The organism is Planifilum fimeticola (genome assembly GCF_003001905.1).
Lineage (GTDB): Bacteria > Bacillota > Bacilli > Thermoactinomycetales > DSM-44946 > Planifilum > Planifilum fimeticola.
This window is the reverse complement of sequence record NZ_PVNE01000018.1, coordinates 1-56746: the sequence shown is the minus strand read 5'-3', so window position 1 is coordinate 56746 and position 56746 is coordinate 1. Positions and strand designations below refer to the sequence as shown.

60 protein-coding genes and 1 riboswitch (1 of these 61 cut by a window edge) are annotated in these 56746 nt (G+C 59.3%); of the genes, 10 read left to right on the top strand and 50 right to left on the bottom strand.

Going from position 1 to position 56746, the window contains the following annotated elements; all coding sequences use genetic code 11:
• Nucleotides 1-1282 carry the 3' portion of a phosphoglycerate dehydrogenase gene (serA, locus tag CLV97_RS11575; RefSeq protein WP_106345694.1) on the top strand. The gene continues 299 nt to the left of window position 1, outside the view, so only the last 1282 of its 1581 coding nucleotides appear in the window; the start codon falls outside the window, past its left edge; it ends in the stop codon at nt 1280-1282.
• A gap of 143 nt (nt 1283-1425) precedes the next feature.
• Entirely contained in the window at nt 1426-2124 is a 699-nt protein-coding gene (locus CLV97_RS11570; RefSeq protein ID WP_106345693.1) for an SDR family oxidoreductase, read from the top strand.
• Between the two features lie 68 nt (nt 2125-2192).
• Here the strand turns inward: CLV97_RS11570 and CLV97_RS11565 are convergent, their stop codons facing one another.
• The 33 genes from CLV97_RS11565 to CLV97_RS11405 form a co-directional block, all read right to left on the bottom strand.
• Nucleotides 2193-3986: an ATP-binding protein gene (locus tag CLV97_RS11565; protein WP_425440567.1), complete on the bottom strand. Its 1794-nt coding sequence runs from the start codon at nt 3984-3986 to the stop codon at nt 2193-2195.
• On the bottom strand, nt 3983-4699 hold the full coding sequence (locus tag CLV97_RS11560) for a response regulator transcription factor (RefSeq protein ID WP_106345692.1): 717 nt from the start codon (nt 4697-4699) through the stop codon (nt 3983-3985). The genes CLV97_RS11565 and CLV97_RS11560 overlap by 4 nt, the downstream gene beginning before the upstream one ends.
• Before the next feature lie 23 nt (nt 4700-4722).
• Nucleotides 4723-5928, bottom strand: a complete 1206-nt coding sequence (ccsB, locus tag CLV97_RS11555; protein ID WP_106345691.1) for a c-type cytochrome biogenesis protein CcsB — start codon at nt 5926-5928, stop codon at nt 4723-4725.
• Nucleotides 5925-7529 (bottom strand): cytochrome c biogenesis protein ResB, encoded by a 1605-nt coding sequence (gene resB, locus CLV97_RS11550; protein WP_170070482.1) that lies wholly within the window; start codon nt 7527-7529, stop codon nt 5925-5927. Before resB ends, ccsB begins: the two co-directional genes overlap by 4 nt.
• Before the next feature lie 123 nt (nt 7530-7652).
• Nucleotides 7653-8378 carry a pseudouridine synthase gene (locus CLV97_RS11545; protein WP_106345689.1) on the bottom strand — a complete coding sequence of 242 codons (726 nt, stop codon included), beginning with the start codon at nt 8376-8378 and terminating at the stop codon, nt 7653-7655.
• A gap of 47 nt (nt 8379-8425) precedes the next feature.
• Entirely contained in the window at nt 8426-8935 is a 510-nt protein-coding gene (locus CLV97_RS11540; RefSeq protein WP_106345715.1) for a spore maturation protein, read from the bottom strand.
• A 53-nt stretch (nt 8936-8988) separates the two neighbouring features.
• Complete coding sequence (locus CLV97_RS11535; protein ID WP_106345688.1) at nt 8989-9582, bottom strand: nucleoside recognition domain-containing protein; 594 nt, start codon at nt 9580-9582, stop codon at nt 8989-8991.
• 4 nt (nt 9583-9586) lie between these two features.
• Nucleotides 9587-10726, bottom strand: coding sequence for a D-alanyl-D-alanine carboxypeptidase family protein (locus tag CLV97_RS11530; RefSeq protein ID WP_106345687.1), 1140 nt, complete (start codon nt 10724-10726; stop codon nt 9587-9589).
• A 163-nt stretch (nt 10727-10889) separates the two neighbouring features.
• The gene (gene ytfJ / locus CLV97_RS11525; RefSeq protein ID WP_106345686.1) at nt 10890-11342 is read right to left on the bottom strand and encodes a GerW family sporulation protein; all 453 of its coding nucleotides are present in this window, start codon (nt 11340-11342) and stop codon (nt 10890-10892) included.
• Entirely contained in the window at nt 11315-11980 is a 666-nt protein-coding gene (locus CLV97_RS11520) for a DUF2953 domain-containing protein (RefSeq protein ID WP_106345685.1), read from the bottom strand. The genes ytfJ and CLV97_RS11520 overlap by 28 nt, the downstream gene beginning before the upstream one ends.
• Before the next feature lie 96 nt (nt 11981-12076).
• Complete coding sequence (scpB, locus tag CLV97_RS11515; RefSeq protein ID WP_425440568.1) at nt 12077-12691, bottom strand: SMC-Scp complex subunit ScpB; 615 nt, start codon at nt 12689-12691, stop codon at nt 12077-12079.
• A gap of 11 nt (nt 12692-12702) precedes the next feature.
• Entirely contained in the window at nt 12703-13458 is a 756-nt protein-coding gene (locus CLV97_RS11510) for a segregation and condensation protein A (RefSeq protein ID WP_106345683.1), read from the bottom strand.
• Between the two features lie 4 nt (nt 13459-13462).
• Complete coding sequence (gene ribH / locus CLV97_RS11505; RefSeq protein WP_106345682.1) at nt 13463-13933, bottom strand: 6,7-dimethyl-8-ribityllumazine synthase; 471 nt, start codon at nt 13931-13933, stop codon at nt 13463-13465.
• A gap of 18 nt (nt 13934-13951) precedes the next feature.
• Nucleotides 13952-15151, bottom strand: coding sequence for a bifunctional 3,4-dihydroxy-2-butanone-4-phosphate synthase/GTP cyclohydrolase II (locus tag CLV97_RS11500; RefSeq protein WP_106345681.1), 1200 nt, complete (start codon nt 15149-15151; stop codon nt 13952-13954).
• Nucleotide 15152: 1 nt separating this feature from the next.
• Nucleotides 15153-15815 carry a riboflavin synthase gene (gene ribE / locus CLV97_RS11495; RefSeq protein ID WP_106345680.1) on the bottom strand — a complete coding sequence of 221 codons (663 nt, stop codon included), beginning with the start codon at nt 15813-15815 and terminating at the stop codon, nt 15153-15155.
• Entirely contained in the window at nt 15797-16933 is a 1137-nt protein-coding gene (ribD, locus tag CLV97_RS11490; protein ID WP_106345679.1) for a bifunctional diaminohydroxyphosphoribosylaminopyrimidine deaminase/5-amino-6-(5-phosphoribosylamino)uracil reductase RibD, read from the bottom strand. Before ribD ends, ribE begins: the two co-directional genes overlap by 19 nt.
• A 169-nt stretch (nt 16934-17102) precedes the next feature.
• A riboswitch (FMN riboswitch) is annotated at nt 17103-17239 on the bottom strand.
• Between the two features lie 76 nt (nt 17240-17315).
• On the bottom strand, nt 17316-18281 hold the full coding sequence (locus CLV97_RS11485; protein ID WP_106345678.1) for a COX15/CtaA family protein: 966 nt from the start codon (nt 18279-18281) through the stop codon (nt 17316-17318).
• Between the two features lie 137 nt (nt 18282-18418).
• Nucleotides 18419-19765 (bottom strand): diaminopimelate decarboxylase, encoded by a 1347-nt coding sequence (gene lysA, locus CLV97_RS11480; RefSeq protein WP_106345714.1) that lies wholly within the window; start codon nt 19763-19765, stop codon nt 18419-18421.
• 301 nt (nt 19766-20066) lie between these two features.
• Nucleotides 20067-20636, bottom strand: a complete 570-nt coding sequence (gene spoVAEA / locus CLV97_RS11475; protein ID WP_106345677.1) for a stage V sporulation protein SpoVABEA — start codon at nt 20634-20636, stop codon at nt 20067-20069.
• Nucleotides 20637-20665: 29 nt separating this feature from the next.
• On the bottom strand, nt 20666-21079 hold the full coding sequence (locus CLV97_RS11470) for a stage V sporulation protein AB (RefSeq protein ID WP_106345676.1): 414 nt from the start codon (nt 21077-21079) through the stop codon (nt 20666-20668).
• Nucleotides 21076-21690, bottom strand: a complete 615-nt coding sequence (locus tag CLV97_RS11465) for a stage V sporulation protein AA (protein ID WP_211295739.1) — start codon at nt 21688-21690, stop codon at nt 21076-21078. Before CLV97_RS11465 ends, CLV97_RS11470 begins: the two co-directional genes overlap by 4 nt.
• 142 nt (nt 21691-21832) lie before the next feature.
• Nucleotides 21833-22600, bottom strand: a complete 768-nt coding sequence (gene sigF / locus CLV97_RS11460; RefSeq protein WP_106345675.1) for an RNA polymerase sporulation sigma factor SigF — start codon at nt 22598-22600, stop codon at nt 21833-21835.
• A gap of 11 nt (nt 22601-22611) precedes the next feature.
• Nucleotides 22612-23067: an anti-sigma F factor gene (gene spoIIAB / locus CLV97_RS11455; protein WP_106345674.1), complete on the bottom strand. Its 456-nt coding sequence runs from the start codon at nt 23065-23067 to the stop codon at nt 22612-22614.
• The gene (gene spoIIAA, locus CLV97_RS11450; RefSeq protein WP_106345673.1) at nt 23064-23417 is read right to left on the bottom strand and encodes an anti-sigma F factor antagonist; all 354 of its coding nucleotides are present in this window, start codon (nt 23415-23417) and stop codon (nt 23064-23066) included. The genes spoIIAB and spoIIAA overlap by 4 nt, the downstream gene beginning before the upstream one ends.
• Before the next feature lie 138 nt (nt 23418-23555).
• Nucleotides 23556-24749 carry a D-alanyl-D-alanine carboxypeptidase family protein gene (locus CLV97_RS11445; protein ID WP_106345672.1) on the bottom strand — a complete coding sequence of 398 codons (1194 nt, stop codon included), beginning with the start codon at nt 24747-24749 and terminating at the stop codon, nt 23556-23558.
• A gap of 261 nt (nt 24750-25010) precedes the next feature.
• Nucleotides 25011-25310: a hypothetical protein gene (locus CLV97_RS11440; RefSeq protein ID WP_106345671.1), complete on the bottom strand. Its 300-nt coding sequence runs from the start codon at nt 25308-25310 to the stop codon at nt 25011-25013.
• A gap of 183 nt (nt 25311-25493) precedes the next feature.
• The gene (locus tag CLV97_RS11435; protein ID WP_106345670.1) at nt 25494-26321 is read right to left on the bottom strand and encodes a purine-nucleoside phosphorylase; all 828 of its coding nucleotides are present in this window, start codon (nt 26319-26321) and stop codon (nt 25494-25496) included.
• A gap of 100 nt (nt 26322-26421) precedes the next feature.
• Nucleotides 26422-26664: a DUF4227 family protein gene (locus tag CLV97_RS11430; RefSeq protein WP_170070481.1), complete on the bottom strand. Its 243-nt coding sequence runs from the start codon at nt 26662-26664 to the stop codon at nt 26422-26424.
• Nucleotides 26665-26780: 116 nt separating this feature from the next.
• A complete protein-coding gene (ald, locus tag CLV97_RS11425; protein ID WP_106345668.1) occupies nt 26781-27914 on the bottom strand; it encodes an alanine dehydrogenase in 1134 nt (377 codons plus the stop codon).
• 107 nt (nt 27915-28021) lie between these two features.
• Nucleotides 28022-28501, bottom strand: coding sequence for a ferric iron uptake transcriptional regulator (gene fur, locus CLV97_RS11420; protein WP_106345667.1), 480 nt, complete (start codon nt 28499-28501; stop codon nt 28022-28024).
• Nucleotides 28502-28646: 145 nt separating this feature from the next.
• Nucleotides 28647-29300 (bottom strand): stage II sporulation protein M, encoded by a 654-nt coding sequence (gene spoIIM / locus CLV97_RS11415; protein WP_106345666.1) that lies wholly within the window; start codon nt 29298-29300, stop codon nt 28647-28649.
• A gap of 63 nt (nt 29301-29363) precedes the next feature.
• The gene (locus tag CLV97_RS11410; protein WP_106345665.1) at nt 29364-30557 is read right to left on the bottom strand and encodes an endonuclease Q family protein; all 1194 of its coding nucleotides are present in this window, start codon (nt 30555-30557) and stop codon (nt 29364-29366) included.
• Nucleotides 30554-31099, bottom strand: a complete 546-nt coding sequence (locus CLV97_RS11405) for an NUDIX domain-containing protein (RefSeq protein ID WP_106345664.1) — start codon at nt 31097-31099, stop codon at nt 30554-30556. The genes CLV97_RS11410 and CLV97_RS11405 overlap by 4 nt, the downstream gene beginning before the upstream one ends.
• Before the next feature lie 585 nt (nt 31100-31684).
• Here CLV97_RS11405 and CLV97_RS11395 point away from each other — a divergent pair.
• On the top strand, nt 31685-32578 hold the full coding sequence (locus tag CLV97_RS11395; RefSeq protein WP_106345662.1) for an alpha/beta hydrolase: 894 nt from the start codon (nt 31685-31687) through the stop codon (nt 32576-32578).
• A 198-nt stretch (nt 32579-32776) separates the two neighbouring features.
• Complete coding sequence (gene mciZ / locus CLV97_RS18960; RefSeq protein ID WP_146130477.1) at nt 32777-32914, top strand: Z-ring formation inhibitor MciZ; 138 nt, start codon at nt 32777-32779, stop codon at nt 32912-32914.
• Here the strand turns inward: mciZ and CLV97_RS11390 are convergent.
• The 6 genes from CLV97_RS11390 to CLV97_RS11360 form a co-directional block, all read right to left on the bottom strand.
• Complete coding sequence (locus CLV97_RS11390) at nt 32856-33989, bottom strand: DUF3866 family protein (protein WP_106345661.1); 1134 nt, start codon at nt 33987-33989, stop codon at nt 32856-32858. The two genes, mciZ and CLV97_RS11390, sit on opposite strands and share 59 nt — an antisense overlap.
• A gap of 160 nt (nt 33990-34149) precedes the next feature.
• Nucleotides 34150-35271 carry a M20/M25/M40 family metallo-hydrolase gene (locus tag CLV97_RS11385; RefSeq protein WP_106345660.1) on the bottom strand — a complete coding sequence of 374 codons (1122 nt, stop codon included), beginning with the start codon at nt 35269-35271 and terminating at the stop codon, nt 34150-34152.
• Nucleotides 35272-35667: 396 nt separating this feature from the next.
• On the bottom strand, nt 35668-37209 hold the full coding sequence (locus CLV97_RS11375) for an acyl-CoA carboxylase subunit beta (RefSeq protein WP_106345658.1): 1542 nt from the start codon (nt 37207-37209) through the stop codon (nt 35668-35670).
• 24 nt (nt 37210-37233) lie between these two features.
• A complete protein-coding gene (mce, locus tag CLV97_RS11370) occupies nt 37234-37662 on the bottom strand; it encodes a methylmalonyl-CoA epimerase (RefSeq protein WP_106345657.1) in 429 nt (142 codons plus the stop codon).
• Nucleotides 37659-38069, bottom strand: coding sequence for a cobalamin B12-binding domain-containing protein (locus CLV97_RS11365; RefSeq protein WP_170070480.1), 411 nt, complete (start codon nt 38067-38069; stop codon nt 37659-37661). The genes mce and CLV97_RS11365 overlap by 4 nt, the downstream gene beginning before the upstream one ends.
• A 92-nt stretch (nt 38070-38161) precedes the next feature.
• Nucleotides 38162-39814, bottom strand: a complete 1653-nt coding sequence (locus CLV97_RS11360) for an acyl-CoA mutase large subunit family protein (protein WP_106345656.1) — start codon at nt 39812-39814, stop codon at nt 38162-38164.
• Nucleotides 39815-40081: 267 nt separating this feature from the next.
• Between CLV97_RS11360 and prli42 the strand changes: the two genes are divergently transcribed.
• The 4 genes from prli42 to CLV97_RS11345 all read left to right on the top strand — a co-directional run bounded on the left by prli42 (nt 40082) and on the right by CLV97_RS11345 (nt 42669).
• Nucleotides 40082-40174 (top strand): stressosome-associated protein Prli42, encoded by a 93-nt coding sequence (gene prli42 / locus CLV97_RS18175; protein ID WP_170070479.1) that lies wholly within the window; start codon nt 40082-40084, stop codon nt 40172-40174.
• Nucleotides 40175-40241: 67 nt separating this feature from the next.
• Complete coding sequence (locus tag CLV97_RS18170) at nt 40242-40412, top strand: hypothetical protein (protein WP_170070478.1); 171 nt, start codon at nt 40242-40244, stop codon at nt 40410-40412.
• Between the two features lie 914 nt (nt 40413-41326).
• A complete protein-coding gene (locus CLV97_RS11350; protein ID WP_106345654.1) occupies nt 41327-41845 on the top strand; it encodes a DNA topology modulation protein in 519 nt (172 codons plus the stop codon).
• Between the two features lie 92 nt (nt 41846-41937).
• A complete protein-coding gene (locus CLV97_RS11345) occupies nt 41938-42669 on the top strand; it encodes a metallophosphoesterase family protein (protein WP_106345653.1) in 732 nt (243 codons plus the stop codon).
• Nucleotides 42670-42908: 239 nt separating this feature from the next.
• Here CLV97_RS11345 and lipB read toward each other — a convergent pair whose 3' ends face one another.
• The 8 genes from lipB to CLV97_RS11305 all read right to left on the bottom strand — a co-directional run bounded on the left by lipB (nt 42909) and on the right by CLV97_RS11305 (nt 53002).
• Nucleotides 42909-43583: a lipoyl(octanoyl) transferase LipB gene (gene lipB, locus CLV97_RS11340; protein ID WP_281257608.1), complete on the bottom strand. Its 675-nt coding sequence runs from the start codon at nt 43581-43583 to the stop codon at nt 42909-42911.
• A gap of 106 nt (nt 43584-43689) precedes the next feature.
• On the bottom strand, nt 43690-44985 hold the full coding sequence (locus CLV97_RS11335) for a dihydrolipoamide acetyltransferase family protein (protein WP_106345651.1): 1296 nt from the start codon (nt 44983-44985) through the stop codon (nt 43690-43692).
• Between the two features lie 63 nt (nt 44986-45048).
• Complete coding sequence (locus tag CLV97_RS11330; protein ID WP_106345650.1) at nt 45049-46032, bottom strand: alpha-ketoacid dehydrogenase subunit beta; 984 nt, start codon at nt 46030-46032, stop codon at nt 45049-45051.
• Nucleotides 46033-46044: 12 nt separating this feature from the next.
• Entirely contained in the window at nt 46045-47037 is a 993-nt protein-coding gene (locus CLV97_RS11325) for a thiamine pyrophosphate-dependent dehydrogenase E1 component subunit alpha (RefSeq protein ID WP_106345649.1), read from the bottom strand.
• A 30-nt stretch (nt 47038-47067) separates the two neighbouring features.
• Nucleotides 47068-48489: a dihydrolipoyl dehydrogenase gene (lpdA, locus tag CLV97_RS11320; protein WP_106345648.1), complete on the bottom strand. Its 1422-nt coding sequence runs from the start codon at nt 48487-48489 to the stop codon at nt 47068-47070.
• Nucleotides 48482-49531, bottom strand: a complete 1050-nt coding sequence (locus CLV97_RS11315; RefSeq protein ID WP_106345647.1) for an acetate and sugar kinases/Hsc70/actin family protein — start codon at nt 49529-49531, stop codon at nt 48482-48484. Before CLV97_RS11315 ends, lpdA begins: the two co-directional genes overlap by 8 nt.
• Before the next feature lie 38 nt (nt 49532-49569).
• Nucleotides 49570-50664 (bottom strand): Leu/Phe/Val dehydrogenase, encoded by a 1095-nt coding sequence (locus CLV97_RS11310; RefSeq protein ID WP_106345646.1) that lies wholly within the window; start codon nt 50662-50664, stop codon nt 49570-49572.
• A 277-nt stretch (nt 50665-50941) separates the two neighbouring features.
• Nucleotides 50942-53002, bottom strand: coding sequence for a sigma-54 interaction domain-containing protein (locus CLV97_RS11305; RefSeq protein WP_106345711.1), 2061 nt, complete (start codon nt 53000-53002; stop codon nt 50942-50944).
• A gap of 131 nt (nt 53003-53133) precedes the next feature.
• Here CLV97_RS11305 and CLV97_RS11300 point away from each other — a divergent pair, with 131 nt between their 5' ends.
• Both CLV97_RS11300 and CLV97_RS11295 read left to right on the top strand, forming a co-directional pair.
• Nucleotides 53134-53379, top strand: a complete 246-nt coding sequence (locus tag CLV97_RS11300; RefSeq protein WP_106345645.1) for a DUF2627 domain-containing protein — start codon at nt 53134-53136, stop codon at nt 53377-53379.
• Nucleotides 53380-53458: 79 nt separating this feature from the next.
• Nucleotides 53459-54436 carry a superoxide dismutase gene (locus tag CLV97_RS11295; RefSeq protein WP_106345644.1) on the top strand — a complete coding sequence of 326 codons (978 nt, stop codon included), beginning with the start codon at nt 53459-53461 and terminating at the stop codon, nt 54434-54436.
• Between the two features lie 44 nt (nt 54437-54480).
• On the opposite strand, the gene CLV97_RS11290 is transcribed toward CLV97_RS11295, so the two are convergent.
• From CLV97_RS11290 to CLV97_RS11280, 3 genes are read right to left on the bottom strand one after another with little or no spacing between them, the layout of a single operon-like run.
• Complete coding sequence (locus CLV97_RS11290) at nt 54481-55323, bottom strand: hypothetical protein (RefSeq protein WP_106345643.1); 843 nt, start codon at nt 55321-55323, stop codon at nt 54481-54483.
• The gene (locus CLV97_RS11285) at nt 55320-56000 is read right to left on the bottom strand and encodes a glycosyltransferase family 2 protein (RefSeq protein ID WP_106345642.1); all 681 of its coding nucleotides are present in this window, start codon (nt 55998-56000) and stop codon (nt 55320-55322) included. The genes CLV97_RS11290 and CLV97_RS11285 overlap by 4 nt, the downstream gene beginning before the upstream one ends.
• Nucleotides 55978-56634 carry a copper transporter gene (locus CLV97_RS11280; RefSeq protein ID WP_211295738.1) on the bottom strand — a complete coding sequence of 219 codons (657 nt, stop codon included), beginning with the start codon at nt 56632-56634 and terminating at the stop codon, nt 55978-55980. Before CLV97_RS11280 ends, CLV97_RS11285 begins: the two co-directional genes overlap by 23 nt.
• Nucleotides 56635-56746 lie beyond the last annotated feature (112 nt).

Below are 56746 nucleotides of genomic sequence, written 5' to 3'. Positions count from 1 at the left end.
CTCCACCGCGGAACACACCTTCGCCATGTTGATCGCCCTCGCCCGGAACATCCCCCAAGCCTACCGGTCCCTCATCCGAGGCGAATGGGATCGCAAGCGGTTTGTCGGCGTCGAGCTGAGGGACAAACGACTGGGAATCATCGGCCTGGGGAGGATCGGAATGGAGGTGGCCAAGCGGGCGAAGGCCTTCCACATGGATGTGATCGCCCACGATCCCTACCTGACTCCGGACAGGGCCGAAAAAATCGGGATACGGCAGGCCAGCCTGGACGAGGTGATCCAAACCTCCGACTTCATCACCGTTCACACTCCGCTCACCAAAGAGACGCGCCATCTAATCGACAGCCGGGCTTTCGAAAGAATGAAACCGGGTGTCCGAATCCTGAACTGCGCCCGGGGAGGCATCGTCGACGAAGGGGCGCTGTTGGAGGCGATACAAACCGGCAAAGTGGCCGGTGCCGCCCTCGACGTCTTCGAAACGGAGCCGCCGGGCAAACATCCGCTCCTTCAACTGCCCCAGGTGATCGCCACCCCCCATTTGGGGGCCTCCACCCGGGAAGCCCAGGAAAACGTCGCCGTCGATGTCTGCGTGGAAGTGCTCCACATTCTGCGGGGAGAACCCTTCAAGAACGCGGTCAACCTGCCCTCGATTCCGGCGGAACTGCAGGAAAAGCTAAGACCCTATCAGTCCCTGGCCGAAAACCTGGGCCGGTTCGCCCTGCAGGCGACGCAAGGCGCCCTCTGCTCCGTAACCGTCACCTATTCCGGGGAACTGACCGGCCTCGACACGGCTCCCTTGACCCGGACCATTCTCAAGGGCGCCCTCTCCACCTATCTCTCCGACGTCAACTATGTGAACGCCACCTTCCTGGCCAAGGAGCGGGGAGTCCGGGTGACGGAACAAAAGGTTTCCGATCTCCGGGGCTTCACCAACCTGATCACCGTCGAGGTGGTCACCGACCGCAGGCGGCGCACCGTTGCCGGCACGCTGCTGAACGGGCTTGGAGCCCGCATTGTGAACATCGACGGCTATCCGATCGATGTTCTCCCCCGGGGGCATCTGCTCCTGATTCAACACCGGGACCAGCCCGGGGCCATCGGACGGGTGGGCACCCTATTGGGGAAACACGGCATCAACATCGCCACGATGCAAGTGGGTCGTCGGGATGTGGGAGGACAAGCCATCATGATGCTCTCGGTGGACAAGCCGGTTCCTCCTGAAATTCAACAAAGCCTTGCCCGTTTGGAAAACATCGAGACCGTCCAGGAAATCGATCTGTAACGGAGAAAAGGGCGCTTCCTCCGCGGTGAAGCATCGCTCCCCCTCCGGCGGGAACGCCTGCCGCGCTGGACGAAAACCTCCCCCGCGTGCTAAGATGCTTGATGCAAAGACAACCAGCCAATCAACGGAAAAGGAGGATCTGGATGGGCGCAACGGACGAACGCGTGGCCATCGTGACGGGGGCCAGCAAGGGGTTGGGGGCAGCCATCACCCGACGCTTCGCCGACGGCGGAATCCGGGTCGTCGCTTGTGCCCGCAGCGAAGACAAGCTGAGGGAGGTGGCGGAATCGGATCCCGCTCGGATCATTCCGATCCCCTGCGACGTTACCCAGAGCCGGCAGATCAGCCATTTGATCGACGAAACCATCCGGCGCTTCGGCCGAATCGACATATTGGTGAACAACGCCGGACTGGGCCGTTTCGGCAAAGTGCACGAACTGTCCGAAGAAGATTGGGACCAAATGATGGCCGTCAATCTGAAGGGAGCATTTCTCGCCTGCAAATACGCCATACCCCACCTCATCCGGGCAAAGGGACACATCGTCAACATCTCCAGCGTCGCCGGAACCGTCACCTTTCCCGGCGGAGGCGGTTATTGCGCCTCCAAATTCGGCTTGATGGCCCTGTCGGATGTTTTGACCCAGGAGCTGAAACCCCACGAAGTGCGGGTCTCCACCCTCTGCCCCGGATCCATCTTGACGGAATTCGGCTCACCCAAACCCTACGCCCTCAAGCCGGAGCAAGTGGCGGAAACCGTCTGGCAAATGGTTTCCGCGCCGCGCGGGGTCATCTACAACCAAATCATCATGCGGCCCCAAGTGCCGCCGGAAATGCAAAAGTGATCCCGTCGGAACCCGCCATGAATGCGAAAAACCGGATGCCTTTCGGCATCCGGTTCCTTCATATTTCCCTATTTCTCCCCGTCGCTGCCCACGGGTAGCTTCACCGTGAAGGTGGTGCCTTCCCCCAGGCGGCTTTCCACGGAAACCGTTCCGCCGTGGGCATCCACCATGTGCTTGACGATGGCAAGCCCCAGTCCGGTTCCCGACTGCCCCCGGGTTCGCGCCTTGTCCGCTTTGTAAAAGCGCTCAAAGATAAAGGGAAGGTCTTCCTCGGGAATGCCGCTTCCCGTGTCCCGCACCGTCAGCGACACCTTTTTGCCGTTGCTCGGGGCCGCCTTGAGACAAATCTCCCCTCCCTCGGGGGTGTGCCGGATGGCATTGTCCACCAGATTGGTCAACACCTGCTCCACCTTGTCCTCATCCCAATAAACCTCCGGCAAATCGGATTGAACCTCCCACTTCAAGTTCACCTTCTGCTCTCCGGCAAGTCCCTGGAATTTGCGGACCACCCGCTTGATCAGCGCAGAAACGCTCACCCGGGTCCGTTCGATCTCGATGTGCCCCGACTCCATCCGGGCCAGATCCAGCAAATCCCTCACCAGCCTGCCCATCCGCAAGGTCTCGTCGTGAATCACCTGGGCCAGCTCCCTGCGCATCTCGGGAGACTGGGCGATATCATCCAGCAGCGCCTCGCTGTATCCCTGAAGCATGGAAAGGGGAGTCCGCAATTCATGGGAGACATTGGCCACGAAATCCTTTCTGAGCTTATCCATCCGGCGTTCCTCCGTCACATCCCGGAGAACGGCCACCGCTCCCCTCACCTGATCCCCGGCGTAAAGGGGGGCCATGACCACCGCCCACGTACGGCCGTGAAGGGTGACATCGGCGGCGTGATCCCTTTCATCCCTCACCACCGTCCGAAAGATCTCCCGAAGGGGAGGGGGCAAGCTTCCGCTTTCTTCCTCCTCGTCGGACCAGGAGGCGAGCAGTCGCTCGGCCGGCGGATTGACCACGATGATTTTTCCCTCCGCGTCCATCGTGATCACCCCGTCCACCATGCTGCGCAAAATGCTGGCCAGCTGTTCCTTCTCGTGAGAGAGCGCCTCCACCGACTCATGGAGCTGCTCCGCCATCCGGTTGAAACTGATGGCCAGATCGCCGATCTCATCCCTCTCGCGCTGTCGGACGGGAAGCCGGATCGAAAAATGCCCCTGGGCCATCTTTTCCGCCGCCCGCTTCATCTGAATAAGAGGCTGGGTGATGCGGGTGGAGAGGAAAAAGGCGAAAATCGTCGTCAAAAAAATGCTGATCAAGGCGGAGTAAACGATCCATCGCTTGATGTCGGTCTCCGTCAACTGATCGTGCTCCTGATATAGGACGACGGCGCCCGTCACCTTTCCGTCCGATTTCAGCGGAACCGCCGCCAGGAGGATCTCGTCCTTGAAGAGGGGAAAGGCATGCTCACTCTTCCCCACCTGCACCCTTCCCCGTAGGACCACCTCTTTCCCCTGATATACCCGTTCGATCTCCGTCTCCTTCAAAATGGCCTGCCACGGAATTTCCGGGGAACCGGGCGAACCGTTCAACGAGCGGGTGGATTTGTCCGGACCTAGGATGATCGAATGCACGTCGAACAGTTCAGTGACCCGCAAAAGGGCGGACACGTATTCCGAATCGGGTTTCGCCTCATCCTGTAGGGATTCCTGGATGTGGCGGGCCAGGTTGAGCAGATACTTCTGCTCTCCCTGATTCACCGTCCGCTCCAGCTGTTCGCTGAGGATCAGGCTGAGCAGCATCAGGACGAGGGTGACAAGGCCGATGATCGTCAGCCACAGTTTGCCGACGACGCTGCGCCAGATCACTCCTTCGGCACCTCAAGCTTATAGCCTACTCCCCACACCGTGGTGATCATCGCCGCGGCGGCGGGGGAAGCCTTGTTCAGTTTTTCCCGGAGCCGCTTGATGTGCGTATCGACGGTGCGGAGATCGCCGAAAAACTCGTAATGCCACACGTCCCTGAGCAGTTCCTCCCGGGTGAACACCTTGGAGGGAGAACGGGCCAGATAATGGAGCAACTCGTACTCCTTCGGCGTCAGCGACACCTTCTTTCCGTCGGCCCGCACCTCATGGGCGTCGTGATCGATGGTCAGGTTGGGAAAAACGATCACATTGCGGGTCTCCGTGTCGGTGGTCAAAAAGGCGGTTGCAGAAGAGCGGCGCAATACCGCCTTCACCCGGTGAACCAGTTCCCGGGGGCTGAAGGGTTTCACCACGTAGTCATCGGTGCCCACCTCAAACCCCTCCACCCGGTTCACTTCTTCCCCCCTGGCGGTCAACATGATGATCGGTGTGGCCTTCTTGTCGCGAATCCTCCTGCATACATCCAATCCGTCCATCCCCGGGAGCATCAAATCCAGAATGATCAGATCATAGTCCTGGGAAAGGGCCATGTTCAAAGCCTTTTCCCCGTCCTCCGCCTCTTCGATCTGAAAGCCCTCCCGCTCCAGATACATGCGAAGCAGCCTGCGGATCCGATCCTCATCGTCTACGACCAGGATTCGTTTTTCCCTGTCCATGGTCTCACCTCACGGAAAATCCTTTATGCGTAAGAATGAAGACCTGCAAACACCAAGTTGATGGCAATCAGATTAAACATGAGAATCACAAAACCGCCCACGGCCATCCAGGAGGACTTCAGACCGATCCATCCCCGGGACAGGCGCAGATGCAGATAGGCGCTGTAAAAGAGCCAGGTGATGAGGGCCCACACTTCCTTTGGATCCCAGCCCCAGAAGCGTCCCCAGGCATAATGGGCCCAGATCGATGCGAAAACCAGCCCGCCCAGGGTGAAGATCGGGAAACCGATGGCAATGGCCCGGTAGGCGATTTCATCCACCATCTCCGGATCGAGATTCTTCACCAAAGGATGGAGGAATTCGCTGATCCGCTTCCGGAACAGCGCCCGGAACAGACCGTAGAGGATAAGCCCGGCGATGAGAGACCAAAATACCGTGTTCAACTTGCTCGCCGCCTTCTCCCCCTTCATCCAGGAGGGCGCTTCAAACAGCGGACGGTCCAACCCCAGGAAGGGATCCATCTTCACCACTTCCCCTCCTGCAGGACCGATCAGGGGGGGCAGGGAGTACTCCTGCAGGTTGGTTTCGCCGTTTACCGGATGTTGGATGGCAGCCTCATAACCGAGGCCGGCAAAAAGGAAGCTCACGAGAATATAACCCACGAACAATACCAACAGAACCAGCGTCAGCTCCAAATAGCGCGCATGGGCCGTATTGCGCTGGCTTCCGACGACCCGGATCAAATAAATCAGCCCGGCGATGAATCCGACGGCGAAAGCCCCTTCCCCGAGGGCCGCCATCGTCACGTGAATATGGAGCCAATAACTCTGCAGGGCGGGGATCAAAGGACGAACTTCCTTCGGGAAAACGGAAGCGTAAGCCAGAAGGATCACCGCCAGCGGAAGGACAAAGGCTCCCAGGGTGGGGGTGCGGTAGAGATAATAGATCAGAATAAATGCCAAGACGAGGGCAAAGGCCAAAAACGCGGTAAATTCGAACATGCTGCTGGCGATGGAACGGCCGCCGACAAAAAAGCGGCTGATGATAAACATCACCTGAATGGCCGCACCGGCAATGCTCAGCACAATCCCGGCCTTTCCCCACCGACGAACGTGATTCTCCTCCCCGCTCCTCCGTTTCCTCCCGACAACCGCAACGGCAAAGGCGACGGAAGCCAGCCCATACGCGACAAAGGTGAGAAGGAGCAAGTTCTCCATCCATGTATTCATCCGTTTTCCCTCCTACCGCTGGTCGGAAAAACAAGCCGAAGATCCGTCCCCTCTGCGGCCTGCTCCAGTTCTCTCCTGAACCCGAACCAGTTCTTGTTGGTATGGGCACCTAGATACAAGATGCCCTCCTTCCAGCGAATCCAAACCCTTCGGTGCTGCCAGTAGAACCCGATGGCCAGACCGATCACGAAAATCACCGCACCGGTGAAAATGATCGGTGTTCCCTTCTGCTGGCGAACGATCAGCCCCGACTGGTTGACGGTTTGAATCTTTGCCAGTTCGATTTCGTACCGGTTCTCCTTTTGAACCTCATCCATGTTCGTGCCGGCGATCACCCAGGATTTCTCCGGCTCCTTCAGCTCGGGTGTTTTCAGCTCAAACACGAAGGCCGGCCGGTTGGGCTCCTCCGAAAGGGTGATCGGGCGGTTCTCTTCCATCGCAAAGTCAGGGAAATACTCCAAAATGCGCACTTCGGCACCACCGGGCAAACGGTAGGACTTGCGGAATTTCGGATTATCGAGATCCACCGTGAAGCTTCCGATGGTTTTTCCCGTCTTCCTGTCCCGGACGGACAATTCGAGTCCCTTCAACTTGGTTTGAAAGTCGGATTGAAACAGCTCAACGTCCTGATACTTCAGCGGATGGTTCACCCGGATCGTTTGGCGGTGAACCGGCTCCAATTCGCCGGTCTCCGGATCCTTTGTAAACAGCACCGCCTTCGTCTCATACTGCTTGACCACGGGCTGTCCGCTTCCGGCCGCATCCGGAGGCAATTCCTCCGGATCGTAAAACACCACGGAAGCCGCCTCGTTTTTGACATAATAGGGGGTTTGGGGAACCGGCTTGGTCTCCCCTTCCCGTACGAACACAAACTCGTTCAGATAGAAACCCGGGACCCTGAGCAGCAGAATCCCGATCAAAAAGATGATCAGTCCGACGTGGTTGATATAGGGTCCCCAACGGCTGAAGCGCCCCTTTTCCGCCAGCAGGGCAGCCCCTTCCCGGCGAATGTGGTATCGCTTCCGGGAAAGCCTTTCCGCCAACCGGTCCATCAGGGCGATTCCTTCCTTCTCCGTCATCTCCCGCTGCGCATGGATCCGCTGACGCGTGAGAAAGATGGGATCCTTCGTCACCCGCTGATTCTTCAAAGCCCGATACAGAGGGACCACCCGATCCAAGCTGCAAACCACCAGGGACACTCCGATCAGGCCGATCAGCAGGCGGAAGGGCCAGGAGGAATACAGGTCGGACAAGCCCAATTTATAATAAATCTCCCCCACCACCCCGTACTGTTGCGGATAATACACATCGGGACGGGCGGAGGGGATGTACTGCTCCTGGGGAAGAATCGTTCCCAAGATGGATACCGCCAAGGTAATCAGGATCAGCGCGACCGCCACCTTGACCGAGGAGAAGAAACCCCAAACTTTGTCGATCAGCCCGCGATTCCGCGTCTGGGAACGCCGCGCCGCTCCCTCATAGCGCATATCCAGCGACCGGGTTTCTTGTCCGTCTTTTTCATCGAGGGGCTTGCCGCAGGACTCGCACAATACCGTGCCAAAGGGATTGGTGTGCCCGCATTCGCATTTTGTGTTATCCAACGCTCCCACCCCCCGCTTCCTCCGCGCCCTCGGCATGGTGCCGACCCTCTCCCGACCGGGACATTTTGGGAAAAGGCGCCTTTACGATCCATTATATCTCAGGGGGGAAACGAGACTAAAAAATCATTTTGAAGATTGTTTGAAAGATGAGCGAAGGCGCTCAATCTCCTCTCGGGTGAGCTCCCGATAAGTCCCCGGGGAAAGACCCTTCAGGGTTACAAAGGCAAAACGCGTCCGAATCAAACGGCGGACCGGATGGCCCACCGCCTCGCACATCCGGCGGACGATCCGATTCCGTCCTTCGTGAATCACGAGCTCCAGGACGGTATGCTCCTTTCCCCGACGAATCCGACGCACTTTGGCGGGGGCTGTCCATCCGTCCTCCAGCCGGACCCCTCCTCTCAGCCTCTCCAACGCCTCTTCGGTCGGATCCCCCTGGACGGTGGCGCGATACCATTTTTCCACCCCATACCGGGGATGCATCAGGAGATTCGCCAGATCCCCGTCATTGGTGACGAGCAGGAGACCTTCGGTGTCATAATCCAGCCTTCCCACCGGAAACACCCGCTCGGGGATGTCCCGGAAGTAATCGGCCACCACCGGCCTCCCCCGGGGATCCGACATGCTGGTAATCACCCCCCGGGGCTTGTAAAAGGCAAAAAGCCGCATCCGCGGCAAACGGATCGGCTTCCCTCCAACCTCGATCCTGTCCCGGAGCGGGTCCACCTTCACGCCCAGCGTGGTGACCGTCTCCCCGTTCACCTTCACCTGACCCTGGAGGATCAGCTCCTCGCTCTTCCGACGGGACGCAACTCCCGCTCGGGCGATGACCTTCTGCAGCCGTTCCATCTTCTCACCTCATCCTCATCTTAGCCAATCCCGATGAGAATGACAAATCAGCCGCCGAAGACCAGCGTCACGATCAGCCAGGATGCCAGAAAGCCGGCCAAATCGGCCAGGAGTCCCACCTTTACCGCGTACAGGGAGCGTCGGATACCCACCGCGCCGAAGTACACCGTCAATACGTACAGGGTGGTGTCGGTGCTTCCCTGCATCGTCGATACCAGCCTGCCCAAATATGAATCCGGGCCGTGGGCGCGAAAAATGCTCTCCACGAAGGCAAGGGATCCGGCGCCCGAGATGGGGCGGAGCAGGGCCAGGGGAAAAGCCTCTTCGGGAAAATGGAACAAAGAGAGAACCGGCTGAAAAAGCTGCAGGTAAAACTGCATCGCCCCCGTTTCCCGGAAGATGGAAACGGCCACCATCATCCCCACCAGGTGGGGAATGATCTGCACGGCGGTGGGAAAGCCCTCCTTCGCCCCCTCGACGAAACTCTCATAAACCGGAACCTTGCGAAAATAGGCGGCGTAAAGAGGGATGAAGACAATGATCGCCGGTATCATCATCTTGGAGATCCAATTGATCCATTCCAATTTCCTTCACCCCTCCCGACGGCCCCTTATTCCATTCGCCCACGAAAATACCTGGCCCGGAACCAACGATCCAACAGGATGGCCACCAGGGTGGAACACAACGTGGCCAGCAGAGTGGTGCCGATGATTTCCGTCGGATCCGCCGATCCGTATTTCATCCTGAGTCCGATGATGGTCGTGGGAATCAGAGTGAAGCCGGAGGTGTTCAGGGCGAGCAGCGTGCACATCGCCGGGGACGCCGTCTTCGAATCGGGGTTCATCTTTTTCAGTTCCTCCATCGCCTTGATGCCCATGGGGGTTGCCGCGTTTCCCAGTCCGAACAGATTGGCGCTGATGTTGCTCAGGATGTATCCCATGGCCGGGTGGTTCGGAGGGACCGACGGAAACAAAAAACGGACCACGGGGCGGAGCAGCCGGGCCAGTTTCTCCAGCAGACCGGCGTCCTGAGCGATTCGCATCATGCCCATCCAGAAGACGAGAATGCTGATCAAACCGATGCAGACCGCCACCGCTTCCTTCGCCCCCGTCAGCGCCGCCCGGGTCACCAGCTCCACCCGGCCCTGAGCCACGGCGGCCACAACGCCGCTCAATATCATCCAAAACCAGATATGATTGACCAAGGACTCAACCCCCTCTGCCAAAAACATACTGCAACACGGAAGGCAAGAGGCGCCATACCGATGGTTCTTCTCCGTACCGCGTCAAAAGGGGCACCGTCCCGATCAATTCGTCCCCCAGATAGATGCGAACATTGCCCACCATCTTCCCTTCCCGTCCCACCCGGTCCAACGGATGCGTCACCACCGGCTCCAGCCGGATTTGCTGCCGTTCGTCCTCGCTCAGGGGATAGACGAATTCCGATGCCGCCACCGCCTGAAGCACGCGGCCCTCCTCATCCGCCACGCGTGCCCAATCGAATGCTTGCCCCTTTTTCACCAACTGAACGGGAGAAAACTCTTGAAATCCGAACTCAAACAAGCGCATTGAATCATTCCAGTCGTCCGGTGCATTCAGGGTGACGCTGACCAGGCGGCGGCCGTCCCGGTTCGCCGAGGAAACCAGCGTCCGCCGCGCCTTTTTGGTGTACCCGGTTTTCACACCGTCCGCCCACCGGTAAAAGCGGAGCATCTTGTTTTTGTTGTACCACTTGCGGTGCCACTTCTCCCCCGGCCAAGGGACGGTTTTCACCTCCGTCGACACGATCTCACGAAACACGGGATTTTTCATGGCGTACGCGGCCAGCCTGGCCAAATCGGCGGCCGTCGAATAATGGTCCGGATGATCCAACCCGTGGGGGTTGGCAAAATGAGTGTCGGACAAGCCCAGATATTCCGCCTTTTCATTCATCATGTAGACAAAGCCCTCCACCGATCCGCCCACATGTTCGGCAATCGCCACCGCCGCATCGTTTCCGGACCGGAGCATCAGCCCGTACAGCAGGTGCTCGAGGGGAATCCGCTCGCCCGCCTTCAAATAAATGGAGGAGCCCTCCACCCCTTCGGCCCGGGAAGAGACCGTCACCTTCTCGGACAAATTTCCGTGTTCGATGGCCACAATCGCGGTCATGATCTTGGTCACGCTGGCAATGGGCATGCGGCGGTGCGCATCTTTCTCATACAACAGCCGGCCCGAGGCCACATCCAAAAGCGCCGCCGATCGGGCGCTCACCTCCGGTCCGGGAGGAGCGGCCGCCGATGCCGCATGGAACGCCAGGGGCAGCACCAGGACCAGGACCATCATCCAGCGAATCGATGTGAGACGCATTCCATCCTCCACCCCAGCCTGGACTTTGTACATGTATATGCCGGGCCAGTCCGGTTATGAAACACAAAAAAACCGCCCCCAGAAGGGACGGACAGGCCGGCGAAAAACGAACGGACCGATTTTCCTCCCTGCGGGGAATCGGTCCTTTCCGTGACGCGGAATCTCAAATGTCCATGCGGGGTTGTTCTTCCGAACGCTTCTTTCCCCGGACGGCTCCTTGCAGTCGCTCCATCAATCCCGGGGCAAAATCGATCAAACGGTCGAGGAGGTGGGTCTGTCCGTCCAGGTTGAGCAGGCGGATTCCCTTTTCACCCACTACGAGGAAGGCCACCGGCGTGATCGACACCCCTCCCCCGCTCCCGCCGCCGAAGGGGAAATCGGCTCCCATTTCCTTTCCGTGCTTCTCTTCATCCAATTGCCGTTTCCTCTTATCCGAATCGTCCATCGTAAAATCCGTCCCCCCGGCCGCATAACCGAAACCGACGCGGGACACGGGAATGATGATGCTGCCGTCCGGAGTTTCCACCGGATCCCCGACGATCGTGTTCACATCGACCATCTCTTTCAGATTTTCCATCGCCGTAGTCATCAGGCCCTGAAGGGGGTGTTCCGCCATGTCCCCTCACTCCCTTTGCGCATATTTAGATACAGGCGAGTGACGGCAAGTATAAGATGCCCCAAGCGAAACCGGACTATGCAGAGCAGTTTGGACTCAAGGCGCTTTGCCTCGAAGGAAGGGCGGACATTCAACGCGGGAGGGCGCTCCCACCGCACATGCCTTCCCGCCACCGAAACGAACGTCGTCTTGATCGCCCAGGCCAATCCCGTGAGCACTCCCGTCTCGGCGGCGTCACCCGTTCCGATGGTGGTGGCCCATTCCAACCGTTCGCAGGTGACATGCCTCAAAAAGCGGCGCATCGTGTCATTCAGATTGCGCACGCCCCTCCTGAGAACCCGAAAGCGCTTTTGGGACCGGAGAATCGTTTCCGGGGTGATCCTGCGCTTCTTGACGGTGAGGGTTTTCCCTTTTCCGGTTCGCAACTCCTGGCGGACGGCGAGATCTCCCCGCTCCGTCCTTTTCAACAGGGGAACGGAATAGTGAAAGCGAACCAACCCCCCGATCCAGCGAACAGTCACTCCCAGCTCATCGTCGGTCCCTTCCCTGCGGTATTGAAACCGGATCGACAACGTGGTAAAGGGGATGAGGATCAAAAGAACCAGCAATATGAAAAAAATCCACCCGAGGACATGCATGCCCAACACCTTCCGATTCAGAAATATTTTTGGCAAAGGCAAGCCGGATCATGCAACAAAAAAACCGCCTTTCCCGAAGTTTCGGGAAAGGCGGGCTCACTTCCCGCTGTCAGCGGGCACAATCTCTTTCTCCGATTCGCTTCTTTCCTTCGGTTCCACACCCAACCGAAGGTAAAGATCTCGCCGTTTTTCCTCCCATTCCATCCAGTCGAGGACGGTGTCGGGCAGCGGCAATTCCTCGATGTGTTTCAATCCAAAATACTCCAGAAACTCCCGCGTCGTTCCGTACAGAATGGGGCGCCCCACCCCCTCGGCCCGTCCCACCTCCTTCACCAACCCCTTCCGCTGCAGGGATTGAATCGTCTTGTCGCACTTCACCCCGCGGATCTCCTCAATCTCCGCCCGGGTGATCGGCTGGCGGTAGGCGATGATGGCCAGGGTCTCCAGCGCCGCCCGGCTCAGTTGGGATCGGTTGGGGCTTCGGGCCATTCGCTCGAAATAGGGGGCGAACTCCGGCAACGTGGTCAACTGAAACACCTTGGCCACTTCCACGATCTGCAGCCCCCGCCCCGCTTCCTTCCATTCCTCCTGCATCCTCCGGACCGTGTCCAACACCGTTTGAACATCCACCTCGAGAATTTCCGCCAGTTCCCGCGGATGAAGCCCTTCATCCCCCGCGGCAAACAGAAGCCCTTCGATCACCGCCCGCATTTCACGCTCGTTCAATGGAGCCCTTCCCCCTTCTCTCCGACGGCTACGATGATGATTTCATCGAACAGCTGCTCCTGGCGGCAGATCACCCGTTTCATCTTCATCAGTTCCAACAGGGCGAGAAAGGTGGTGACGATTTGCTCCCGGGTCGCCTTCCGCCGAAGGAGGCGGGAAAAGCGGACCGTCCCGCCGTTTTCCGAAAGAAGATGTAGCAATTCCTCCATGCGGTCGCCGACGGAAATCTCCTCCCGTACGATGCGGGTGATGGGCGGCTCTCTCCTGCGGTCGGACAACACCTCGACAAAGGCCTGGAACAGGTCGTCGGGAGTCAGGTTGCCGACGGGGTTTTCCTCCTGGGCATAGGCGGAAAGATCGGCCGGCGGCCTCGTGTACACCCGACTTCTCCGGGATTCGAATTCCCGCAGGACTTCGGCCAGCTGCTTATATTTTTTGTATTCCAAGAGCCGCTCGACCAGCTCTTCCCGGGGATCCACCTCATCCTCGCCGTCCAGCCCCTCCGCCGCCTCCTCCGGATCGGTGCGGGGAAGAAGCATGCGGCTCTTGATCGCGAGCAGGGTGGCCGCCATCACCAAAAACTCGCTCGCGATCTCCAGCTCCCATTCCCTCATGGCCGACAGATAAGCCATGTATTGGTCCGTAATGCGGGCGATGGGAACCTCGCACACATCCAACTCCGACTGTTCGATGAGGTGGAGAAGGAGATCCAGCGGTCCCTCAAAGCCCTCCAGTCTGATCGTGACATCCATTCCCTTATCCCTTCAGCTCCCGCATCAGATTCGCCATCTCAATGGCGGTGACGGCAGCCTCCCATCCTTTGTTTCCCGATTTGGTGCCTGCGCGCTCGATCGCCTGTTCAATGGTATCCACGGTAATCACTCCAAAGATGACCGGCACGCCGTTTTTCAGGGCGGCTCCGGACACTCCCTTGGCCACTTCACCGGCCACATAGTCAAAATGGGCCGTCGCCCCGCGAATCACCGCCCCCAGGGCGATCACCGCGTCATAGCGACCGGATGCGGCCATCCGGTCGGCGGCGAGGGGAATTTCAAAAGCTCCCGGAACCCATGCGATCTCCACCGCGTCTTCGGAGGCGCCGTGGCGGTACAAGGCATCCTCCGCCCCTGCCAGCAGCTTGCTGGTGATAAATTCATTGAATCGGCTGACGACGATTCCGAATCGGAGCCCCTGTCCGACCAATTTCCCTTCATATACCTTCGGCACCGAAAATCCCCTTTCCTGTCAAAGGTTGAGCATATGTCCCAATTTGGCCTTCTTCGTCCGCAGATAGTTCAAATTGTCCTCGTTGGGCGGCATCTGGATCGGCAGCACTTCGACGATCTCCAGGCCGTACCCTTTCAAGCCGGCGATTTTACGGGGATTGTTGGTCAAAAGGCGCATTTTGCGCACCCCCAAATCCCTCAGAATCTGCGCTCCGATGCCGTAATCCCGGAGATCCGGGCGAAAACCCAACTTCAGGTTGGCCTCGACGGTATCCAAACCTTTCTCCTGCAGCTCGTACGCCTTCAACTTGTTCAGGAGGCCGATCCCTCTGCCCTCCTGCCGCATGTAGAGAAGAACCCCCGTCCCCTCCCGGTCGATCTGGGACAAGGCGGCGTGCAGCTGCGGCCCGCAGTCGCAGCGATGGGAACCGAACACATCCCCGGTCAAGCATTCCGAGTGAACCCGGACCATCACCGGTTTTTCCGGATCGATCTCTCCCTTGACCAGGGCGATGTGCTCCTTGTCGTCCACGTCGTTGGCATATCCGATGGCCGTAAAATCGCCGAAATCCGTCGGAAGATGGACCGACGCAACCCGTCTCACCAGGTTCTCCTTCCGGTTCCGATATCGGATCAGATCCTGGATGGTAATGATCTTCAGGTCATACTTTTTGGCGATCTCCATCAGCTGGGGAACCCGGGCCATCGTTCCGTCTTCCTGGATGATCTCGCAGATGACCGCCGCCGGGTAGGCTCCGCACATCCGTGCCAGGTCGACGGCCGCCTCGGTATGTCCCGCCCTCCTCAGGACGCCGCCCTTTTTGGCGATCAGCGGAAAAATGTGCCCCGGACGGCGAAAGTCCTCCGGACGGGCTTCGGGATCGATCAGGGCGCGAACCGTTCTCGACCTTTCATGAGCGGAGATCCCCGTGGTCGTGCTGACGTGGTCCACGGAGACGGTAAAGGCAGTTCCGTGGTAGTCGGTGTTGTGGTGCACCATCGGAGGAAGATCCAGCTCCCGGGCGCGCTCCTCGGTGATCGGCGCGCAAACGAGCCCCCGGCCATGGGTGATCATGAAGTTGATCACCTCGGGAGTGGCCTTTTCGGCCAGAGCCACCAGGTCCCCTTCATTTTCGCGGTCCTCGTCGTCAACCACGATGACCATATTTCCCTGCATCAGTTCGTAAATCGCTTCTTCGATCGCATGAAAACCGCTCATCTTACCGCCTCCCGTCACTGGATTGCGCCTGAACGAATCCCTCCTGCTCGAGCCGCTCCAACGTCAGGCCGTCCTGTTCCCGGCCCAACAGCTTAGCCGTATATTTGGCGATCATGTCACACTCGATATTGACCCGATCACCCACCTGCGCCGCCTGCAATTGGGTAACCTCCAGCGTGTGGGGAATCACGGAGACGGTGAAGTGCCGCGCCCCCACTTCCACCAGCGTCAAACTGATCCCGTTCACAGCGACGGATCCCTTCTCCACCATCCACCTCGTCAACCGCTGAGGGACCCCGATCCGAAACAAAACGGCATTTTCATGGGGAACGCGCGCTTCAATGACGCCGGTTCCATCCACATGCCCCTGGACAAAGTGACCGCCAAACCGATCGCCGGCAGCCAAGGCGCGCTCCAGGTTGACAGGGGATCCGATCCCCAGTTCCCCCAGATTGGTCCGGCTCATCGTTTCCGGCATCACGTCCGCGGAAAAGGATTCGTCGCTGAAACGGGTCACCGTGAGGCACACCCCGTTGACGGCGATGCTGTCGCCGATCCGAACATCCTCCAAAACCCGCCGGCAGGCGATTTCCAATTCCATCGCCATGCCCCGGCGGTTCATGCGCCGGATGCTCCCCACTTCCTCTACGATTCCAGTGAACATGTTTCCGACCCCCGATCCTCCGGATACACCGGGTACCCTGTGATGCATACATCCTCCCCGAATCGTTCCACTGACACATCCCGCAGGGCAATCGAATCAGCCATCTTCTCGGCGCCGACTCCCCCGACGGCGGAGGGGGAGTCGCATCCCCCCACCCATTTTGGAGCGATGAAGGCCACCGCCTTTTGCACCCATCTGCCCTCGAGAAGAGAGGCGTTCAATTCACTGCCCCCCTCCGCGAGAACGGAGAGAATCCCCCGTTTGCCCAGGATATCGAACACCGCGCGCAGATCCACCCGCGGGCCTTCTCCCGCGACGATCACCTCAACTCCGCGCTCCCGAAGGCGCCTTTCCTTGTCGCGATCCCCCTGTTCGGTGCAAAAAACCCAGGTGGGAGCTTCCGACACGTCAGTCACCGGCGTGTCCAGAGGGATGCGCAGACGGCTGTCCACCACCACCCGGAGCGGGTTTCTCCCTCCCTCGGGCAGCCGGACCGTCAGGCGCGGTCGGTCCGCCAGGACCGTTCCGATCGCCACCATGACGGCATCATGCTCCCTACGCAGGCGGTGGACATACCGGCGGGCTTCCTCCCCGGTCACCCACCGGCTGTCTCCCGTGCGCGTGGCGATCTTTCCGTCCAGCGTGGCGGCGGTTTTCATGGTCACGAAGGGACGGCCGTGGAGGCGGTGGTGAACGTAGGCCTCATTCAACTTTCTGGCTTCGTCCTCCAGCACCCCGGTGATCACCTCGATCCCCGCCTGACGGAGACGCTCAATCCCTTTGCCCGAAACGAGGGGTTCGGGATCCGCCATGCCCACTACCACGCGGCGGACGCCCTCAACGATGATCCGCTCGGTGCAAGGGGGGGTGCGACCGTAATGATTGCAAGGCTCCAGCGTCACGTAAAGGGTGGCCCCCTTCGCTTCCGGCCCGGCCATGTTCAAAGCGTGCACCTCGGCGTGCGGTGTGCCCGCCCGGAGATGGGCACCGAACCCGAGGAGTCTCCCCTCCTTCACGACAACCGCGCCCACCATCGGATTGGGGGCGGTTTGACCCCGGCCCGTTTCGGCCAAGCGAAGGGCCAAACGCATCCACTCTTCATGCAAATTCATCGCCATCTCCTTTGACCGCAAGTTTCGGCCGTTGGCCGTCCCAAATAAGAAAGGCCCCGCTTCGGGGCCGGAAGTTTGTGAAAGGAATAACATATACGGGTCTGACCAAGGCATTACGAAAGAAGCCCTTATCCGCCCGGAAATGGTCGAGACGGAAAAGGGTAGACCCGTCCCTTTCATCCTTCTCCCATCCAGACTGTCACTGTCGGCCCCGGAGTCTCACCGAGTCCACCGCAAACGCGGGTCACGGGCTGAGGCGGCTTTGCCGCCAACACCGCCGGTCGGGAATTTCACCCTGCCCCGAAGGATTTGATCAAGGGATCAATCGATTCGGTTTTCTTTTAATGAGTATACCGCAACCGTCGGGTAAAGTCCATTCCTTTCCGGATCAGCGAAGGGTCGCCGCCGGATCGCCGATCCGCTCCGGATGTCTCTCCTTCCGCTTCCAGGGAAGGCCGACGCGCATGCAGAGGTAGCTCACTGCCGTGAAATAAGCGCATACGAATGTCGCGTGCAACAGGGCCAGAATCAGCTGAATGTTGGTAAACACCACCGCCGCGCCGCTCAGGGCCTGGAGGATCAAAAGCCAGAGCGCGACCCATCCCGCTTTGTACAAATCGCGGTACTGTTCGCGGCGCTCCCGGTAAAGCCGGACGATCACCCACAGGAGCCAAGCGGTAAAGATCAGGCAAAGCCCCGAGGCGTAACGATGCAACAACTGGATGCCCGCTTGGCTGAAGAAATCGGGAAGCAAATGCCCTCCGCACAGGGGCCAGGAATTTCCGCAACCCATCATGGAGCCCGTATGTCGCACGTAAGCGCCGGTGTAAACCACGAGATACGTGTAGACGGCAAGCCCCCAGATCGCGTAGCTCAGCCGCTGGGAGACCGGAACGGTCAACAACCTGCGATCCTCCGTCCGGCCGGCCTGGGAGATGTAAACGGCGAGCAACGCCACACTGGCGAAGGACAACAAAGAGAAGCCGAAATGAAGCGCCATCACCGCATCGGACTGATCCCAGACGACGGCCGCAGCCCCGAGCAATCCCTGCAGCACGATGAAAAAGACGCCGCTTGAGGCCAAAAGCCGGATGATCCCGTCTTTTCGAAAACTGCGCCACGCCCAAACGGCCAGGATCACCACCATCAGGCCGACCAAGGCGGAAACGATCCGGTGGCTGTACTCGATCACGGTTTCGACCGTGGCGTAGGTGGGAAAGATCTCCCCGTTGCAGAAAGGCCACGTGTTTCCGCAGCCGTCTTCGGAGCCGGTCTTGGTGACCAGAGCGCCCATGAGAACGATCAAGTAAAGGCCTGCAGCGGTCACAAGAGCAAAGGGCCGAAGCCACCGCATGTCTCGAACCCCCTTTTGTCAATCCTTCATTCATCTTACCACAGAAGCTTCCGCACCAGCCGATGGAGGGGCGCTTCGACACAAAGTGGACAAAATCGGCCCGCGAGATGGTGACCTATTGCGCTGACCAAGGCTTTTCACCGCACCTTCAGGGCGGGGCCTCCGCTCACCGGGTTCGCCCGCAGGCGATCGGGAATGCGATCCTTGCCGGTGAGATCTTCCAGGGTCTCCCGCTCAACCACCAGATCCGCTTCCCCGTTCCGCACGAAAACCACCGCCGGACGGCGGTTCCGGTTGTAATTGTTGGCCATGGAATAGGTGTAGGCGCCGGTGCAGCTGACGGCCAGGATATCTCCCGTCCGCACGGGAGGGAGCTTCAAGTCCCAAATTAACATATCCCCCGACTCGCAGCATTTCCCGGCAATTGAAACGGTTTCCTCCGGCGTTTCCAGGGCCCGGTTGGCGAGCATCGCCTCATATTGCGCCTGGTACAGGGCGGGACGCAGATTGTCGGTCATTCCGCCGTCCACGGATACGTACTTGCGAATGCCCGGCACTTCCTTCACCGTTCCGACCGTGTACAAAGTGGTTCCGGCCTCCCCCACGATGCTGCGGCCCGGCTCCACCCAGATTTCGGGCAGGGGCAAGCCTTCAAAGCTGTTCCGGACGGCATCGGCGATCGCCTCCACATATTCCTCCGGCGAGAGGGGCTGATCCTTTTCGACGTATCGGATGCCGAATCCCCCGCCCGCGTTGAAAATGCGGGGCAGATAACCGAACCGGTCCCGCAACTCCTTCGCCAAAGCCGCCATCTTCCCGACAGCCAACTTGTAACCGCCGGTTCCGAAAATCTGCGAACCGATGTGGCAGTGAAAGCCCTCCAGGATCAAATGGCGGGCTTGGAGCGCCTCCTTCACCGCCCGGATCGCCTGGCCGCTCGACAGGCCGAACCCGAACCGCGAATCCTCCTGGCCGGTCTGGATATATTGATGGGTGCTCACCTCCACCCCCGGCGTCACCCGGAGCAGGATCCGCGGGCGCACTCCCTTTTCCCCGGCAATTCGGTCCAGCATCGACAGTTCGGTAAAATTGTCCACGATAAACAGGCCGATTCCCGCGTCCAATGCCATTTCCAGCTCGAAGGGGGTTTTGTTGTTCCCGTGAAAATGGATGGATTCCGGAGGGAAGCCCGCTTTGAGCGCCGTGTAGAGTTCGCCGTCGGAAACCACATCCAGGTGCAGCCCTTCCTCTTCCGCCACCCGGCACATCGCCATCGTGCAAAAGGCCTTGCTGGCATATGCGACCTGAAAAGACAACCCCGTCTTTCGAAAGGCGTTCACGTAACGGCGCATTTGCTTCCGAATCAGCTCTTCATCCATCACGTACAGGGGGGTTCCGAACCGGCGGGCGAGCTCCACCGTATCACAGCCCCCGATTTCAAGGTGTCCGCGTTCGTTGATCCTCCCGGTACCGTGCAGACGCATGCTTTGTCTCTCCTTCTCCCGATAGGACAAAGGCCGTCCGCTTGACCGGACGGCTGCCTTGATTTTCTCATCATTATACTTCATTTTGAAATGCTTCGTCCAAAAAAGTTTTGCCAAAGCGAACGAGACAAACCCGTCGACCGGAACAAAATCCCGTGACAGGGCGCCGACTTCCTTCCGCTGCATCTTTTTCCGCATCCGACTCCGGGACAGGACCGCCATATTCGGCGATATAACCTCGCGAATTCGTTATTTTCGCCCGGACGCCGACGGTCCTGTCCGTCTGAATCGTAACAGTCCGCTATTTTCGGTTTTTCTCGCTGAAGACCAAAATCAGCTCCACCGCCTTCCGGGTTACCGGCGCACCCCGCTTCACGTCATCGAACCGATCCATTTTCCCGACATCGCCGATCCCGACGATGACGGGAACGGAAATCCGGTTCAACACTTCAACGGTATCCCCCCAGATGACGGGAGGTTCCCCTTCCATCTCCAAACCGTTCTTGTCAACGCCGTGAACCACTTGGTTCCCTTCCCGGTCCAGCAGAATGTCCACGGGGACCGCTTCTCCCCCGCGATGGTTGGAAGCCACCGCGACCGCACCCAGCACTTCCACCCTCGGATGGTTCGCCACATACTCCATCGCCTGCTCCCCCCGCCCCGGCCCGCCGGACCCGCAATCATCAAACATGACCAGCACGGGATCGTGTTTGGCCTGAAGAATGAGCTCCACCAGCTCTTCACCGGAGAGGGGGGTGGGATTGCCCGCCGAGGCGGAAATCGAGCGCCCTCCCACCTGCCTGGCGACCTCCTCCACCGCCTCGCGGGCCACGTAATCCCCATCGGTGATCAGTATCACTTTTCGCTTCACGCCCCTTCCCTCCCCGGTGATTCACAACATCAAAATAGGAGCCACTGAAACAGCGAGCCCGCAACTTTCCCGAAAACCATGGCCATCAGCAAATGCAGGACGGCGTGTTGGACCTGCATCCTTTTCGCCAAAATGGGCAGGACATTGAGAACCTCCGTCAGCGCGGCCGCCAATAGTCCGACGAAACATCCGGCAAACAGACCCAGGGGAGCGGACCACCATCCGGAAAGATGACCGTTCCAATCGAAAAAGTCCACCCACGTGGAGACGACGGCTCCGGCGGTGAGCGCGTATTCGTAGGAATGGATCTTCCCTTCGGTTCTGGACATCTGGGCCAGGCGGGGAACGATGTCCAACACCGTGATGAAGGCCACGAAACCGCTCCCCACCGCCAACCCCCCGGCCAATCCGATGAAGACCAGCGCAAACCACTCCGGGATCATGGAGAATCCGGCGGCTTTTTGGATTTTTCATGGTCGATCACATATTGATTGAGGTTCTCCTGATACAAAAACATCTCCAACTCCAGAGGACTGGGCTCGTCATTGAACCGCCGCTTGAACAGGTGGTTGAAGAACAGAATCATGCCGACGCCGATTCCCAGAGAATACGGAATCTGCAGGATCAGGGGACGCGCGTCGTGCTGCCCGGTGACAAGATAATAAATGCGCTGGTGAACGGATTTCATGCTCACATCCGTGTGAAAATTCATGAGGGCCAACCCGGATCCCACGAACAACAAAAGCCAGATCATCACCACCCACACGGCGGAAGGAACGCGTCGGCGAACTTCCGTTTCGATGATGGTTTGTGCGGGACCGACGCTGCGAACATCCAGATCGGAATGAACCCGGCGAATTCTCTCTATCACGTCCATCACGTCGATGACAACCAGGTTGCCGTCCCGCAGCGAGGACCGGTAAACCTCCAACCGGACGATCGACATCACCGACTCGTCCGCCAGCACCTGGGCGATATCCCCCAGGCGGAGCTTTTGACCGGGAGAAACCCGGACTTTCTTTTTCAACCGCAGGTAGACCACGCCGGGATGCAATCACACCCGCCCCTTCCTGTCGTCTCTAGAATTAATATGGTTCCCGGAAATGCATCCCATTCGGGAGAAGAAAGCGGCGACAAAAAAAGAAAGGCCAGCCCGCCGGAAAACGATTCTCGGCGGACGGCCTTTCCGCGGAATTTCAGGGCGATGAAGGCGGCTCCAATTCCTGACGGATCTTTTGAATGATTTTCTTTTCCAGACGCGAAACCTGGACCTGGGAAATGCCCAATCGCTCGGCCACTTCGGATTGGGTCTGGTCCTTGAAAAAGCGCAGGTAGACGATCAATCGCTCCCGCTTGTTCAACCGGTTGATCGCCTCGTTCAGGGTGATTTTATCAAACCACGCCTCCTCCGAGTCGTCCGCGATCTGATCCATCAGCGTGATGGGATCGCCGTCGTTTTCATAAACCGTCTCGTGGATGGAGGCCGGCGTCCGGTTCGCCTCCTGGGCAAAAACGATCTCTTCCGGTGAGACCCCCATCTCGGCGGCGATCTCGCTCACCGTCGGCACCCTGCCCAACTCCTTGGTAAGATCATCCTTCACTTTCCGGATGCGGTTGGCCAGCTCCTTCAGGGAACGGCTCACTTTCACCATGCCGTCGTCCCGAAGGAACCGCTGAATCTCTCCGATGATCATCGGAACCGCGTAGGTGGAAAATTTCACATCGTAGGAAAGATCGAACTTGTCCACGGCCTTCAGCAGGCCGATGCACCCGATCTGAAAGAGATCCTCCGCTTCATAGCCCCGGTTGAGAAACCGCTGAACCACCGACCAAACCAGGCGGATGTTGTGCCGGACCAACCGGTTGCGCGCCTCTTCATCCCCCCTTTGGCTCGCTTCGATCAGCCGGCGCACTTCCTCGTCCGGCAAATGGGCGTGTCGGGAATTGCGAACATCGGAATCCATGGTCGGATCCCTCAGTTGGCCATCGTCTGATGGGGGGTTTTCAAGTTCTTCACCAGTCGGACAGTGGTTCCCCGGCCGGGTTCGGAGATGATCTCCACCTCGTCCATGAAGTTTTCCATGATGGTAAAGCCCATTCCGGAGCGCTCCAGTTCGGGTTTCGACGTGAACAGGGGCTGACGAGCCTGGTCGATGTCGCGGATACCCACACCCTCATCCCGGATTTCGATGGAAACGCGGGAACCCACGATTTCCGTGCGGATGGTGATGATTCCATCCTCCTTCTCTTCATAGCCGTGAATGACGGCATTGGTGACCGCTTCCGAAACCACCGTCTTGATATCCGTCAGCTCCTCCATCGTCGGATCCAATTGAGAGACGAAAGAAGCGACGGCCACCCGGGCGAAGGATTCGTTTTCCGACCGGCTGGGAAACCTCAGCTCCATGTAATTGCTATGTACCTGTTTCATAATGTCACCCCGCAGGCTTCCAAGGCCGACTGTTCATTTTTGTAAATGGGAAGGATCTTGAACAGACCCGAGAGCTCCATCAGCCGGTATATCGAGGGATTGACCGCGCAGAGGATCATGTTTCCCCCCAACTGGGAAACGCGCTTGTACCGCCCCAAAAGAACGCCCAACCCGGAGCTGTCCATAAAGGTGAGCCCCGACAGGTTGAAAACCAGATTCGCGTACAAACCCGTCCTCAGCTTTTCGTCGATCTCGTTTCGCACCTTTTCCGCCGTGTGGTGGTCCAACTCGCCGGTCAACCGGACCACGAGCACATTGCGGGAATCCGTCACTTCCACCGACAAGCCCATGGCATTCCCTCCCCCGCTTATTTACCTTGAAATTTCTACGGATTTTTGCCCGCTTCCTCCCCTCCGACAAAAGAACAAAAAAATCGAGACCCCGCTGTCGAGAGGAGTCCCGAGATGTAAGAATACCTCAAAAGAGCGTCATCCCGCTTTTTCATCCTCGGGAGCCTTGGCATCCTCCGGATAGAAGAGAACCCCTTTCGTCACCCGCTTGATCGTGGTCCAAAGGCCGGCCCTTGGAATCTCCCGCGGGCTCCGGATTTCCATCTCGGCCACCGTCTTCCCGTCCTTTTCAATGAGAACGCTCCCCAATTTTTGCCCCTGGCGAACGGGCGCCTTCAGGCTTTCCCAGAGAATCTTCCGTTTGAATTCCCCCGGCTTTTCCCCCTTCTTCATCAGGATGCTCAATTGCTGCGGCGAGCGTATCGTCAACTTGTGGGGATCCCCGCCGCCCACCCGGACCTCGCCGATCGGATCTCCCTTCCTGTAAACCACATAATTGGTATATCGGCTGAAGGCGAAATCCAGCATGCGGGACACATCCCGGTTCCTCGTCTTGGTATCCGGCTCCCCCATCACCACGGCGATCAAGCGGAAATCCCCCCGCTTCGCCGTGGCCGCAAGGCAGTACTTCGCTTCCGAAGTATAACCCGTCTTCAAACCGTCCACGCCGGGATAAAAGCGAACCAGCCGGTTGGTGTTCACAAGCCAAAAGGGCTTTTTCGTGTCCTTTCGCAGATAATCCTGATAAATCCGGGTGAAGTTCGTAATCTCCGGATGCTTCAGCAGCTCCCGGGACATGATGGCGATATCCCTGGCGGAAGTCACATGTTCCGGCGCCGAAAGTCCGGTGGCATTTTGAAAGCGGGTATCGGTCATCCCCAATTGCTTTGCCCGCTCATTCATCCGCTCCACAAAGGCTTCCTCCGACCCGGCCAGGTGCTCCGCCAGCGCCACCGAGGCATCGTTGGCCGACGCAACCGCCACCGCCTTCAAAAGATCCCGGACCGTCATCTGTTCCCCGGGTTCGAGGAAAATTTGGGATCCCCCCATCGAGGCGGCATGCTCGCTGACCCGAACCTTTTCATCCAGCTTGATTTTCCCCGCATCCAAATCCTCCATCACCAGCAGCATCGTCATGATTTTGGTGATGCTGGCAGGCGGCAGCTTGTCGCGGCTGTTCTTTTCGAACAACACCGTTCCCGTATCCTCATCGATCAACACGGCAGAACGGGCATCCGGCGCGAGATCCTGTTCTTCGGCGAATCCCGTGGGGATTCCCATCGCGAAAAAAAGACAACCGATGAGCAAGGAGATGCACAAACGCGAACGCATCAACGTTCCCTCCTATCCAGGACTACTTCTAGTCTGTCCCGGAACAGGGGAATTATGACAGCGAACGCCCTGAGGGAAAACAAACGCCTCCCGGACGATCGGGCCGGTTCCGTTTCGCCCTCCATTCTGACGGCACGCCCCTCAAAACTTCAATAAAAAGAGCCCCGGATGGGGCTCCCGCCTCTCTTCAAGGAGAGGCGCTTGCACATCTTCGGCTGCAGGAAAGGGTGTGCGATCGCGCCGCACAATTCTCCGTCCGCGTCAAAGGGACTCCTGATCCTTTTCCGCCAGGCGCTTGCGGCGCCGAGATTCGAAAAAGATGACCACGGACAAAATCAGTTTGATGGCGGCGCTGACCACGCTTCCTTCCCCTTCGGACAGATCCACCAGATCCATCAGCCCCATGGCGAGAAAGGCGACGGCGATCCACTTGTAAAATTCCGGATGAAGTTTTCCCCATTCGTCCTTCGGCGTCTTCCGGTACTTGAAAAACATGATCACGGCTTTGATGAGGAAAAGAAGAACCAGCAACAATGAAACAAAAATGATCAGTGCTTTCATGAACAACCTCCTGTGTCAAATGGATTTCGGGAACCATGTTACCATATATTGAGCTATCTGTCTGCAATTCCACAAAAAAATGCGAAAACTTTTCCTAGGGGGTCAAGGCGGCTGGGAAGAAGGCCCCGGCCCGATTACATAAAGAAGGACCTGGAACCGATCCAGGTCCATCTCCTCGGGGCATTATCCGCTCCTGCCGGGCAATTCCCGCAGAATCCCCTTCACCAGACGAAGAAAGGTTTCCTTCACTCGCTCCGCCGTTTCCATCACTTCTTCATGGCTCAGGGGTTGCGGCAGGATCCCCGCCGCCATATTGGCGATGCAGGAGAGGCCCAGAACGCGGATCCCCGCGTGGCGGGCGACGATCACTTCGGGAACCGTCGACATGCCGACCGCATCCCCGCCGACGGTACGCAACATGCGGATTTCCGCCGGCGTTTCGTATGAGGGACCCAGCATCGCCGCATAAACACCCTCTTTCAGATCAATGCCCAGCTTCTCGGCCACCCCTTTGGCCAACCGACGGAGATCCGCGTCGTAAGCCTCCGTCATGTCCGGAAAGCGGTCTCCCAACTCGGAGTCGTTGGGTCCGACCAGCGGATTGCGGAACATGAAGTTGATGTGGTCGCGGATCAACATCAAATCTCCTGCTTGAAAGGATTCATTGATTCCGCCCGCCGCATTGGTGATCAGGGCGATCTCCACTCCCAACCGTTTCATCACCCGAATCGGAAATGTGACCGCTTCAAGGGGATAGCCCTCATACAGGTGAAATCGCCCCTGCATCGCAATGACCGCCTGGCCTTCCAGCCTGCCGATCACCAGACGACCCGCATGCCCCTCCACCGTGGATACCGGAAAATGGGGAATCATCTCATAGGGGATGACGTCCGCCTCTTCAATTTCATCCGCCAAAACCCCCAATCCCGACCCGAGAATGAGACCGATCCGGGGCTGAACGGACGACCGCTTCTGAATCATTGCCGCAGCTTGTTCAATCTTTTCCTTCACACGGATCCCTCCCAACCGAATCCTTCAGTCACTGCCCTCCGGCTCCGCTTCCACAAGACCTCCACTTCAGGAGAAGGCCCGCCCCGGAAAAGGGGGCGGGCTATTCTCCGATGCGGTAAAAAAGGAGAAGGCGTTCTTCGATGTCGACCGACTTCGGATCAGGATCGCCGGACGAAGCGGGTGCAAAGACCTTGACGGCCCTCCCCGCCGGCTCCCGGTAAGGGTAACGGGGCTGAAGCCAATCGGAAAACAGGGCAAGCACCTGATACACGAGCATCGTGAGCAAGAAAAACAGAAGCAAAAACTTGATCCACTCCACCAATCGTCTGAGCGACACGACCATTCGGATCCGTCCCTTCCGATGTCCTGTTACCATCGTATGGGATGGCTTGCCGCGTTTATTCCGCTCAAAACCCGCCTCTCCTCAAAGCCCTTACATTTTTCTGCGATGAACCGCTGTCATCCCATAACGGGCTTGCCCAACACATCGTTCAGCGGCACATAGGGGAGGGACAGACTTTCCGCCACCGCCTGATGGGTGACGTGTCCCTTCATCACGTTGACCCCCAATCCCAGGGCGCGGTTGTCCTTCACCGCCTTCTCAACGCCCTTGTTGGCGATCTGAACGGCATAGGGAACCGTCACGTGGGTCAGGGCGAGGGTGGATGTGCGCGGCACCGCCCCGGGGATGTTGGCCACGGCGTAATGGACCACTCCGTGCTTCACGATCGTGGGATTGCTGTGGGTGGTCACCCGGTCAATCGTTTCGATCGATCCGCCCTGGTCGATCGCCACATCCACAATCACCGACCCCGGCGACATGGTTTTGACCATCTCTTCCGTCACCAGGCGCGGCGCCCTCCGGCCGGGAACCAAAACCGCTCCGATCAGCAGGTCGGCCTTCTGCACGGCCTGTCCGATATTGTAGCTGTTGGACATCAGCGTCCGCACCTGCCCGCGGAAAATGTCGTCCAGTTCCCGCAGCCGATCGGGATTGACATCCAGAATCGTCACATCCGCTCCCAGGCCCAGGGCCATTTTGGCGGCATTGGTTCCAACCGTTCCGCCGCCGATGATCACCACTTTCCCCGGCAGCACCCCGGGAACGCCCCCGAGAAGCACTCCCTTTCCGCCTTTGGGCTTTTCCAGGAGTTGAGCTCCGATTTGAACCGACATCCGTCCGGCCACTTCGCTCATCGGGGTGAGCAGGGGCAGCGAACCGTTCTCCAACTGGATGGTTTCATAGGCGATCGCCGTCACCTTGCTCTCCGCCAGCGCGCGCGTCAGTTCCGGTTCGGCAGCCAGGTGCAGGTAGGTGAACAGGATCAGATCTTCGCGAAAGTAGCGGTACTCGCTCGGTTGCGGTTCCTTCACCTTCATCACCATGTCGGCGGAGGACCACACATCTTCGGCGGTTTGGGCAATTTTGGCCCCGTGTTCGATAAACGCCTCATCGGAGAACCCGCTTCCTTCACCCGCCCCCGTTTCAATCAATACCTCGTGACCCGCTTCCACGAGGGCGTCGATGCCCGCGGGGGAGATCGCCACCCGGTTCTCATTGTCCTTAATCTCTTTAGGAACACCGATAATCAAGGGGCTCGCCTCCTTAAATAGTGCATCGATAAATCCTCCGCCTATTATCATACCACTTTAAATACGCCGATCATACACCATAAAATAACGTGAGATCGCTTCAGACCTCACGTCACCTTTGATCCTACCAATTTTTTGGGATCCTTCACCTGCCCCTTGCACCGGTGGCAGATCCCGTGGAATGTGAGCCGATGGTCGATGATCTGGAAGTCGAACTCCTTCTCCACTTTCTTCTCGATGGGACCCAGCAGGTCCTCCGTAATCTCATCCACCGAACCGCAGTTCAGACAGTACAGATGGTGGTGATGATGCTCGGCACCCTCCGCGCGAAATTCGTAACGCGTGACTCCGTCACCGAAGTTGAGCTTGTGAATGATCTGCAAGTCGCTCAAAAGCTCCAGGGTCCGGTAAACAGTGGCCAATCCGATTTCCGGCGACTTCCCCTTCACCAACAGGTAGACATCTTCCGCGCTGAGGTGGTCCTGTTCGTTTTCCAACAGCACGCGGACCGTCGCTTCCCGTTGGGGGGTCAATTTGTAGTTATGGGCGGATAACTGCTGTTTGATCTGATTTACCCGATCCTCCACATGCAACCCCCCCCCCGGTCTTTCTTGACACCATTATATTGGAGAAAAGGGGGGGAAGTCAAACAGATAATAATCAATCTCAATTAATAATGATTATAAAATGCGTTCAGGCTCCTTTTTTTGAATCCTTTTCCATGCATCCGGTTCAATTCACCAACCCGACCGGAGGAACGGCCATCCGCATCAAAGCCGGCGACAGATACGCTTCAAAGAGGGAGGCAAACACCAGCACCACCGCCATCGCCATCACCAGGCCGGAATAGGCGAGAAACTCCGGGTAAATGGTCCCCCGGCGGGAAATCAACCGGTTTCTCACCAGCAGGAGGGAAAAATGGATTCCGGAGACGGCCATGATGATCATGGCGGGGACCACCAACAGATTCTGGGGAACCACCGACAAAAAGGCAAACCACAACCCCCGCCAGGAAAGCTGGCTGACCAGAAAACCGACCGTAAAGCCGATCACCAGCCCCTTTAAAAAGATCAAAATGAGGATGAGGGGAATGCCGATGATGGAAAGACCGAGCATCCACATCAGCCCCAGGTTCTTCAGATGGTCCCCCATGGAATGCTGAAACGCGATCTCCGGCTCGGCGATGGTATTCTGATCCAAGCCGCGAAAAAAGTAGCCCAAATACTCCAGGAGACCCTCCTTCTGCACGGGTGAGAGGGTGTTGACCACCACCGCCCCGAACACGACACCCATCATAAACAGCACGGTGATGAACAGGTAGAGGGACATCTGATTCTTCACATGGAGCCGCAGCGTGTCCCCCAGTTTTTTCCGCTTCGCTTTCATTCGAACCTCCCCCTTGTCCACTCTATTTCTATGACGGACAAGGGGAGAATAGAAGCCCATTTTTCAATCCGCGCCTCCGGACGACGCCCTTACCCTGCCGTACGCTCCTCCGCCCCCCTCTTCAAACTCCAACCTCCGTTCGCGGGCCAAACGGATAAAATGGGCGATGGATTCACCCGCCACGTCGGCCACCTCTTCAATCGGCGCCTGGTGGAGCACATTCATCTCCGTCCCGAACTTCGCCAACAGGCGGTCAAAAGTCTTCGGCCCCAGATGGGGAATGAATTCGAGGGGCACCTGATACACATAGGGAGGCCGATGCGCCGGGGATTCGGAAGGTCCGTCGGCGATTTCGGCAATCCGGTCCGACACCCCCTTCACGATCCGATTGCCGCCGCAGCAGGGACAGCGGCCGAGCTCCCCCTTGTCCGGGGACAAAATCGCACCGCACCCGGTGCAGCGCGTCCTGTAGTATTTGCCCAGCTTCGGGTTCAGTCCGTAATTGGCGGCAATCCCCCGCCCCTCCTGCCGGCGCAGCGCCAGTTCCAATTCCCGGAATGAGGGACGGGTGATGCGGAATTCGTTGTATTCGCGGCCGATCTTGCCCAGGGAGTGGGCGTCGGAATTGGTGACGAAGGAAACGCGGGACAATTCGCGAAGATGGTCAGCCATCGACGCATCCGCGCTCAAACCCAGCTCCACCGCGACGATTCCGTCCATGTCAAGCAACCGGCTCATCCGATCGGTGGCGCTCCCGTAAACGCTCTTGAAGGGAGTAAACACGTGGGCGGGGATGAGCAATCCCCCCTCCTCCGCCACCCGTTCCTGCAGTTCCCGGACCGGCCGGTGCAGCCGCTGGGTGCTCAACCGCACATTTTTCATGTGGCGGGATAACCAGCCGGTAAACCGCCGGATCGACGCGAAGGTCGGAAAATAGGCCAGCAGGTGCGCCGGCCCCATCCCGTCTTCCTTCACCTCGATCTCCGTTCCCAGGATCGCCGTGGTTCCGCCGTAGATGATCCCTCCTTCGGGATCTTCCCGGTAGATCCCCCGCTCCAAACCGCGGGCGATCTCCTCCTGAACCGGCGGAGAATGGGCGTCGATGATGCCGATCATGTCCAGCCCCTTGCGGTGGGCCGCCTCACGAACGATCTCGTGAAAGGTCAGATTGCGGGCGGCGCTGATCTTGACCGGCAACCCGCTCTCCGTCCGGCCGATGTGGATGTGGAGGTCCGCAAACACGCGCCTAAAGCTCATCGCCCGCCCAACACCCGGTTATGCCAGATGTAAACGGCGGCGACCGTTTTGGCGTCGCATATCAGCCCTTCCTTCATCTTCCCATACGCCTCCTCCAGGGTCAGTTCCTCCACCTCCACGAATTCGTCCGTATCCGGCCGCATCTCCCCCTTCGTCAAGCCCCGGGCTTCAAACAGATGAACCTTTTCATCGGCGAAACCGGGGGATGTATAAAAGGACACGATGGGGTGCATCTCCTCCGCCCGGTATCCCGTTTCCTCCTCCAGCTCCCGGAATGCGCACGCCTTCGGATCTTCCCCGGGCTCCAACTTACCCGCCGGGATCTCCAAGGTGGTTTTCTCCAGCGGATTCCGGTATTGACGCACCAGGATCAACTTCTCTTCCCCGGTGAAAGCCAGCACCGCTACCGCACCGGGATGTCTCACAATCTCCCGGGTGGAGGTCCTCCCGTCGGGCAGCTCCACCTCGTCCAATTGAACGCGAATCAATTTCCCGTCAAAAATTGTCCGGCTGCGAATCGTCTTCTCTTCCAGACCGCTCAAAAAGGTTCACTCCCTAGTTCGTGCTTTCAGCAAAAAAATGAGTTTCCGCTGTTTTTCAATTATACACCACCGGGAAGATAGATGCTGGGACGGACCGGACCGATCGGCGAAAATCCCTTCCGTCGGATCGTCCAATGTAAGGAAAAGGGGGACAAAGCGGAACAATGTCGTGCATTCCCTGAAAGCCCGAAGATGTGTCGCGGGCAGGTGGTTTGCGGACGGAGCCGGCCGCAGCGGATACCGATCCATATCCACGACCCGCGGGAAAAAGGAGTGAAAGCCCGGTGGATCGGCGGCGACGGAGCCCGTGACCCTGTCGATCCCTTTTGAGGAAAAAAACGGACAATCCGCTCGGCGCCGCACACTGCATCTGCACAACCCACCGACGACCCGGCTCACTCCGGGCGTACATGGCAACGGGGTAAGCCGCGTGATCGGCGTCCGCCTTGTCCGTCAAGGAAGGGGTCCTTCCCCGGCATTTGCCCGTGGAAAGGATGCGGGAAAAACCCCGTGACGGTACATCCTGTAGATTGCGATTCGCGCGCCAAACCCCGTTAAACCATTTCCGACAAAGGAGGATCACCCATGGCCAGCCCCCAGAGCGAAGCGATCAGGCAGATGCTTCGGGAACAGAAAGAGGCGCCGAAAAAAGAGGCGCTCTCGATCGAAGAACAGCGGAGACAGCTGGATTATCTGGGCAGTTTTTCTCCCGTCGAATCCGATGTAACCGTCGAGAAAACCCGGATCGCGGGAGTCCGCGGAGAATGGATCTCCGCCCCCAATGCCCGAAAGGACCGGGTCCTGTTTTATCTCCACGGAGGAGCCTACTGCCTCGGCAGCTGCGATTCCCACCGCGGCCTCGCATCCCGTTTGGCTCGCGCCTGTGAGAGCCGGGCTCTGGTGATCGAGTACCGGCTGGCGCCGGAGCATCCCTTTCCGGCCGCACTGGAAGACTCGACGGCCGTGTACCGGGAACTGATCCGATCCGGTGTCCGTCCCGAAAACATGGTGATCGGCGGCGATTCGTCGGGAGGCGGCCTCACGATGGCCACCCTGCTCGCCCTGCGGGATGAGGGGGATCCCCTGCCGGCCGCAGCGGTGCTGATCTCCCCCTGGACCGACCTGGAGGGAACGGGGGAATCGATGAAAGCGCGGGCCGATGTGGACCCCTGGCTGGACCCGGAGAAAAGCCAGCAGGTGGCAAAGCTATACCTTCGGGATCTCGACCCCCGACATCCCCTCGTCTCCCCGATCTACGCCGACCTCCGCGGCCTGCCGCCGATGCTGGTTCACGTGGGAAACGACGAATGCCTGCTGGACGACTCGGTCCGACTCGTGGAGCGGGCAAAGGGAGCCGGGGTGGAGACGGAATTCAAAATCTGGGACGAAATGTGGCACGTCTTTCACGGTTTTCCCATCCCCGAGGCCCGGCAGGCCATCGAAGAAATCGGCGCCTTCGTCCGGGCCCGCCTCCCTTGATCCGTCGTCCGATCCATATTTGTGAAATCGGGGCCATAGGGCCCCGATTTCACATATTTCACCCTGCAAACCTCTCGAGACCCTGCCCACTCCCTTTCCCGCCTCTCCTTCTCTTCCCTTCACTCCACCCGAAGTGCGAATCATCTTTTCCAAACGGGATCATAATGATGAAGAAAAACGGTTCGGGAGGACCTTTCCATGAAAATGGAGATGGGAAACGGTCGGTTGCGGATCGTGGGAAAGGCGTGGCAGGTACGGGCTCGTCTGCGGCAGCTGGCTAGCCATTCCTTGACCTTAAGCGAGCTATTGAATCGTTGGGAGCGAGGCCGTCGCTGAGATCCCGCCACAAGCGCCAGGCGGTTTCCGCCGCACCGGAAACCGCCGTGAAGAAGAGGGGATCCTCTCCTAGGGTGCGGCCCATGGAGCGGACCGTGAGGGGATAGGCGGCCAACCTTTCGACCACCTGTTCGGGGGACAAACGGAAGGGAATCCAGTGATGGTCCGCCTCCGCCGCCCGATGCAGCTCCGACAGGTCCTGATCCGCGGGATGGGGTACGACGGCGGGGGCGAGCGCGACGGAGGTGAGGACGGTCCGGGTGTGATGACTCAGCCCCCGGTGTCGGGGGCGGGAATCTGTTTTCTGCAGGCGGGGAATGGCAACGGGAAGGCCGCCCAGGGAGTGAACGGCATTGATCGCCTGTCCCTGTTCCACCCCGGTGAAACCGTAGGCCGTTCCCGTTCCGACGATTCCGGGACCCATGGAGACGAAGACGAGATCCGCCTTCAGGGCGTGAACCGCCAAGAGCAGTCCGGAATAGAGATTGACCGCCTCCATCGTCCCGCCGAAAGCGTGACCGGCGGTGACGGTGCCATTTAGCCACCCCAGTTCCATCAATGTTTGGACATGCCTGCTGAGGGCGATCGGCAGCGCCCCCCCATCGGTCATCACATAAACAATCCGCGGATCAATCCCCTCCTTCCCCGCCAGATACCGCCAGGTGGATACCGCAATCGGCAGCATGCTGTGCAGTTCGCCGATCAGGACCGGCGTTCCCTCCAAACTTCGGCACTCCCGAAGGGTCACATGGTGGGGACTTCCCTGCTCCTCCCCGGTGCGGAGGGCGATCTGCCACGGGGTGTAGCGCATTTTCATGATGTGGCCCCGGATGGGGGCGGACCGGGGCGGACGGTTCACCCAGCCCACAAAGTAATTTCCGCCGGTTCCCAGGGAGAGCCGAACCGCCGTCGCATTGAGCCACACTTCGTCGCCGGCCTCCACCCGCCCCAACAGCGACGGATAGTGAACGGCCGTCCCCGACTCCCCGCTCTTCACCAGCCTCACTTTGATCCGCTGGATTCCCTCCCCCTCCTCCAGCACCTCTTCAACCCGTCCCGGTTCCCATCGGATCATCCCTTCACCCCCTGAAGGCAGAAAAGCTCGGGGAAAGAGTATGCAGGGAAGGAGAAAAATATGCATCCGACCGGTCTCAAACGGGCACATTGAAGGGGAGCACGGCATAGCCGGCTCCCCTTTCATCGCCGCCGCGGAGGCGGCAAGCCTCCCGATTCCCTTATCCCTCCCGGGACTCCTCGACGAGGGCAACCACCAGCTCCGCCGCCTTTTCCAGTTCGGACAGCGGCATTCGCTCCTTGGTGGTGTGGATTTCTTCGTAACCGATGCCCAGATTGACCGTCGGAACGCCGTAGCCGTTGAAGATGTTGGCGTCGCTCCCGCCGCCGCTGGCCAGAATGCGCGGTTCCCGGCCCACCCGCTTGACGGCCGCCGACGCCTTTTGCACCACGGGATCCGCTTCACCGTGCTTGAAGGCCGGATACATCTTGTCGATCTGGATGTCCGCTCGGGCACCTGCCTCCTCCGCGGCCTCACGGAAAGCTTGAACCATCTTTTCCACTTGGCGTTCCAATTTCTCCTCGTCCCGGCTGCGGGCTTCGGCGACAATCTCCACCCGTTCCGGAACGATATTCATCGCCGTTCCGCCCTGGAACCGGCCGATGTTTGCCGTCGTCTCATGGTCGATGCGACCGAGGGGCATCTTGGCGATCGCCCGGCTGGCCACCTGAATGGCACTGATCCCGTCCTCGGGATTGACGCCGGCATGGGCGGCTTTCCCGAGAATGGTGACGGTGAGCTTCACCTGGGAAGGAGCGGAGGTGATGATTTCGCCGACAGGACCGTTGGAATCCAGGGCAAACCCAAAGTCGGCGCGCAACAGGTCCCTCTCCAAATGGCGCGCTCCGACAAGTCCCGATTCTTCCCCGGCGGTGATGACCAGCTGGATCGTTCCGTGGGGGATGCTCCTCTCCTTCAGAACGCGGATTCCCTCCAGCAGAGCGGCCAGTCCCGCCTTGTCATCGCTCCCCAGCACCGTTGTTCCGTCCGACATCACGTAACCGTCCTCGACGCGGGGCTTTACCCCCTTCCCCGGCGCGACGGTGTCCATGTGGCAGGTGAAGTAAATGACGGGGGCCTTCTCCACGTTTCCCACGAGGGTGGCCACCAGGTTGCCCGCCCCGTGTCCGGTGGCGGCCGCCGAACCGTCCTCGGTCACCTCCAGTCCGAGGGCAGTCAGCTTCTCCTTCAACAGGTCGCAAATCGCCCGTTCATCCCCCGTCTCGCTATCTGTCTGCACCAACTCCAGAAACTCTGCCAACAAACGATCCCGGTTGATCAATGTCTCTTTCCTCCCGTGATATGGTGTGCGATTCCCCCGCGGCCCTTCGGCCGCGATCCCCCCTCGACGGCGGGAAGGGGGAATCCGGCTCCCGCCTCCAGGGATCGCGGACGAAGCCGAAGCAGTTCAGCCGATCATCCCCGGCTTTGTCCGTCCATCCGTCCCGGCCTTGATCCCGCTCCGGACACAGCTGCAACTTCCTTCCCTCTTCCCTCCACGGGGACCGGTCCCGCCGGCCGCGGATAAACGTCACCGAACAGGCCCCATGCAGGTAGATCCGGCAGGCGGCCGCGCCGGGGCCGGAGACTCCGCCGCGCCCCCGACCGAAGGGGGCGGCCCCGATCCGACGAATCGCAATGGGAAACGGATGTTTCTTCCCCAAAATTTCCGCCCCCCTTACAACGGAATGTTCCCGTGTTTCTTCGGCGGGCGGCTTTCCCGCTTCGTCCGCAGCATTTCCAGGCCTTCCTTCAGTTTCTTCCGGGTTTCCCGGGGATCGATCACATCGTCCACCATCCCCCGGGAAGCGGCCACGTAAGGGTTGGCAAACTGGCGGCGATACTCCTCGATCTTCTCCCGCCGGGTGCGCTCCGGATCATCGCTGGCCGCGATTTCCTTGCTGAAGATGATGTTGGCCGCCCCTTCCGGTCCCATCACCGCCACCTCGGCGCTCGGCCAGGCGAATACCAGATCGGCTCCGATCGCCTTGCTGTTGAGGGCCACATAGGCGCCGCCGTACGCCTTCCGGGTGATCACCGTAATCTTGGGAACGGTCGCCTCGGAGTAGGCGTAGAGGATTTTCGCCCCATGTCGGATAATGCCCCGGTGCTCCTGGTTCACCCCCGGGAAAAAGCCGGTCACATCCACAAAGGTGATGATCGGAATATTGAAGCAATCGCAGAAGCGGACAAAGCGGCTCAATTTGTCCGAGGAATCGATGTCCAGTCCCCCGGCCATCACCTTCGGCTGGTTGGCCACGATTCCGACGCTGTACCCGTCGATTCGTCCGAAGCCGACGACAATGTTGCGGGCGAAGCGTTCATGCACCTCGAAGAAGCTGTCCTCGTCCAGGACCCGGTTGATCACCTCCCGGACATCGTACACCTTGGTCCCCTCCACCGGGACGACCTCGGCCAGCTCCTCGTTCCATCCGTCGTCCTCCTTGGCGTAGACCCGCGGAGGATCCTCCATGTTGTTCTGGGGCAGGTAGCTTAACAGCCTGCGCACCTGATCCAGCGCTTCCGGTTCCGACGGCGCGATGAAATGGGCATTTCCGCTCACCGACGAGTGGATGCGGGCGCCGCCCAGATCCTCAGAGGAGATCTTTTCCCCGGTGACGGTTTCGATTACCTTGGGACCGGTGATGAACATCTGGCTGGTCTTTTCCACCATGAAAACGAAGTCGGTGATCGCCGGTGAATAGACGGCTCCGCCGGCACAGGGGCCCATGATGACCGAAAGCTGCGGAATCACGCCCGAATAGATCGAGTTGCGATAAAAGACATGGCCGTATCCGTCCAGAGAGACGACGCCCTCCTGAATCCTCGCCCCGCCCGAATCATTCAGCCCAATGACGGGAGCCCCGTTCTTGGCCGCCAAATCCATGATCCGGGCGATCTTTAGGGCGTGCATCTCCCCGAGAGCGCCGCCGAAAACCGTAAAATCCTGGGCAAAAACATAAACCGGTCGACCGTGAATCTTCCCATAGCCGGTCAATACCCCTTCCCCGGGGGCTTCCACCTTGTCCATCCCGAAATGGGTGGCCCGGTGCTCCACAAAGGGGTTCAGCTCGACAAAGGTCCCCTCGTCCAGAAGCAGATCCACCCGCTCCCGGGCGGTCAGTTTTCCCCGTTCATGCTGGGCGCGGATCTTTTCTTCCCCGCCGCCCATCTCCACTTTCCGGCGTCTTTCAGCCAATTCGTCAATTTTGCGGTACATGGCTTCCCTCCGTCTGCTGCAAAACTATGATTCCGTTTTGTCCGGCTCGCACAATTCGTACAGCACGCCGCCCGTCGCCTTGGGATGCAAAAAGGCGATGCGGGTCCCGTGCGCTCCCTGTTTCGGACGTTCGTGAATCAGACGGACGCCCTTCTCCGAAAGCAATTTCAGCTGCTGTTCGATTCCGTCCACTTCCAGGGCGATGTGGTGAATGCCCTCACCCCTCTTTTCCAGGAAAGAGGCGATGGGGCTGTCCGGACCGAGGGGCTCCAACAGCTCGATCCGCGTTTCGCCGATCCGGAGAAATGCCACCTTCACCCCTTCGCTCGAAACCGTCTCCACCCCCTCCAGGGAAAGCCCCAGCACCTCCGTGTAGAGGGGCAGGGCCGCCTCGAGATTCCTCACCGCAACTCCGATGTGGCTGATCTTTTTGGGATCAACGGTCCGTCTCATCGGCTGCGCTTCCTTTCTTCCAAGGCTTTGCGAATAAAATCCGCCGTCTCCTTGGTCGGGGTTCCCGGGGTGAACACCCTGGCGATTCCGTGTTTCTCCAGAAAGGGAATATCCGATCGGGGAATCGTTCCACCGCCGATCACCAGGATGTCCTCGGCTCCCTTTTCCCGGAGGAGGCGGGTCACCTCGGGAAAAAGTTCGTTGTGGGCGCCGGACAGGCAGGACAGCCCGATCACATCCACATCCTCCTGGATGGCCGTGTTCACGATCTGTGCCGGAGACTGGCGCAGCCCCGTATAGATCACTTCCATCCCCTCATCCCGCAAAGCTTGGGCGATGATCAGGGCTCCCCGATCATGGCCGTCCAACCCCGGTTTGGCCACCAGCACACGAATGGGTCGATTCATTCCTCGTCACCTCGATATCTCATCTCGCCCGGCCGTCTCGGCCGGGGAAGCGGCGTCTTTTCGCGCAATCTGGAAAACGGAACAACGAACGATTATACCGGTTGGTATTCGCCAAACACCTCGCGCAGGGCATGGCAGATTTCCCCCACGGTGGCATAGGCGCGGACGGCGTCGAGGATGTACGGCATCAGGTTGTCCGTTCCCTCCGCCGCCCGCTTCAGGGCAGTCAGGCACTCCTCCACTTTACCGGCATTTCGGCGGCTGCGCAGATCCTTGAGCCGTTCGATCTGCCTCCTGGCAAGGGACGGATCCACCCGGAGCAGCTGGGGTTCGGGCTCCTCTTCCAAACGGAAGCGATTCACGCCGACCACCACCTCTTCCCCCGATTCGATTCGGCGCTGGGTTTCCAGCGCGGAGCGGTGAATCTCCCGCTGCATGAACCCCTGTTCCACCGCGGCGACGGCGCCCCCCAGCTCGTCGATCTTTTCGATGTACTTCATCGCTTCCTCCTCAATCGCGTCCGTGAGGGCTTCCACGTAGAAGGAACCGCCCAGGGGATCCACGGTATCCGCGACACCGGTCTCATAGGCGATGATCTGCTGGGTGCGCAGGGCGATGCGCGCCGATTCTTCCGTCGGAAGGGCCAAGGCTTCATCCCGGGCATTGGTGTGCAGGCTCTGGGTTCCCCCCAGCACCGCGGCCAGGGCCTGCAGGGCGACCCGGACGATGTTGTTGTCCGGCTGTTGGGCGGTCAGCGTGGACCCCCCCGTCTGAGTGTGGAAGCGGAGCTGGAGCGAACGCGGATTTTGGGCACCGAACCGCTCCTTCATGATCCGCGCCCACATGCGCCGGGCGGCCCGAAACTTGGCGATCTCTTCGAAGAAGTGGTTGTGGGCGTTGAAGAAGAAGGAGAGTCGCGGCGCGAACTCGTCCACATCCAGTCCCTTGTCCAGGGCCGCCTTCACATAGGCGATCCCGTTGGCCAGGGTGAAGGCCACCTCCTGAACCGCCGTCGAGCCCGCTTCGCGGATGTGGTACCCGCTGATGCTGATCGTGTTCCACAAGGGAACCTGCTTGGCGCAGAAGGCGAAAATGTCTGTGATCAGGCGCATTGAGGGCTTCGGGGGAAAGATATAGGTTCCCCGGGCGATGTATTCCTTCAGGATGTCGTTCTGGATCGTCCCCCGGAGTTTTTCCGGCGGAATCCCCTGCTTCTCGGCAACCGCGATATACATCGAAAGAAGCACCGACGCCGGCGCGTTGATGGTCATCGAGGTGCTGACCCGGTCCAGGGGGATCCCTTCAAACAATCGCTCCATATCTTCCAACGAATCGATGGCCACGCCCACTTTGCCCACTTCCCCCGCCGCCATCGGATCGTCGGAATCGTATCCGATCTGAGTCGGAAGGTCAAAGGCGACGGACAGGCCGGTCTGTCCCTGTTCCAACAAATAGCGAAAACGGCGGTTGGTCTCCTCCGCCGAACCGTACCCGGCGTACTGACGCATCGTCCAGTGCCTTCCGCGGTACATCGTCGGCCGAATCCCCCGCGTATAGGGGTATTTTCCGGGAAATCCGATTTTATCGATCAATTGCTTTTCATCCATGAGCCGCGTATACAGGCGCTCAACCTCTATTCCGGAAAGGGTGGTGAACCGTTCCTTTCGCTCCGGAAATTTGGTGAGGAGCTCCTCGGTCTTTTCCAGCCACTCCTGATACAGCCGCTCAAACTCTTTTTCCGCCACCCTCTCTTTCCCCCTTGATGCCAAATATCTGCTTTATTGCACGCTCACTCTTTTTATGATATCAAAAAAACCGTCTTCCTAGGAGATCGGTGAAAGGGGTTTCACGGGTCCGATTCCGGACGATCCCCATCATCGTTTTCGCTCGCGGCATTTCGCCTCGTCCGAAAACTTGCCTTTGCCCGGAAAAACGTCACACAAGGTTTACCGCTTTATCATGGACATCCGGGATGAAGTTGGATACAATAACACAGTGAGGTGAATCGCCCAGTGAAACCCTTGTGGATCAAACTGGTCATCTACGCCCTCATCTTCACGCTGGTAGTAACCACCGTGTTGGCCGGGGCCGGACTCTTTTTCTGATACCGGGGTCCTTCGAGGGATCCGTTTTCTCAACAAAACATCTGACACAAAGCGGGTGATTCGTTCAATGTACATGGTGATCATCCTGGTGTTGATGAGTATCCTGGCTGTGATCGGAACCCTCCACAACAAAAAGACGGGAAACCGCTTCGGGTTTTTCGTCGGAGGGCTGTTCACCCTCGCGCTGATCGGTGTCACCGGATTGGCGCTGTACGATGCTTTCGTCGGTCTGCAGTAATCCCCATCGAAAAGGCCTCCCGCTCCGCCGGGAGCCTTTTTGATTAGGGAAACACCCGGGAGCTCATACCGATGGGAAAAATCCGCGGAAAGGAGACCCCCGGGATGTCTCCTTGGCCGAAAAATTCTTCACGTTCGTGCTGACGGCGGCCGTCATCCGCATGCCATCGTGCAGCCGACCCCGATCGGGTCGCGATCGTCGTCTTCGGCACCGCGGCGCCGAACGGCCGATCTCCGTGGAGATCGGGCCACCGTAACCCCCCTTACCTTCTTCACCTTTTTTAGCCGCTCTTCCCCCCAAAACGACCCTCCATCCCGTGGGCAACCGTCTGCTTCCGGGAAATTCCACCGCCCTGATCAAACACGGCAAGGTCTTCGAAGACCACTAAAGATCTTTCCCCGCTGCTGCTTGCCATCTTCGCGCGCCCGCGGATACCCCGACGTGACAAACATCGATTACGCCGTTTTGGAACCGATCCGGCCATCAGCATCATTCCCTAGCCGGAAGCGACCCCCCCCCTCCGCCCCGGACCTCGGACTTTCTCCGCCCTATGAAGGATTGCCCGCCTCCGTGGTGATCGACGGACGCATTCAGCGGGACAACCCGGAATGATTCCATCGGGACGCGAAGTGGGACGAAAAGCAGCTGGAAGCACACGGCATTCGCGACTGAAAAGGAAGATCTACGCCTTCGCCAAGAAAGATCGGAAGAGCTGACCGGCAACCTGCGGGACTCCGCCCCCGGGAAGAGGGGAAACCAACAAAGGCCGGGGATCCCGGAAAAAGGAACCCCTCACTTCGCGCGAGTCACGGGCAAAGACGAAGACATAGGGGGACGCGAAGCGCCTTTCAAAATCGCTCCCCCCCTCCTTTTCCACCACTTGTATTTCAACCACGGAGGAAAGGAATGAGAGGATGAAGAAAATCATGATCGTCGGCTCCGCCGGTTCCGGCAAGACCACCCTCGCCCGCCGCCTGGGCCGGATGTTGGACATCGAAGTGATCCATCTCGATGCCCACTACTGGAAACCGGGATGGATCGAACCGTCGGAGGCGGAATGGCTCCGCCGGGTGGAAAAAATCATTCGTCGGGACGCCTGGATCATGGACGGAAATTACACCAAAACCATCGACATCCGCCTTGCGGAGGCGGATACGGTGATTTTCCTCGATTTCCCCCGCCTCCTCTGCCTGTGGCGGGTGATCAAGCGGTGGTGGCGGAACCGGGGGCGCTCCCGGCCGGACGTGCCTCCCGGTTGTCCCGAGAAGATCGACCTTCCCTTCTTGCGGTGGATCTGGCAATTTCCCCGGATCCGGAGGCCCCTGATCCAAGAAAAACTGAAGCATGCGCGCGGCAAACGGATCATCGTGCTGAAAGGCCCTCGGGAGGTTTCCCGCTATTTGCGGGATTTGGAAAATCGGTCAGCCGGTTGACGGGCATAACCGGCTCCGGCGATTCGCCGCACGCCGCCCGGCGAGCGCCTATGAGGGTCGGGACATACAAACACAAAAAGGAGGAATTTCCTGTGCGCGTCGCCTTTATCGCCGACATCCACGGAAACGGAGTGGCGCTGGATGCCGTCCTTGAAGACATCGAGAAGCGAAAGGTCGACCGGATCGCGGTGCTGGGCGACATCGCCTTCCGCGGACCCGAACCGAAGCGGGTGCAGGAGCGGGTTCGCAGCCTGCCGGCCGATGTGATCAAGGGAAATGCCGACGAGTGGACGGCGCGGGGGGTGCGGCCCGGGGAGGTGCCGGAGGCGGCAAGGGCGATGATGAACCGGGAGCGCGAGTGGACGGCCGCGCGGCTGGACGAAGAAGATTTCCAATACCTGCGCGACCTTCCCGAAAGCCTTGAACTGGAGCTTTCGGAGACCATTCGGGTCCACGCCTTTCACGCCACGCCGGAAAACCTGTTCGACGTGGTCCTTCCGGAAACGGATGATGCGGCGATGAAAGCGCGGATGATGCGCCGCGGCGACGTCCGGCTGTTTGTCTGCGCCCACATCCATCTCCCCTATGTCCGCTTTATCGAGGGCCGCTGCATCGTCAACACCGGCAGCGTCGGACTTCCCTTCGACGGGCTGCCGCAGGCCTCCTACGCCCTTGTTGAAGCGGACGAGGACCGCTTCCGCGTTAGCATCGAACGGGTCCCCTACGATGTGGAAAAGGTGGTGAAGCAGTTCCGGAATTGCGACTACCCCAACCGCGATCTCCTCATCCGCGTCGTTCGGAATGCGACAAGCCCCGGAAGGTGAATCACCGGCCGCCCAACCTCCTCTCCGCAGGAATGCGGAGGGGATTTTTTTTGCGGCCCAGTCCGGGGGATTCAACACGGAAATCCGCCCATTCGCGGTTTCGTTTCAGATGTCATGTCGCAGCAGAGAACAGTTTTCGAAAGAGAAGCGGAACCGTCTTCCCCCCGCCGGTTCGGTCAGAAATCTCCTTTTGCGGAGATCCGACCGTATTCATATCCCGGCGCCCACACACCGCCCCTCTACGATGAGCGCGCCCCTTCCACCGCTTCCCAGCCGAACACCCGACTGATGCCCTCCACCACCCGGTCCATCACCTCGCCCATGGGCACTTTTCGTCCCAACAGGCGTTCCATCGAGGTGACGCCGTATTCCCGGATTCCGCAGGGAACGATGAGATCGAAATAGGTCAGATCGGAACAGACGTTCAGGGCGAAACCGTGACTGGTGATATATCCCTTTCTCCTCCGGCCGCGATTGAACTTGACCCCGATGGCGGCCACCTTTTCGTCCCCGACCCAAACGCCGGTGTAGGGCGGTTTCCGCTCTCCCTCGATCCCGAGGCGGCGGAGAGCGATGATCAGGGATTCCTCCAGATCGCGCAAATAGCGGTGTGCGTCGTTTCCCTGCTCTCCCAGGTGAAAGAGCGGATAGCCCACCAGCTGACCCGGACCGTGATAGGTGACATCCCCGCCGCGATCGATCTCCACCACATCGATCCCCCGCCGGGCATACTCTTCGGAGGAAAGCAGCAGATGTTCCGCATGGCTGCCCCTCCCCAGGGTGATCGTGTGGGGATGCTCCAGCAGCAGGAGCTGATTGGAAGCATCCCCTTCGTCGATCTGCCGCACTCTCTCTTTTTGCATGTCCCACGCCTTTCGGTACGGGACCCGCCCGAGTCGATACACTTCAAACACCTTTCATCCCCCCAAGAGAAAAGCCCCGGGATTGCAATAACTCCCCTCCCGGAGCAGGAGCCGGGTGACGGCCCGCTTTCAGCCATCATACCGGCTCAAAATCCGTCTATATCTGCGTATCCGGGCCGTAGGATTCCACGCGCTCCTTCACGCGCTGAAGGAAGCGGCCCGCCATCAATCCGTCGAGAATCCGATGATCCAGAGACAGGCAGAGATTGACCATATCCCGGATGGCGATCATCGAGTCCTTGATCACCGGTCGTTTCACGATCGACTCCACCGAAAGAATCGCCGCCTGCGGATAATTGATGATCGGCTGGGACATGATCGACCCGAAGGAGCCGGTGTTATTGACGGTAAAGGTTCCCCCCTGCATATCCTCGAGGGACAGCTTGCCCGCCCGGGTTTTCTCAGCCAGCCGGTGGACCGCTTTTGCCAGACCGGCGATGCTCTTCTCGTCCGCGTCATGGATGACCGGCACATAGAGGGCGTCGTCCGTGGCGACGGCGATGGAGATGTTGATCCTCTTTTTGAGGATGATCCGATCGCCCGCCCAGACGGAATTGAGGTAGGGGAATTCCTTGAGGGAATCCACCACCGCCTTGATGAAAAAGGGCAGATAGGTAAGGGAGATCCCTTCCCGCTCCTTGAACTCTTTTTTCAGCCGTTCGCGCAGTTGAACCAATCCCGTGACGTCCGCCTCCACCATCGTCCAGGCGTGTGGAGCTTCGTGCTTGCTGGTGACCATCCGCTGGGCGATGGTGCGGCGCACGCTGGACACGGGAATCTCCTGATCCCCCTCTTCCAGAGGAACGGGGACTCCTTCCTTCGCCGGAGTTTCGGCGACGGGAATCCGAACCTCCGGAGCCGACGGTTTCTTGGCCGGCGCGGCGGGTTGTTTCTCGCCCCGATCCGCCGGGGTGGAGGGGGAAGGAACCCCTTTACCGCCGCCTTCGATATATCGGAGGACATCCTTCCGGGTGATCCGTCCCCCTTTGCCCGTCCCCTCGATTTTCTCCAAATCGATCCCGTGTTCCTGGGCAAGGCGGAGCACCGCCGGCGAATACCGCCTCTTCATCGATTGATCCTCTTGCCCGGAAGAGGCGGCGGAGGAAGCGGCGGAATCCTTCCCCTGATCCGCAGGTTTCGCGGAAGGCGTACCGCCTTCCTCCTCAATCCGGCAGATCAGTTGGCCCACTTCGACGGTCGCTCCTTCCTCGGCGACGATCTCCAGCAGCGTTCCGCTGATCGTGGCCGGCACTTCGGCGTTCACCTTATCGGTGGCCACTTCACACAAGGGTTCATATTTGGCGATCCGGTCACCCGGTTTTTTCAACCAACGGGTAATGGTTCCCTCCGTCACACTCTCTCCCAATTGGGGCATGGTTACATCGGTGGCCATATTCTACCTCCTTTTTCCGGGAGCGGGGCCGCACCCCGTCGCTTTTAAAGGGCGTGCCGAGCATCAAAACTCAGCCAGCTCGCGAATGGCCGCGGCCACCTTCTCCGGACTGAGCATGTACTCCTTTTCCAACGGCGGACTGTAGGGCATCGCAGGCACATCCGGTCCGCAGAGGCGCCGAACGGGGGCATCCAGTTCGAAGAAGGCCTCTTCGGTGATGATGGCGGAAACTTCCCCGCCGATACCTCCCGTCTTGTTGTCTTCATGGATGATCAGGACTTTTCCGGTCTTGGCCGCCGCCTCCAGAATCGCTTCCTTGTCCAGCGGTCGAAGGGTCCGGAGGTCCAGCACGTGCACGCTGATTCCCTCTTTCTCCAGCTCCTCCGCAGCCTTCAGGGCAAAATGCAGGGTGAGGCCGTAGGAGATGACCGTGACGTCCGTACCTTCCCGTTTCACATCCGCCTTGCCGATGGGAATCGTATAATCCTCCTCCGGCACTTCTCCCTTGATCAGCCGGTAACAGCGCTTGTGTTCGAAAAAGAGGACCGGATCCTCATCTCGAATGGCCGCTTTCAACAGACCCTTCACGTCATAGGGCGTGGAGGGCGTGACGATCTTCAACCCCGGCACGCTCATGAACAGGGACTCGACGCTCTGGGAGTGGTACAGGGCGCCGTGAACGCCGCCGCCGTAGGGCGCGCGAATGACGAGAGGACAATGCCAGTCGTTGTTGGACCGGTAGCGCAGCCGAGCCGCTTCGCTGACGATCTGGTTCACCGCCGGCATGATGAAGTCGGCAAATTGAATCTCCGCCACCGGGCGAAGTCCGTAGGCTGCGGCGCCGATGGATACACCGACGATGGCCGATTCGGTCAACGGGGTGTCCAATACCCGATCCTCGCCGAATTCCTCGATCAGACCGTTGGTGGCGCGAAACACTCCGCCCCGCACCCCCACGTCCTCACCGAGGACAAACACCCGCCGATCGCGACGCATTTCTTCGCGAAGGGCCTGTGTCACCGCATCGATGTAGGAAATCACGGGCATCTTTCTCTCCTCCTATTCCGCATATACATGCTTGTACAGATCTTCCGGCTCGGGATACGGGGCGGCTTCGGCGTATTCCGTCGCTTCGTCCACTTCCCGGACGATGCGCTCGTTCAGTTCCCTTTCCTTCTCTTCCGTCAGGATCCCCGCATCCGCCAGATAATTTCTGAACAGGAGGAGCGAATCGTTCTTCCGCGCCTCCTCCACTTCCTCCCTGCTGCGGTAGCTGCGGTCATCGTCATCGCTGGAATGCGGCACCAGCCGATAGGAAACCGCCTCGATCAGGGTCGGCCCTTCGCCCCTGCGGGCCCTTTCCACCGCCTCTTTTACCGTCTCGTACACCTTCAGGGGGTCGTTTCCGTCGACGCGGACACCCGGAAACCCGTACCCTTCAGCCCGCCTGTACACGTTCCCTCCGGCCACCTGCTTCTTGAGCGGGACCGAAATGGCGTATTTGTTGTTTTGCACCATGAAAATGACGGGCAGATTGTGAACCCCGGCAAAGTTGCAGGCCTCGTGGAAATCGCCCTGGTTGCTGGAACCTTCACCGCAGCACGTCAGGACGACCAGATCCTTTCCTTCCAGCTTCGCCGCGTATCCGATCCCCACCGCGTGGGGCAACTGGGTCGTAACCGGGCTGGAACCGGACAGGATGCGGAACCGGCTGTCTCCGAAATGTCCCGGCATCTGCCTTCCCCCGCTGTTGGGGTCCTCCGCCTTGGCAAAGGCGGAGAGCATCAGATCCTTCGCCGTCTGGCCGAAAACCAGCACCATGCCCATATCCCGGTAATAGGGACAGAGCCAATCCTTTTCCCGGTCCAGGGCGAAGGCGGCCCCCACCTGAATCGCCTCCTGCCCCTGACAGGAGATCACGAAGGGGATTTTTCCCGCCCGGTTCAAAAGCCACATCCGTTCATCGATCTTCCGCGCCAGCAGCATGTACCGGTACATGTCCAACACTTGCTCATCGCTCAAACCCAGGGAATGATGACGCGCTTCACCCATTGGGGGTCCCTCCTTTTCACTGCGCCTTGATCAACCCGCGTGGATCGCCTCTCCTTCCACCGCCAGCGCCGCCTCCCCGAAAACTTCGGACAAGGTCGGATGGGGATGGATGGTGTGGCTGATCTCCCACGGAGTGGCATCCAACAGCTTGGCCAATCCCGCCTCGGAAATCAGGTCGGTAGCGTGGGGGCCGATGATGTGGACGCCAAGCAAGTCTTCCGTCTTCTTGTCGGCAATGATTTTGATGAAACCGTCCACTTCGCCGAACACCAGGGATTTTCCCGTCGCCCGGAAGGGAAATTTGCCGATCTTCACCGAATACCCCTGTCGCTTCGCCTCCTCCTCGGTAAGGCCGATGCTTCCGATCTCGGGACGGCTGTAGGTGCAGCGAGGGATCAGCTGGGGATTGAGGGGACTCGGGTTTCTGCCGGCCATGTGCTCCACCGCCACCAATCCCTCATGGGAGGCGACATGGGCCAACTGGTACCCGCCGACCACGTCCCCGATGGCGTAAATGTGGGATTCCGCCGTCTGCATCACTTCGTTTACCCGGATAAAGCCGTTTTCCACTTTGACCGACGTGTTCTCGAGTCCGATGCCCTCCACATTGGCCTGCCGCCCGACGGATACCAGCACCCTTTCCGCGGTGAGTTCCACCGTCTCATTTCCCTTTTCCGCCTTCAGGGTGACCGCATTTCCTTCGATCCGAACGCTTTCCGGCAACACCTTGGCCTTCGTCAAAATTTTCACCTTTCGCTTTTTGAGGAGACGGGTCATCTCCCTGGAGACGTCCGGATCCTCAAAGGGCAGGATCCGATCGGCAAATTCGACCACCGTCACGTCAACGCCGAAATCATTCAGCATGGAGGCCCACTCGATTCCGATCACCCCGCCGCCGACGATGATGATCGATTTGGGCAGCTCCTCCATCCCCAGAGCATGATCGGAATTCATCACATAGCGCCCGTCCACCTCCAGCCCGGGCAGCGTGCGCGGACGGGAACCGGTTGCGATCAAGAGATATTGGGGAACGAGCATTTCCGCTTCTTCCCCGTCCTTTTTTTCCACGGAGACCGTTCCCGCCTGGGGTGAAAAAATCGAAGGTCCGAGGATGCGTCCCGTGCCCTCCACGACGGTGACTCCGTTCTTTTTGAGCAGATGCTGCACGCCCCGGTGCAGTTGTTCCACCACCTTTTCCTTGCGCTTCTGAACCCGGCTGAAATCGATGCGAACCCCTTCCGCCGTGATCCCGTAATCCTCGCCGTGCTTCATCTCGTGGTAGACTTCCGCGCTGCGGAGAAGCGATTTGCTGGGAATGCAACCCTTGTGCAGGCAGACGCCCCCCACCTTCTCCACCACGGCCACCTTCATGCCCAATTGAGCCGCCCGGATGGCGGCGACGTAACCGCCCGGTCCCGCTCCCAATACCACCAGATCGTATTGCTCAGCCATGGATTCCCTCGACTCCCTTCTCGTAATCCGCCGGCGAATACTCCCTCACATCCTCTTCTCCGCGGAGGACGCGCAGGGCGCCCTCGGCGAGGGACCTCAGCAGATCGTCCTCCGGAAGGATATGTACGGGGGCGATCCAGGAAACCCGCCGGACAATCTCTTCCGTAAACATTTTACCGCAAGCCGACCTGCCGGTGAGGACGACCGCATCCACTTTTCCTCCCAACACCGCCGCACAGCCGCCGATCTCCTTGGCCACCCGATAAGCCTTCTCCCGGCACCCCCGCTCCTCCGCTCCCCTTCGGACCCCCGCGTCCCGGGATTTGGAGGAGCCGGGATCGCCGACGGTCATGTCCATCCTTTCGCCGTCCGGATGCCGGACTCTCGCGGCATGCCCTCCCCCAGGCTCCGGAGCACCTCCTTCGTCGAATCCGCCGTTCATGTCGATCACCCATCCTCCCCGATGGGCTCCGACGGTGATTTGCCCGTCCAGACAAGCGACGACGGCGTTCATCTCCTCATATCGTTTTCCGATCCGAGCCGCGACCCTCCTCGCCGCCGCCCGTTGATGCAAGGAGTAAAATGGGCCGCACCGGCCCGTATCCGGAAATTCCGGAAGCCGTAAAACCGCTTCCATTCCGTCCATCGTCACCGGGTCCACCACAAAAGCGGGGATGTGGAGGGGGGAAGCGATCTCGTAGGCCAAAAGCCCTCCCAAATGGAACAGGTGACCATCGGCCCCGGATCGAATCTCCTCCAGCATCGCTTCCGCCACGCGGTAGGTTCCCCCGGGGAGGGGACGGGTGAAGCCGCCCGGACCGGCAACCGCGCGCAGGCGGGTCAGATTGATTCCTTCCCGGTCCAAGGCGTCAAGGACAACTTGCTTGCGGCAGAGAAACTGGTCGCGCGGCGTTTCGCCATCGATCTCTTCCGGAGGGTGGTGGAGAGTCTCGACCAATACGGCCTTTCCGCCGTCGAACACGCCCACCTTCGTCCAGGTGGGGCCGGGAAGAAGGGCCAGCACCCGGATCGGTTCCCGCACGTCCACCCCTCCGTTTCGCTTGAAAGGATCGGACGACTTCAAACCATGTTCAATACATTGCGCTCATTTCTCAAAAAGGTACTCCGGGAGCGGGTCAGGGATTCGATCCTTTCCTCCGCCATCCGGTCTGCCGCCTTATATGAAGGAATCCCGTCCCGCTTGGCGATTTCGAAGACCCGCAGGACATTGTCGTAAATGGTTTCCACCTTTTTCATCGCCCGTTCGCGATTGTAACCGAACAATTCATCGGCGACGTTGATCAGCCCGCCGGCGTTGATCACGTAATCCGGCACATAGATGATTCCCAATTCCTCGAGCCGGTCCCCATGCCGCTCTTCCTTCAGCTGATTGTTGGCCGACCCGGCCACCACCCGGCACTTGAGGCGGGGAAGGGTTTCGTCATTGATGATGGCCCCCAGGGCGCAGGGAGAAAAGATGTCGCATTCCACGTCGTAAATCTTGTCGGGGGCCACCGATTCGGCGCCGAAATCGCGCACGGCCCGCTCCACGTTTTCCCGGACGATATCCGTCACGATGAGGCGGGCGCCCTCCTCATGCAAGTGTTTGCAGAGGTGGTAGGCCACACTTCCAACGCCCTGCACCGCCACGGTCTTTCCTTCCAGGGAATCGCTGCCGAAGGCGATCTTCGCGGCCGCTTTCATCCCCCGATAGACGCCGTAAGCGGTGACGGGAGAGGGATTCCCGCTGGATCCGAACGCCGGGGAAACGCCGGTGACAAACCGGGTTTCCTGGTGGATGATATCCATGTCCTCCTCGGTGGTCCCCACATCCTCCGCCGTGATGTAACGGCCGTTCAACCCCTGAATGAAGCGTCCGAGGGCGCGGAACATCTCCTCGTTCTTGTCCTTCCGGGGATCTCCGATGATAACCGTCTTCCCTCCCCCCAGATTCAAGCCGGCGGCCGCCGCCTTGTAAGTCATGCCCCGTGCCAGCCGAAGGGCGTCAACGATCGCCTCTTCTTCCGAATCGTACTTCCACATGCGCACGCCGCCCAGAGCGGGTCCCAAGGTGGTGTCGTGAATGGCGATGATCGCCTTTAATCCGGAATTTTTGTCCTGACAAAAGATCAATTGTTCATAATCATACCGTTCCATATAATCGAACCACTTCATCTGCAACCCTCCTCAAATACTCACCAGGACAGACGCCTGATGGATGCGTCGGATTTCGAAAGCGCTTTCACCATTCCATCAATTGCCACTCTTAGTCTTGGCGAAAGAATGGGCCTCCATGCAAAAGAAGCAATTTCCGTGCCAACCCCATCCACATCCCTTCGATCTCTTATCCCTTCCCATAGGCAGCCGTCATGGCATCAAGTGAAAGGAAAGACTTTCTGCAATAAATTGCAGAAAGTCTGCGGTTTATTTCCTGCAAATTTTTGCAGGGTTCTTATCCGATTCCGTAGCGTTCCAACTTGTAATACAAATTGCGCACCGATATTCCCAGCCGGCGGGCCGTCTCCGTCTTGTTTCCGCGACAGGCCCGGTACACCCTTTCGATATACTCCCGCTCCGTCCGGGCCAACACCTCCTGCAGGCTCTCCGAATCTTCGCCGGGTTCTTCGGAGATTTCCGGACCTGACGCCCGGTTGATCGCCGAACCGTGGAGCGGAGGGAGGTGCTCCTTTTTCATCCGGCGCTCGCTGAAATTCATGTTGATCATCGCCCGGCCCAATACGTTTTCCAATTCCCGCACGTTCCCCGGCCAATCGTATTCCGTCAGCGCCCGGAGCGCCTCGTCGTCGATCTCCTCCACGTTGCGACCGTACTCCTGATTAAATTTTTTGATCAGGTGGATGGCCAAAAGGGGCAAATCCTCCTTGCGAAAGCGCAGGGGCGGAATCGAGATCGGAAGCACGTTGAGCCGATAATAAAGATCCTCGCGGAACCGCTTTTCCTGGATCGCCTTTTCCAGATGAACATTGGTGGCGGCGATCACCCGAACATCCACGGGAATCGGGCGGGTCCCCCCCACCCGGATCACTTCCTTCTCCTGCAGCACCCGAAGGAGTTTCACCTGGATGTTGGGTGCCAGCTCGCCGATCTCGTCGAGGAATATCGTTCCCCCGCTCGCCTCCTCGAAGAGTCCTTTTTTCCCGCCGGGTCGCGCCCCTGTAAAGGCGCCCTCCTCGTATCCGAACAGCTCGCTTTCCAGCAGGGATTCCGAGATGGCGGCGCAGTTGACCCTGACGAATTGATGGTACTTCCGATCGCTGTCATTGTGGATGGCGTGGGCAAACAGCTCCTTCCCCGTCCCGGATTCTCCCCGCAGCAGAACCGTCGCCCGGGTGCGGGCGGCCTGCCGGGCCTGATCGATGGCCATGCGCATTCCTTCGCTCTCGCCGATGATGTCATCGAAGGTATATTTGGCCTCCAGGGTGCGGATGATCCGGCGGGCCCGTTCCAGCTCCCGGTTGAGCCGTTTGATCTCCGACATGTCGTGAATGATGCCGACGCTCCCCTTCAGCTCCCCGTCGACAATGATCGGCGCCACATTGACCACCACGTCCTTCCGGTTGGGACCCACCTTCATCGGAACGCCCCGAACCGGTTTCCGGGTCTTCAGCACCTTCATGTGCATGCTTTCCCCCTCCGAGATGTCGGCATCGGCGGGTTTTCCGATCACCTCCTCCGGGGGAAGCCCCGTCAACCGGGTATAGGCGGGATTGATCAGGATCCCGATGCCCCTTGCGTCCACCACGGAGATCGCCTCGTCCGACGAGTCGATGATCGCCTGGAGCAGACTCTTCATCGACTCCAGATCCGTCACCTGCTTGGTCAGAGCGAGCACCTCGGTGATGTCCCGGAAAACGGCCACCACCCCGATCACGCGTCCGGTCCGGTCCTTCACCGGGACACGGTTGGTCACGATTTTGACACCGTTGGGCAGCTCCTGCTGCCGATTCAATTCGGCGCGTCCGGTTCTGAGAACCCGATCCAGTCCGGTTCCCGGAACTGCCTGGGTCACCGGTTTCCCGATCACATCCGTCGCCTTCATGCCCATCAACCGTTCGGCGGAACGGTTGAACAGGGTAATTTCCCCCTTGGAGTTTACGGCAATCATTCCGTCATGGGTGGAGTCGATAATGGTGTGCAGCTCCCCCTGGCGCATCCGCCACGCTTCAAACCATTTCTCCTTTTCCTCGATGAGCTTCACCATCACCCGGCTGACCGCCCCGCCGATCAAAAGAGGTTTTTTGCCGTTTCTCCGGGGAACCAGACCGGACAGATCCGGCTGCTCCGACAGCTGGATGATGACGTCGGGAAGCGTGCTCAGAAAGGGTTCCGGATCCGTTCCGACGGGAATCCCCCGGGTCCTCGCCTCGAGAAAGGCGGGAGCCTGGGGATCGCGGTCAATCACGCCGACCACCCTCACCCGGTCCATTTGATCCAGGGCCCGGAGCAGGGCGGCTCCTCCCCGATCTCCTCCGACAATCAGAAAACGTTCCACCCGCTTCCCCCCTTTCAATCGCGATCCGCCTCAAGTGCATCCGGTATCATCTTACCACAACGGCAGCCACATGGCGGATGTCGGGAAAATAAGGTACCATTAAGGAGAATACCGAAAAGGCGGGTGGAACCATGGTTTTTCAGCGCGTCATGGCGATTCTGATCCTTTGCATCCCCGGCGCCGTCGGAGTCTTCGGCTGGACCTGGATGCGGGATGTGTTTTTTGACTATATGGCCGGGAAAGGCTTTGATTGGCTGTCCTTCCTCGGCGGACTCACCCTTTTTCTGATCGGGTTGGCGTTTCTCGGCGGATTCATCTATCACCGGGACGCCAAACGGAACAAGATCCAGCCGAAACTGCGGAGAAAAAAGGGGTGAACACATCGCCGCATGTGGGCACATCCCCAACCCCTTGCTCATATGCTGTCGGTAAATCGCGTGAAAAGAAGGGGTTGCCATGTACTTTCCTGTCGACGGACATGCGGAAGCGATCAAACGAGCCGTCCACTCCTTTGCCCGCCGCGGCCGGACCCTGTTGGACGGCCTCGATTCGGGAAACGAAGAGGTCGAACGGATGCGGCGTCGTCTGAAGTTCCTGGAAAAGAGGAGCCTTCAAATCGGGGACCATCCCGGCCCCCTCTACGATTTGATGAAAAAAGCCTGGCACAGCCATCACCGGCTTCAAGGCATCCTGGCGGACATTCCGGCTTCCCCTGTCGCCGGCATCCTCAGCGAGGGGGAAGTGCCGGGGGAATCCTCCTGGGCGGAATCGGAAGATTCCCATGCCGACGAACAGCTCCGTTTCAATCCCGTGCCGATCGGCCGGCACACCCTGCCCCCCCTTCCTTATCCCTACAACGCCCTTGAACCCCACATCGACGAAAAGACGATGCGCCTTCACCACGACAAGCATCACAAAAGCTATGTGGACGGCCTCAACCGGGCGGAGCGGATGATGCTCCAAGCTCGGAGAACGGGTAACTTTGATCTGATCAAGCATTGGGAACGGGAAGCGGCCTTTAACGGCGCAGGCCACTACCTGCACACCCTTTTCTGGGAAACCATGAGCCCCGATGGGGGCGGAGAGCCCTCCGGCGAACTCAGAAAGCAGATCACCCGGGACTTCGGCAGTTTCCTCGCCTTCAAGCAGCATTTCTCCCAGGCGGCCGAAAAGGTGGAGGGATCCGGTTGGGCCATCCTGGTCTGGTCCCCCCGCTCCCAACGGCTGCAAATCCTGCAGGCGGAAAAACACCAAAATCTGACCCAATGGGATGTGATCCCCCTGCTTCCCCTGGATGTCTGGGAACACGCTTACTATCTGAAGTATCAGAACAACCGGAAGGCGTATATCGACGCCTGGTGGAACGTGGTCAACTGGCCGGCCGTCAACCGCCGCTATCTGAAGGCCCGCCGGTTGAGGTGGAAACCCTATTAAAAACCGTGAAATCGCGCCCCCCTGGGTGCTTTTTCATTGCGCACCTACTGCCTTCCCAATCGATCCAGATACCCTAGAAACCTGCTCCGTTCGATCCTCTTCGTGATGGAATGGCGCTCCGCGTAATAATGGCCGAGGATCAGCAGAGCGAGCACCACGAGGATGGCCCGGAAGGGAAGAAAGGTCAAAGACCAAAGGGCCAGGTGAACGCCGAGCAGGTTGGAACCGCTGTCCCCCAACATCACCTTGGCCGCCAGATCCTCCTTGAGCAGCGCGAGGGCCAACCCCCACAAAGGGACAAAGAGGAGGGACTCCGCCCGGTCGAGGGAGAAGGCCAGCAGAAGGGTCCCTCCGGCCAGATAAAACTTGAGGCATCGTCCCGGTCTGAGATCCAACAAATTGAGCCAGTTGGTCATCAGGGCGATATACAGCGCGAAGACCAACCATTCCGCAAATTCCCGGGCGAGGGCTGCGGCGCAGAGGGCGGCCACCATCCCTCCGCCCAGCGCCTTCAATCCCCCGGTGGTCAGCTGTTTCTCCCTTACCAGGGAAAGAATATGACCGCGAAACCCCTTGTGACGGGCGTCTCCCAGGGTGTCATCCAGCCATCCCAAAAACGCGACGGCACCGGTCGCAAACAGCACCGCAAAAAAAAGCGCGTCGGGAAACAAAGGGAAAAAAAACTTGGGAATGCCGACAGACACCAGGACCACAAACATGTAGAGGAGGACCATCACCCCTCCGAAGCTGGTGGGAATCACTTCGTTTCGAAAATTGGGCGCCGTCACTCCCTTGGAGGACAGGAAAGAGCCGCCGGCGGACGTCCCCCAACGGCCGACAGCCACGGAGAAAAGAGCCGCTCCCAGCACCCACAGCGCCATGGTCATACCGGTTGCCTCCAAAGGCGGAGCAAGGTGTGCAGGATGGCAACAAACTGCTTCCCCCGGTGCAAAAACCCCCGAAGATCGCGGCCGGTTTCACGGTGACTCATGGGAAGGGGAACCTCCTTGACCCGAAAGCCCGCCCGGAGCGCCTGGACGGTCAAGCCCAATTCAATGCCGAACCCGGAGGGGAAGTACGACAGGCGCGATATCACTTTGCGACTCACCGCCCTCTGTCCTGACAAGGTGGCATGGAGCGTCCTTCCGGTCAACATCCGGACGCCGGAACGGGCCAACCCCTTGACCAGCCCGAATCCTCCCTTGCGCGCAGGAGCGGGAAAGCGGGCGATGGTCATGTCCGCCTCCCCCCTTAATATCGGTTCCAGGAGCGGTCCGGACAGCTTGGCGTGCTCCTTCAGGTCGGCATCCAAAAACAGCAGGATTTCGCCCTTGGCGTGTCGGATTCCTTCGGCCAATGCGGCACCCTTGCCCCGGTGCTTCGCGAGGCGGATCACCTGATCGGCATACCTGCGGGCGATGGCAGCCGTCCGATCCCGGCTTCCATCGTCGACGACGATCAGTTCATCGCACCCGAGGCGCCTTACCGCTCGAAGGGTGCCTCCGATCCGCTCCTCTTCATTGAAGGCAGGGATAATCACGCTAACCGCCGGTTTGGACTTCATGGGCAGGCTCCTCTTTTCCGATAATGGAATTATGAAGCATTCGGATCAGCTCGAAGGCATCCAGGGGATGATCATCAATCTCCCCGGCAAAGGAATAGACGGGGATCTCCCCCGAAGGAGAGGGTTTCCGGGGTTTTTGGTTCACCACTTGGACGATGACGGGGATGGGCAGACCTTCCTGGATCCGTTTCATCACGCCGGATCTCCATTCATCGGAATCTCCCTCCAGCAACAGGATGGCGTCTGTCTCTCCCGGCATTCCGGCCAAGTCGGAGGCACGGGAAACGCTGCCCCCCGCCCAGCGGATGATTTCGGAAAGGGATTCGGCCACCTTGCGGTCCCCGCCGAGGAGGAGAATCCGCCGGCCCTCCAATTGGTCCCTGACCGCGGTTCTCAACAGCTCCCGGTTTTGTCTCCTTCCGACCATCAGCTCCGTCTGGAGCGTGCTTATGCGCTTTTCCAACTGATGTCTGCGGTCCTGCACCTCTTCGTACCGCTTTTCCAAGCGCTCCACGAGGGCCTGCTGCCGCTCGCTCAACCACTGCTGCCCCAGGGAGCCCCCCAGCAGAATGCCGATCCCCAGGGCAAAAAAAATGGCGACAATGGTGCTGAGATGATACCGGGTCGTAAGCATGGAATCACCTAGAAGCATTGTGAAATAGTCCTGTATACAAACGGCTACTTACGAAAACATCCACCTGAATTGACATGACAATCCAAAGCTGTGTTCGTTTCGGGGGGAATCG

Excerpts from the sequence above, each read along its gene's own strand:
- CLV97_RS11570 (WP_106345693.1), top strand. The coding sequence starts at position 1,426 with ATGGGCGCAACGGACGAACGCGTGGCCATCGTGACGGGGGCCAGCAAG.
- CLV97_RS11560 (WP_106345692.1), bottom strand. The coding sequence starts at position 4,699 with ATGGACAGGGAAAAACGAATCCTGGTCGTAGACGATGAGGATCGGATC.
- ccsB (WP_106345691.1), bottom strand. The coding sequence starts at position 5,928 with ATGAATACATGGATGGAGAACTTGCTCCTTCTCACCTTTGTCGCGTAT.
- CLV97_RS11545 (WP_106345689.1), bottom strand. The coding sequence starts at position 8,378 with ATGGAACGGCTGCAGAAGGTCATCGCCCGAGCGGGAGTTGCGTCCCGT.
- CLV97_RS11540 (WP_106345715.1), bottom strand. The coding sequence starts at position 8,935 with ATGATGATACCGGCGATCATTGTCTTCATCCCTCTTTACGCCGCCTAT.
- CLV97_RS11530 (WP_106345687.1), bottom strand. The coding sequence starts at position 10,726 with ATGCGTCTCACATCGATTCGCTGGATGATGGTCCTGGTCCTGGTGCTG.
- ytfJ (WP_106345686.1), bottom strand. The coding sequence starts at position 11,342 with ATGGCGGAACACCCCCTTCAGGGCCTGATGACTACGGCGATGGAAAAT.
- CLV97_RS11520 (WP_106345685.1), bottom strand. The coding sequence starts at position 11,980 with ATGCATGTCCTCGGGTGGATTTTTTTCATATTGCTGGTTCTTTTGATC.
- scpB (WP_425440568.1), bottom strand. The coding sequence starts at position 12,691 with ATGCGGGCGGTGATCGAAGGGCTTCTGTTTGCCGCGGGGGATGAAGGG.
- CLV97_RS11510 (WP_106345683.1), bottom strand. The coding sequence starts at position 13,458 with ATGGATGTCACGATCAGACTGGAGGGCTTTGAGGGACCGCTGGATCTC.
- CLV97_RS11500 (WP_106345681.1), bottom strand. The coding sequence starts at position 15,151 with ATGAGCGGTTTTCATGCGATCGAAGAAGCGATTTACGAACTGATGCAG.
- ribE (WP_106345680.1), bottom strand. The coding sequence starts at position 15,815 with ATGTTCACTGGAATCGTAGAGGAAGTGGGGAGCATCCGGCGCATGAAC.
- ribD (WP_106345679.1), bottom strand. The coding sequence starts at position 16,933 with ATGGCGATGAATTTGCATGAAGAGTGGATGCGTTTGGCCCTTCGCTTG.
- CLV97_RS11485 (WP_106345678.1), bottom strand. The coding sequence starts at position 18,281 with ATGCGGTGGCTTCGGCCCTTTGCTCTTGTGACCGCTGCAGGCCTTTAC.
- lysA (WP_106345714.1), bottom strand. The coding sequence starts at position 19,765 with ATGCGTCTGCACGGTACCGGGAGGATCAACGAACGCGGACACCTTGAA.
- CLV97_RS11470 (WP_106345676.1), bottom strand. The coding sequence starts at position 21,079 with ATGATCCCGGAGTGGTTTGCGCTGGTCTTCATCGGATTGGCCGGGGGG.
- sigF (WP_106345675.1), bottom strand. The coding sequence starts at position 22,600 with ATGGATTCCGATGTTCGCAATTCCCGACACGCCCATTTGCCGGACGAG.
- spoIIAB (WP_106345674.1), bottom strand. The coding sequence starts at position 23,067 with ATGAAACAGGTACATAGCAATTACATGGAGCTGAGGTTTCCCAGCCGG.
- spoIIAA (WP_106345673.1), bottom strand. The coding sequence starts at position 23,417 with ATGGGCTTGTCGGTGGAAGTGACGGATTCCCGCAATGTGCTCGTGGTC.
- CLV97_RS11445 (WP_106345672.1), bottom strand. The coding sequence starts at position 24,749 with ATGCGTTCGCGTTTGTGCATCTCCTTGCTCATCGGTTGTCTTTTTTTC.
- CLV97_RS11440 (WP_106345671.1), bottom strand. The coding sequence starts at position 25,310 with ATGAAAGCACTGATCATTTTTGTTTCATTGTTGCTGGTTCTTCTTTTC.
- CLV97_RS11430 (WP_170070481.1), bottom strand. The coding sequence starts at position 26,664 with ATGGTCGTGTCGCTCAGACGATTGGTGGAGTGGATCAAGTTTTTGCTT.
- spoIIM (WP_106345666.1), bottom strand. The coding sequence starts at position 29,300 with ATGAAAGCGAAGCGGAAAAAACTGGGGGACACGCTGCGGCTCCATGTG.
- CLV97_RS11410 (WP_106345665.1), bottom strand. The coding sequence starts at position 30,557 with ATGAGCTTTAGGCGCGTGTTTGCGGACCTCCACATCCACATCGGCCGG.
- CLV97_RS11395 (WP_106345662.1), top strand. The coding sequence starts at position 31,685 with ATGGCCAGCCCCCAGAGCGAAGCGATCAGGCAGATGCTTCGGGAACAG.
- mciZ (WP_146130477.1), top strand. The coding sequence starts at position 32,777 with ATGAAAATGGAGATGGGAAACGGTCGGTTGCGGATCGTGGGAAAGGCG.
- CLV97_RS11390 (WP_106345661.1), bottom strand. The coding sequence starts at position 33,989 with ATGATCCGATGGGAACCGGGACGGGTTGAAGAGGTGCTGGAGGAGGGG.
- CLV97_RS11375 (WP_106345658.1), bottom strand. The coding sequence starts at position 37,209 with ATGTACCGCAAAATTGACGAATTGGCTGAAAGACGCCGGAAAGTGGAG.
- mce (WP_106345657.1), bottom strand. The coding sequence starts at position 37,662 with ATGAGACGGACCGTTGATCCCAAAAAGATCAGCCACATCGGAGTTGCG.
- CLV97_RS11365 (WP_170070480.1), bottom strand. The coding sequence starts at position 38,069 with ATGAATCGACCCATTCGTGTGCTGGTGGCCAAACCGGGGTTGGACGGC.
- CLV97_RS18170 (WP_170070478.1), top strand. The coding sequence starts at position 40,242 with ATGTACATGGTGATCATCCTGGTGTTGATGAGTATCCTGGCTGTGATC.
- CLV97_RS11350 (WP_106345654.1), top strand. The coding sequence starts at position 41,327 with ATGAAGAAAATCATGATCGTCGGCTCCGCCGGTTCCGGCAAGACCACC.
- CLV97_RS11335 (WP_106345651.1), bottom strand. The coding sequence starts at position 44,985 with ATGGCCACCGATGTAACCATGCCCCAATTGGGAGAGAGTGTGACGGAG.
- CLV97_RS11330 (WP_106345650.1), bottom strand. The coding sequence starts at position 46,032 with ATGCCCGTGATTTCCTACATCGATGCGGTGACACAGGCCCTTCGCGAA.
- CLV97_RS11325 (WP_106345649.1), bottom strand. The coding sequence starts at position 47,037 with ATGGGTGAAGCGCGTCATCATTCCCTGGGTTTGAGCGATGAGCAAGTG.
- lpdA (WP_106345648.1), bottom strand. The coding sequence starts at position 48,489 with ATGGCTGAGCAATACGATCTGGTGGTATTGGGAGCGGGACCGGGCGGT.
- CLV97_RS11310 (WP_106345646.1), bottom strand. The coding sequence starts at position 50,664 with ATGAAGTGGTTCGATTATATGGAACGGTATGATTATGAACAATTGATC.
- CLV97_RS11300 (WP_106345645.1), top strand. The coding sequence starts at position 53,134 with ATGGTTTTTCAGCGCGTCATGGCGATTCTGATCCTTTGCATCCCCGGC.
- CLV97_RS11295 (WP_106345644.1), top strand. The coding sequence starts at position 53,459 with ATGTACTTTCCTGTCGACGGACATGCGGAAGCGATCAAACGAGCCGTC.
- CLV97_RS11290 (WP_106345643.1), bottom strand. The coding sequence starts at position 55,323 with ATGACCATGGCGCTGTGGGTGCTGGGAGCGGCTCTTTTCTCCGTGGCT.
- CLV97_RS11285 (WP_106345642.1), bottom strand. The coding sequence starts at position 56,000 with ATGAAGTCCAAACCGGCGGTTAGCGTGATTATCCCTGCCTTCAATGAA.
- CLV97_RS11280 (WP_211295738.1), bottom strand. The coding sequence starts at position 56,634 with ATGCTTACGACCCGGTATCATCTCAGCACCATTGTCGCCATTTTTTTT.